At 43.4% G+C, this 57,671-nt stretch carries 42 protein-coding genes and 1 pseudogene; 23 read left to right on the top strand and 20 right to left on the bottom strand.

Going from position 1 to position 57,671, the window contains the following annotated elements:
• Positions 1 to 2 precede the first annotated feature (2 nt).
• Positions 3 to 536, top strand: a complete 534-nt coding sequence (locus ACP7AA_RS04420) for a hypothetical protein (protein ID WP_426222776.1) — start codon at positions 3 to 5, stop codon at positions 534 to 536.
• A 110-nt stretch (positions 537 to 646) separates the two neighbouring features.
• On the opposite strand, the gene sat is transcribed toward ACP7AA_RS04420, so the two are convergent.
• On the bottom strand, positions 647 to 1,900 hold the full coding sequence (sat, locus tag ACP7AA_RS04415) for a sulfate adenylyltransferase (protein ID WP_426222775.1): 1,254 nt from the start codon (positions 1,898 to 1,900) through the stop codon (positions 647 to 649).
• A 265-nt stretch (positions 1,901 to 2,165) separates the two neighbouring features.
• Here sat and ACP7AA_RS04410 point away from each other — a divergent pair, with 265 nt between their 5' ends.
• The 3 genes from ACP7AA_RS04410 (at position 2,166) to ACP7AA_RS04400 (ending at position 5,145) form a co-directional block, all read left to right on the top strand.
• Positions 2,166 to 3,851 carry a nitrite/sulfite reductase gene (locus tag ACP7AA_RS04410; RefSeq protein ID WP_426222774.1) on the top strand — a complete coding sequence of 562 codons (1,686 nt, stop codon included), beginning with the start codon at positions 2,166 to 2,168 and terminating at the stop codon, positions 3,849 to 3,851.
• Positions 3,844 to 4,440, top strand: coding sequence for a DUF934 domain-containing protein (locus tag ACP7AA_RS04405; RefSeq protein ID WP_426222773.1), 597 nt, complete (start codon positions 3,844 to 3,846; stop codon positions 4,438 to 4,440). The genes ACP7AA_RS04410 and ACP7AA_RS04405 overlap by 8 nt, the downstream gene beginning before the upstream one ends.
• A gap of 66 nt (positions 4,441 to 4,506) precedes the next feature.
• Positions 4,507 to 5,145 carry a phosphoadenosine phosphosulfate reductase family protein gene (locus ACP7AA_RS04400; RefSeq protein ID WP_298906827.1) on the top strand — a complete coding sequence of 213 codons (639 nt, stop codon included), beginning with the start codon at positions 4,507 to 4,509 and terminating at the stop codon, positions 5,143 to 5,145.
• A 96-nt stretch (positions 5,146 to 5,241) separates the two neighbouring features.
• Here ACP7AA_RS04400 and ACP7AA_RS04395 read toward each other — a convergent pair whose 3' ends face one another.
• Positions 5,242 to 5,985 (bottom strand): SDR family NAD(P)-dependent oxidoreductase, encoded by a 744-nt coding sequence (locus ACP7AA_RS04395; RefSeq protein ID WP_426222772.1) that lies wholly within the window; start codon positions 5,983 to 5,985, stop codon positions 5,242 to 5,244.
• Between the two features lie 356 nt (positions 5,986 to 6,341).
• Between ACP7AA_RS04395 and ACP7AA_RS04390 the strand changes: the two genes are divergently transcribed.
• From ACP7AA_RS04390 to ACP7AA_RS04365, 6 genes are all read left to right on the top strand, one after another.
• Positions 6,342 to 7,292 carry an acyltransferase gene (locus tag ACP7AA_RS04390; RefSeq protein ID WP_426222771.1) on the top strand — a complete coding sequence of 317 codons (951 nt, stop codon included), beginning with the start codon at positions 6,342 to 6,344 and terminating at the stop codon, positions 7,290 to 7,292.
• Between the two features lie 278 nt (positions 7,293 to 7,570).
• Positions 7,571 to 9,187, top strand: a complete 1,617-nt coding sequence (gene cysG / locus ACP7AA_RS04385; protein WP_426222770.1) for a siroheme synthase CysG — start codon at positions 7,571 to 7,573, stop codon at positions 9,185 to 9,187.
• 406 nt (positions 9,188 to 9,593) lie between these two features.
• On the top strand, positions 9,594 to 9,731 hold the full coding sequence (locus ACP7AA_RS04380) for a hypothetical protein (protein WP_298871415.1): 138 nt from the start codon (positions 9,594 to 9,596) through the stop codon (positions 9,729 to 9,731).
• A gap of 137 nt (positions 9,732 to 9,868) precedes the next feature.
• Positions 9,869 to 11,461, top strand: a complete 1,593-nt coding sequence (locus ACP7AA_RS04375; protein ID WP_426222769.1) for an exonuclease SbcCD subunit D C-terminal domain-containing protein — start codon at positions 9,869 to 9,871, stop codon at positions 11,459 to 11,461.
• A gap of 91 nt (positions 11,462 to 11,552) precedes the next feature.
• Positions 11,553 to 15,500 carry an AAA family ATPase gene (locus ACP7AA_RS04370; protein WP_426222768.1) on the top strand — a complete coding sequence of 1,316 codons (3,948 nt, stop codon included), beginning with the start codon at positions 11,553 to 11,555 and terminating at the stop codon, positions 15,498 to 15,500.
• A 54-nt stretch (positions 15,501 to 15,554) separates the two neighbouring features.
• Positions 15,555 to 16,601, top strand: a complete 1,047-nt coding sequence (locus ACP7AA_RS04365) for a WG repeat-containing protein (RefSeq protein WP_426222767.1) — start codon at positions 15,555 to 15,557, stop codon at positions 16,599 to 16,601.
• Between the two features lie 170 nt (positions 16,602 to 16,771).
• On the opposite strand, the gene ACP7AA_RS04360 is transcribed toward ACP7AA_RS04365, so the two are convergent.
• Positions 16,772 to 21,661, bottom strand: a complete 4,890-nt coding sequence (locus ACP7AA_RS04360) for an NAD-glutamate dehydrogenase (RefSeq protein WP_426222766.1) — start codon at positions 21,659 to 21,661, stop codon at positions 16,772 to 16,774.
• A gap of 484 nt (positions 21,662 to 22,145) precedes the next feature.
• Between ACP7AA_RS04360 and purD the strand changes: the two genes are divergently transcribed.
• Positions 22,146 to 23,471, top strand: coding sequence for a phosphoribosylamine--glycine ligase (purD, locus tag ACP7AA_RS04355; protein WP_426222973.1), 1,326 nt, complete (start codon positions 22,146 to 22,148; stop codon positions 23,469 to 23,471).
• Positions 23,472 to 23,973: 502 nt separating this feature from the next.
• Positions 23,974 to 25,383 (top strand): ABC1 kinase family protein, encoded by a 1,410-nt coding sequence (locus ACP7AA_RS04350; RefSeq protein ID WP_426222765.1) that lies wholly within the window; start codon positions 23,974 to 23,976, stop codon positions 25,381 to 25,383.
• 170 nt (positions 25,384 to 25,553) lie between these two features.
• Here the strand turns inward: ACP7AA_RS04350 and ACP7AA_RS04345 are convergent, their stop codons facing one another.
• Positions 25,554 to 26,216, bottom strand: a complete 663-nt coding sequence (locus ACP7AA_RS04345; RefSeq protein ID WP_426222764.1) for an SAM-dependent methyltransferase — start codon at positions 26,214 to 26,216, stop codon at positions 25,554 to 25,556.
• 248 nt (positions 26,217 to 26,464) lie between these two features.
• On the opposite strand from ACP7AA_RS04345, the gene ACP7AA_RS04340 reads away from it, so the two are divergent.
• The 3 genes and pseudogenes from ACP7AA_RS04340 to ACP7AA_RS04330 all read left to right on the top strand — a co-directional run bounded on the left by ACP7AA_RS04340 (position 26,465) and on the right by ACP7AA_RS04330 (position 29,053).
• Positions 26,465 to 26,677: a DNA gyrase inhibitor YacG gene (locus ACP7AA_RS04340; RefSeq protein WP_426222763.1), complete on the top strand. Its 213-nt coding sequence runs from the start codon at positions 26,465 to 26,467 to the stop codon at positions 26,675 to 26,677.
• A gap of 64 nt (positions 26,678 to 26,741) precedes the next feature.
• Positions 26,742 to 27,923, top strand: a complete 1,182-nt coding sequence (locus ACP7AA_RS04335; RefSeq protein WP_426222762.1) for an aspartate aminotransferase family protein — start codon at positions 26,742 to 26,744, stop codon at positions 27,921 to 27,923.
• Positions 27,924 to 28,101: 178 nt separating this feature from the next.
• Positions 28,102 to 29,053, top strand: a pseudogene (locus tag ACP7AA_RS04330) (IS30 family transposase).
• A 49-nt stretch (positions 29,054 to 29,102) separates the two neighbouring features.
• Here ACP7AA_RS04330 and ACP7AA_RS04325 read toward each other — a convergent pair.
• The 7 genes from ACP7AA_RS04325 to ACP7AA_RS04295 form a co-directional block, all read right to left on the bottom strand.
• On the bottom strand, positions 29,103 to 30,002 hold the full coding sequence (locus tag ACP7AA_RS04325; protein ID WP_201565011.1) for a LysR family transcriptional regulator: 900 nt from the start codon (positions 30,000 to 30,002) through the stop codon (positions 29,103 to 29,105).
• A gap of 235 nt (positions 30,003 to 30,237) precedes the next feature.
• Positions 30,238 to 32,394: a DNA polymerase III subunit gamma/tau gene (dnaX, locus tag ACP7AA_RS04320; RefSeq protein WP_426222761.1), complete on the bottom strand. Its 2,157-nt coding sequence runs from the start codon at positions 32,392 to 32,394 to the stop codon at positions 30,238 to 30,240.
• A 104-nt stretch (positions 32,395 to 32,498) separates the two neighbouring features.
• Complete coding sequence (locus tag ACP7AA_RS04315; RefSeq protein WP_426222760.1) at positions 32,499 to 33,887, bottom strand: hypothetical protein; 1,389 nt, start codon at positions 33,885 to 33,887, stop codon at positions 32,499 to 32,501.
• 99 nt (positions 33,888 to 33,986) lie between these two features.
• A complete protein-coding gene (lysS, locus tag ACP7AA_RS04310) occupies positions 33,987 to 35,525 on the bottom strand; it encodes a lysine--tRNA ligase (protein ID WP_271133328.1) in 1,539 nt (512 codons plus the stop codon).
• A gap of 129 nt (positions 35,526 to 35,654) precedes the next feature.
• A complete protein-coding gene (locus tag ACP7AA_RS04305; RefSeq protein ID WP_426222759.1) occupies positions 35,655 to 36,122 on the bottom strand; it encodes a hypothetical protein in 468 nt (155 codons plus the stop codon).
• A 91-nt stretch (positions 36,123 to 36,213) separates the two neighbouring features.
• A complete protein-coding gene (gene prfA, locus ACP7AA_RS04300) occupies positions 36,214 to 37,305 on the bottom strand; it encodes a peptide chain release factor 1 (protein WP_201565006.1) in 1,092 nt (363 codons plus the stop codon).
• Between the two features lie 305 nt (positions 37,306 to 37,610).
• Positions 37,611 to 38,756 carry a beta-ketoacyl-ACP synthase III gene (locus tag ACP7AA_RS04295; RefSeq protein ID WP_201565005.1) on the bottom strand — a complete coding sequence of 382 codons (1,146 nt, stop codon included), beginning with the start codon at positions 38,754 to 38,756 and terminating at the stop codon, positions 37,611 to 37,613.
• Between the two features lie 373 nt (positions 38,757 to 39,129).
• Between ACP7AA_RS04295 and pnuC the strand changes: the two genes are divergently transcribed.
• Together pnuC and ACP7AA_RS04285 are read left to right on the top strand one after the other, a co-directional pair.
• The gene (pnuC, locus tag ACP7AA_RS04290) at positions 39,130 to 39,891 is read left to right on the top strand and encodes a nicotinamide riboside transporter PnuC (RefSeq protein WP_281491541.1); all 762 of its coding nucleotides are present in this window, start codon (positions 39,130 to 39,132) and stop codon (positions 39,889 to 39,891) included.
• On the top strand, positions 39,842 to 40,432 hold the full coding sequence (locus ACP7AA_RS04285) for an AAA family ATPase (RefSeq protein WP_426222758.1): 591 nt from the start codon (positions 39,842 to 39,844) through the stop codon (positions 40,430 to 40,432). Before pnuC ends, ACP7AA_RS04285 begins: the two co-directional genes overlap by 50 nt.
• Positions 40,433 to 40,519: 87 nt before the next feature.
• Here ACP7AA_RS04285 and ACP7AA_RS04280 read toward each other — a convergent pair whose 3' ends face one another.
• Entirely contained in the window at positions 40,520 to 41,203 is a 684-nt protein-coding gene (locus ACP7AA_RS04280) for a DUF421 domain-containing protein (RefSeq protein ID WP_426222757.1), read from the bottom strand.
• A 139-nt stretch (positions 41,204 to 41,342) separates the two neighbouring features.
• On the opposite strand from ACP7AA_RS04280, the gene ACP7AA_RS04275 reads away from it, so the two are divergent.
• Positions 41,343 to 42,269 carry a DMT family transporter gene (locus tag ACP7AA_RS04275; protein ID WP_426222756.1) on the top strand — a complete coding sequence of 309 codons (927 nt, stop codon included), beginning with the start codon at positions 41,343 to 41,345 and terminating at the stop codon, positions 42,267 to 42,269.
• Between the two features lie 187 nt (positions 42,270 to 42,456).
• Positions 42,457 to 42,828, top strand: coding sequence for an MliC family protein (locus ACP7AA_RS04270; RefSeq protein WP_201565000.1), 372 nt, complete (start codon positions 42,457 to 42,459; stop codon positions 42,826 to 42,828).
• 252 nt (positions 42,829 to 43,080) lie between these two features.
• Here ACP7AA_RS04270 and ACP7AA_RS04265 read toward each other — a convergent pair whose 3' ends face one another.
• A complete protein-coding gene (locus tag ACP7AA_RS04265) occupies positions 43,081 to 43,494 on the bottom strand; it encodes an organic hydroperoxide resistance protein (RefSeq protein WP_201625953.1) in 414 nt (137 codons plus the stop codon).
• 191 nt (positions 43,495 to 43,685) lie between these two features.
• On the opposite strand from ACP7AA_RS04265, the gene ACP7AA_RS04260 reads away from it, so the two are divergent.
• The gene (locus tag ACP7AA_RS04260; protein ID WP_426222755.1) at positions 43,686 to 44,552 is read left to right on the top strand and encodes an AraC family transcriptional regulator N-terminal domain-containing protein; all 867 of its coding nucleotides are present in this window, start codon (positions 43,686 to 43,688) and stop codon (positions 44,550 to 44,552) included.
• Positions 44,553 to 44,684: 132 nt separating this feature from the next.
• On the opposite strand, the gene ACP7AA_RS04255 is transcribed toward ACP7AA_RS04260, so the two are convergent.
• Positions 44,685 to 45,305 carry a class I SAM-dependent methyltransferase gene (locus ACP7AA_RS04255; RefSeq protein ID WP_426222754.1) on the bottom strand — a complete coding sequence of 207 codons (621 nt, stop codon included), beginning with the start codon at positions 45,303 to 45,305 and terminating at the stop codon, positions 44,685 to 44,687.
• A gap of 203 nt (positions 45,306 to 45,508) precedes the next feature.
• Between ACP7AA_RS04255 and ACP7AA_RS04250 the strand changes: the two genes are divergently transcribed.
• Positions 45,509 to 45,844, top strand: a complete 336-nt coding sequence (locus ACP7AA_RS04250) for a hypothetical protein (protein ID WP_298906901.1) — start codon at positions 45,509 to 45,511, stop codon at positions 45,842 to 45,844.
• Positions 45,845 to 46,396: 552 nt separating this feature from the next.
• A complete protein-coding gene (locus ACP7AA_RS04245; protein ID WP_426222753.1) occupies positions 46,397 to 47,809 on the top strand; it encodes an aspartate ammonia-lyase in 1,413 nt (470 codons plus the stop codon).
• Between the two features lie 344 nt (positions 47,810 to 48,153).
• On the opposite strand, the gene hrpA is transcribed toward ACP7AA_RS04245, so the two are convergent.
• The 4 genes from hrpA to ACP7AA_RS04225 all read right to left on the bottom strand — a co-directional run bounded on the left by hrpA (position 48,154) and on the right by ACP7AA_RS04225 (position 55,220).
• A complete protein-coding gene (gene hrpA, locus ACP7AA_RS04240) occupies positions 48,154 to 52,497 on the bottom strand; it encodes an ATP-dependent RNA helicase HrpA (RefSeq protein ID WP_426222752.1) in 4,344 nt (1,447 codons plus the stop codon).
• A gap of 219 nt (positions 52,498 to 52,716) precedes the next feature.
• Positions 52,717 to 53,034 carry a hypothetical protein gene (locus ACP7AA_RS04235; RefSeq protein WP_201620296.1) on the bottom strand — a complete coding sequence of 106 codons (318 nt, stop codon included), beginning with the start codon at positions 53,032 to 53,034 and terminating at the stop codon, positions 52,717 to 52,719.
• Position 53,035: 1 nt separating this feature from the next.
• Positions 53,036 to 53,626: a DUF1543 domain-containing protein gene (locus tag ACP7AA_RS04230; protein WP_426222751.1), complete on the bottom strand. Its 591-nt coding sequence runs from the start codon at positions 53,624 to 53,626 to the stop codon at positions 53,036 to 53,038.
• Positions 53,627 to 53,798: 172 nt separating this feature from the next.
• A complete protein-coding gene (locus ACP7AA_RS04225) occupies positions 53,799 to 55,220 on the bottom strand; it encodes an SLC13 family permease (protein ID WP_426222750.1) in 1,422 nt (473 codons plus the stop codon).
• Positions 55,221 to 55,721: 501 nt separating this feature from the next.
• Between ACP7AA_RS04225 and ACP7AA_RS04220 the strand changes: the two genes are divergently transcribed.
• Entirely contained in the window at positions 55,722 to 55,883 is a 162-nt protein-coding gene (locus tag ACP7AA_RS04220) for a hypothetical protein (RefSeq protein WP_201564991.1), read from the top strand.
• A gap of 53 nt (positions 55,884 to 55,936) precedes the next feature.
• Here the strand turns inward: ACP7AA_RS04220 and ACP7AA_RS04215 are convergent, their stop codons facing one another.
• The gene (locus tag ACP7AA_RS04215; protein WP_201620356.1) at positions 55,937 to 56,635 is read right to left on the bottom strand and encodes a YoaK family protein; all 699 of its coding nucleotides are present in this window, start codon (positions 56,633 to 56,635) and stop codon (positions 55,937 to 55,939) included.
• A gap of 109 nt (positions 56,636 to 56,744) precedes the next feature.
• A complete protein-coding gene (locus ACP7AA_RS04210; protein WP_271133343.1) occupies positions 56,745 to 57,551 on the bottom strand; it encodes an enoyl-ACP reductase FabI in 807 nt (268 codons plus the stop codon).
• Positions 57,552 to 57,671 lie beyond the last annotated feature (120 nt).

Here is a 57,671-nt window from a genome sequence, read left to right as displayed (position 1 = left end):
CAATGATCAAGTCTCCACCTCGTTATGCCTGTCAGTCACGCTTTTTTGTTGGTATTTTAACGTCCTCTATGACTTTATTGGCCTTAAGTGGCTGTAATAACGTAACGCCAAGCGTTAATAACCAAACGATTCAGCAACCAAACGCTGCTGTCACGCCAGCGGTGCAGACGGTCGTTGGTGATTACGCCTCTGACGGTTATGCCAAGCGTGCACAAGGCTATGATTGGGTAGGTGTGATGATAAGAGCTGACGGCGCAGACAATGGCGAGCAAATTGATATTAAAGTACGAGCGCGTAGCGATGTGAAAAAGCCAACTTGTCACTTCGATGGTAAAGCGACATTAATGGGTCAAGACGAGGCGCACGGTGTTATTTTCCAAGCTAAGATTAATGACAGTACCGCCTTTTTCCAGTTTAAAGATGATACTTTGACCATTGATAGCCAAGATAAGTACGCGCTGAATTATTTTTGTTCGGGTGGAGCCTCATTCGTTGGCGAATATCAAAAGCTTGAGGGTGATTTAGCGCTCAATTAATAGCTTTAATTGCCTATTTTAGATAATAAAATGAAATAAGAAAAAAGGTGGCAGATAGTTACTCTGACACCTTTTTTATTGCGCATTATCTTTTTTAAATATTAAGGTTCTTATACTGCAGAGGCACCGACCAATTTCACCTCAGCACGTTCCTCTTTTGCGATACCGGCGTAGTAGTCACGCAAAATCTGTAAAACTTCTGGACGGCTAAAGTTCTCTGGCACATCAAGATCTTCTGACAATGCTTTACGTAGCTTCGTGCCTGATACTTTGACGTGCTCAGATGCTTCATGCGGGCAGGTTTTATCAGAAGCCATAGCGTTACAAGCATTACACCAAAACGTCCAGCCAATCTTTAATGGCTGAGTAATCAAATCATCTTTACCGACATATTCAAAGATAGTCTGCGCATCAAAGGCACCATAATAATCACCGACACCGGCATGGTCACGACCAACAATCAGATGGCTACAGCCGTAGTTTTGACGGAATACCGCGTGTAGTAGCGCCTCGCGTGGTCCTGCATAACGCATATCGAGCGGATAACCGGCTTGAATGACGGTGTCTTGTCTAAAATAATTATCAATCAAGGTTTTAATCGCCTCTTGGCGCACTTCAGCTGGGATATCGCCCGGTTTGAGTGCCCCGAGCAATGAATGAATCAATACCCCATCGCAAATCTCGATAGCAATCTTGGCTAGATATTCATGTGATCGGTGCATTGGATTACGCGTTTGGAAAGCGGCGACCGTTTTCCAACCTTTGGCATCCAAAATAGCGCGGGTCTCCGCAGGGGTTTTATAAATCTCTGGGTATAAAGTTGGGAACTCGCCTTCGCTCAACACCTCAACACTACCTGCAATGTTTACTTCACCTTGGTTGAGTACTTGTTGTACGCCCGGATGCTCAGAATCTGTGGTGGTAAAGACTTGCTGACACTCATGGGCTTTATCGATGGTATAAGTCTCTTCTACCGTTAAGATGCCCATAATCTCGCCATCTTTCGCAACCAATGCGACTTTATCACCTTGATTTAGGCTGTCGGCAGTCGCTTTAGGCGCTGATAACGTGATGGGAATTGGCCAAAACAAGCCAGCATTGTCGCCACTTTGCAGGCGCATATCATCAACGACGCCCTGCCAATCTGCCTGATTCATAAAACCATTTAGCGGCGTAAATCCACCAATACCGAGCATAATCAAATCGCCACGCTCACGTGAGCTCAGGGTAATCGTCGGCAAGCTGCTGGCAAGTTTCAATGCTTGGTTGCGGGCATCACCCTTTAATAGTAACGGTTTAAGCTCGCTGCTGCCATGTGGCGGCACAAGTTTTGATGAGGAGAGATTGGGATTAGTAGATGTCATTTTTAAAACCTTAATAATGAAATTGAGAGATAGTTGGTCAGGAGAATGAGCGCTTAAATTTGATAAGCATAGGCTACCTAACTTTCGTTATGAAAATTTATGCTGACTTTGGATATACATATGTCTTAAAGGAATTTATGTTTATAGACGCAAGCTTATATGATGTGACTCTGAATTGTTTACCTTGCGATTGGCAATACAAGCGATCACACGCAAATCATTTTCGTCGCCGCTTTTATGTTTCAAACAAAATTGAGATTACGTCATGTATCAATATAATTACGCTGACCAAACCTTGGTAGAAGAACGAGTCGCCCAGTTTCGCGACCAAACCGAGAGGTTTTTGGCAGGTGAGCTGCCAGAAGAGCAGTTTTTACCGCTGCGTTTACAAAATGGGCTATATATCCAGCGCTATGCACCGATGCTACGTATCGCCGTGCCTTATGGCTTGCTGGCAACCTATCAATTACGCAAATTGGCTGAGATTACCCGTAAATATGATAAAGGTTACGGCCACTTCACGACCCGTACCAATATGCAGCTGAACTGGCCAAAACTAGAAGAAGTGCCAGATATTTTGGCAGAATTGGCATCGGTGCAAATGCACTCGATCCAAACCTCGGGTAACTGTATCCGTAATACCACCACCGACCCTTATGCTGGTATTCATAAGGAAGAGATCGCCGATCCGCGTCCTTATTGTGAGATTATTCGTCAATGGTCAACCTTTCATCCGGAATTTGCTTTTTTACCGCGTAAATTTAAGATTGCCGTGATTGGAACGGCGAAAGATCGCGCGGCAACGCAAGTCCATGATATTGGACTACATTTAAAGAAAAATGACGCAGGCGAGCTTGGATTTGAGGTGATTGTCGGGGGCGGACTTGGGCGTACGCCAGTGATTGGCAAAACCATCAATACATTTTTACCGCGTCAGCATCTGCTCAGCTATTTAGATGCGATTTTGCGTGTCTATAACCTGCATGGTCGCCGCGACAATAAATTTAAAGCGCGTATCAAAATATTGGTCGATAGCATGGGCGGCCCAGCGTTTGCCAAGTTGGTCGATGCCGAATGGGAAGCCAATATCAAAGATGGGCCGTTGACTTTGACCGATGCCAACTTTGACAAGGCCAGCAGCTATTTTACCGAGCCTGATTATCTCAGCTTTGATGCGCTACAGGTACAGTCGGACTTGCAGCAGCAACTAGAGGCTGACAAAGACTTTGCCAATTGGTACCAGCAAAATACCGTGGCGCATAAAATCGCAGGCTATCGCGCGGTGGTTATTTCGTTAAAAGCGGGCTTGGTCGACGGACGCTACGTACCGTCAGGTGATATTACTGAGGCGCAAATGGACGCCCTCGCCGACCTCGCTGACGAACATAGCTTTGGCGAGCTACGTGGTACCTATCAGCAAAATCTGGTCTTTGCCGATGTACAAACCAACCGCTTGTACGAGCTATGGCAGCAGCTGGCGGCGCTACATTTGGCCCGTCCAAATATCAACACCCTAACCGATATGATCGTCTGCCCAGGCTGGGATTTTTGTTCGCTTGCCAATGCCACGACCCACAATATCGCTGAGCAAATCGAAAAGCAGTTTAATGATCTCGACTATCTTTATGACTTAGGTGAGATTCGCCTCAATATGTCTGGCTGTATGAATGCTTGCGCCCATCACCATACCGGCGATATTGGTATCCTTGGGGTCGATAAAAAAGGCGAATACTGGTATCAAATCAGCCTTGGCGGTAACTCTAGCAACGACGCCAAACTCGGTAAGATATTAGGCAGGGCGGTACCAACCGATGCCGTAGCAACGACGATACAAAAGATAATCGACGTTTACTTAGAGCAGCGCGTTAGCAATGACAATGACGTCGAAGGCTTTGGTGAGTTAATCGACCGTATTGGTATTACCCCTTTTAAGGAGAAGGTCTATGGCTAATCATCATGTGTTTACTAGCGAAGGCATCGATATTAGCGAGACTGACACTTGGCTTGCGCTTAGCACCGTTGAGCTGCCTGACGGTATTACCCTGACCGATATATCTTTGTTAGAGCTGCTGCAAAAACAAGAAAGACTTGAAATCGTTTTACCGCTTGCTGATTTATTAGATGCTAAAGGCAATATTGCAGGCGGACTATTACAACAAGTACGTGAATTGTTAGCCGAGCATATTAGCCGTACCGGTGTCTGGGTGACATCAGATAGCGATACCGAAGTGCTGACGCGTATTCCAGAGTTTTTATTACAGCAAGATTTGATTGTGATTCACGTCCCCGCTTTCACTGACGGACGCGGTTTTAGTTACGCCCAAACCTTACGCCAAATGGGCTATCAAGGCGAGATTCGTATGGCTGGCAAGTTTGGTCGCGATCAAATCGCCTATCTGCTACGCGCAGGCGCAGACAGTTTTGTGATAAGCGCGCATGACCTGCAGTCTATCTCTGATATCAGCCAAGCATTTAATGCACTTGCCAGTAGTTATGACGGTCGTAACGCCGCCGACTTACCGATGTTTGCTGGTGCTTAATATTCATATTTACCACCCTACTTATTATCAATCATTTATATATTTTTTACCCTTAAGGAATCCATCATGAGCCAATTACACCCAAATTTAGATATCGATCAAGCCAACCAAGAACTAAAAGGTAAATCACCAGAAGAAATCGTCGCATGGGCGCTTAGCCAAGCAAAAAACCCAATTATCACCACCAATTTCCGCCCATATGAGTCAGCGATTTTGCATTTGGTTGCTAAACAGCGCCCTGATATCACGGTATTGTGGGTAGATTCTGGCTATAACACCGACGCGACCTATCAATTTGCCAATAAAGTTATCCGTGACTTAAACTTAAACGTTATCACTTATATTCCTAAGCAAACGGCTGCCTATCGTGACGCAACCATGAACGGTATCCCAGGCATTGATAATCCGCAACATGATGAATTCACTGATCAAGTAAAACTTGAGCCATTTCGCCGTGCGTTAGATGAGCTAAAACCTGATGTCTGGTTTAACGCCATTCGCAAAGATCAAACTGAATTCCGCCAAGGTCTTGATGTGCTTAGCTTATCAAAAGATGGCGTGTTAAAAGTAGCGCCGTTATTTGAAAAAACTGATGCTGATTTAGACGTGTATCTTGAAGAGTATAATCTACCAAATGAGTTTGATTACTTTGATCCGACGAAGGTTGAAGAGAGCCGTGAGTGCGGTTTGCACACGCAGTTATAATATTGCTGACTTAAGAAATCACTATGTTTGAATGTAAAAAGCCCTTTTAAATGAAAGGGCTTTTTTAATTTCGATAGCTTATAGCTTTTTAGAACGTTATTTACGACCGAGAACCCAACCACCATCCATAAAGACGTTCGAGCCGTGCATATAGTTTGAGTCATCGGATGCTAAAAACACAGCAAGCGCTGTAATTTCTTCAGGCTTGCCAGCACGCTTAGCTGGTATACGATTTAGACGCTCATCCTCAATACCGTCCGTCATTGGGGTTTCGATAAAGCCTGGCGATAGAATATTCACTTTGACGCCTTGACTACCGAAATCAAATGCCAACTGCTTGGTAAATCCTAGCACTGCATGCTTTGAGGTTACATAAGCGGAACCACCTGGGCCTGCCATTTGCGTGGCTTGGGAGCCAACATTAATAATGGCCCCACGCCCTTGCTTGATAAAGTGTGGAATCACCGCTTTTGAGGCAAGATATGGCGCTTTGACATTAATAGCCATCAATTTGTCATATAAATCTTCTTCTAACTCGACGGCATTATCATAAGCGTCGTGGATACCAGCGCCATTATATAAAATGTCAATTTGACCATAAGCTTCCAAGGCTTTATCAACTACGGCTTGAATCTCTGCTTTTTTGGTCACATCAGCAAGCACAAAGAGAGCTTCTTGACCCTTATCTGTCATGTCTTTGACAATACGATTGCCGTCTTCTTTATCGCGACCCGTGACGACGACCTTTGCACCTTCGTTGGCATACGCTTTTGCAGTCGCTTCGCCCAGTCCTGATGTGCCGCCAAATATAATGGCCACTCTGTCTTGTAACTTCAGCATGTTCATCCTTGTTTTTTATGTCGTAAATGAAACTTTTTTCTATCTGATAACGTCTGAGTTAGATTAACATAGTCACTTAACACTCAATGTTAGCCTATGTTGGATATTTTTTATAAGCTAATAACTGACACACATCTAGCCTTTTAGTTGCATAAATAACGTTTTCTTAACGTTTTATCAGATAACATTAAGGTATTCTATGGCTTCAAAACTGGCGTAACATCACATTAAACATTACGCTAACCTTTTAAAGCTAAACTATGGACGAAGTTGCCCGCCATTGCGGCTACTTGTGCTTATTTTTATAATTAATCTCGATCATGGCTTTGCCACACTCATCAATACGGATATTTGTTATGCCCTTTATAAAAAAAATTGATTCATTCTATGAAAAACTGCACGATAAGCTGCCAGCTGTCGGCAAGGCAGCCTCTTTTTTGACGGGTACTGGCGTCCTTACTGCTAATAGTGCGTTGGTTGGTCTACCGGTCTGGACTATGGGCGCGGCGAAAGTATTGACTGGCGCGAAAGCTGCGGATGATGCGCTGATTGCAATTACCAAATATTGGATTAACAGTAATAACGCCGTGATTGACCACGCACTACCGCATAAAGACTGGCGCATCAACCTGCCCGATGATCTAAGCGAAGACAAGCAGTACCTCTTGGTCAGTAACCATCAGTCGTGGGTCGATACCAGTATCGTGCAATATATCAGCCAAGATACGCTACCTTTAACGCGATTTTTTACTAAGTTTAATTTGATTTATATTCCCGTTATCGGTCAAGCCTTTTACTTTTTAGACTTCCCAATGATGCGCCGCCACTCTAAAGAAGCGATTGCCAAAAATCCTGCCCTCAAAGGTAAGGATATCGAAGAAGCAAAGCGCGCCTGTCGTCAATTAAAAAACAAACCCTTTGCCTTACTCAATTATTTGGAAGGGACGCGCTTTACTAAAGAAAAACATGATAAGCAAGGCTCACCTTATCAGCATTTGTTAAAACCACGCGCTGGCGGGTTGTCATTGGCGCTTAATGCGTTAGGCGATGAATTGGATTCTATTTTAGATATCACTATCGTCTACCCAGACGGCGCGCCTGATTATGATGATTTATGGAAGGGTAATATTCGCCGCTTGGGTGTCGATGTGACTCGCTTAACCATACCAGACGAATTATTTGCGGCCATCATGAATGGCGGTTATGACCGTGACGAGACCACTAAAAAGATGATGTTTGATTGGTTAGAGGATATTTGGCAACAAAAAGATGCCCGCATTACTAAGATGCTAAGTGAGTTTGAATAGAATTTGGCAACCCGTTAAATGTCGTTATCGCCAATATCTAATGCCAGTTATCATGTAACTATTATCTATCAGCTACTAGCCACAAGCTTAAAAGTTAGCTTGTGGCTTTTTACTCCGTTATTCTGCATTTTAATTCCCTACCTATTCCACATCCTAGCAAAAATCATCAGTAACATGACAAAAACGAATATGTTAATGCCAATTCACTAGGTGAGCGTCCGCCTGTGATACCTCATAATGGTGGCATATTTTATATTGATTGAATCATTGGTGATGCTATGAACACCTTTCCGCTATTTTTTAAATTAGAAGACCGCAAAGTGCTGATCGTTGGTGGCGGTGATGTCGCGCTACGTAAAGCTGACTTGCTCAGCCGCGCTGGTGCTGCCATTACGATTCTTGCACCAAGTATTAGTACTGAAATACAAGCCTTGCTCAGCCACACTAAGTACAAAGCCAAGCACGAACTCATTTATGAAAACTACAATAAAGCTTATATGACAGGTGCGCGAGTTATTATCGCCGCAACGGATGATGAAACTCTCAATCATCAGATTCACGCTGATGCTATCGATCTTAATATTCCGGTAAATGTGGTTGATACGCCGCATTTATGCGACTTTATTTTCCCTGCTATCGTTGATCGTAATCCCATTGTGATTGGCATTTCATCTAACGGTAAAGCGCCGGTGCTGGCACGTCTATTGCGCGCTCGTCTTGAAACTTTAATTCCGCAAGGCTATGGCAAACTGGCCAAGCTTGCTGGTGAGTTTCGTAGTGAGGTAAAAACAAAAATTCCAACCCTTACCGGACGCAGGCAGTTTTGGGAACGCGCCTTTGAAGGTCAAGTCAGTCAGCTGATGTTTGCCGGTAATGAGAAGGAAGCGGCTGCCCAATTAAAAGCTGATTTAGATAACACAGCATCCGCTATCAATGAAAAAAATACAGCAGATGATATATCTATAGAATCCCAAACCGTAAAAAACACAATGGGCGAAGTTTATATCGTTGGCGCTGGTCCTGGTGATCCAGAGCTACTCACCTTTAAAGCGCTTCGCCTCATGCAGCAAGCCGATATTGTCTATTATGATGCGCTAGTATCACCGCAAGTATTGGATTTATGCCGCCGCGATGCCGATAAAGTATTTGTCGGTAAAAAACGCAGTAATCATGCGGTCGCGCAGCTTGGCATCAATGAGTTATTAGTCAATAGTGCAAAAGATGGTCGCCGTGTGGTACGGCTAAAAGGTGGCGATCCCTTTATTTTTGGCCGTGGCGGCGAAGAGATTGAAAGCCTACGTGCGCATAGTGTTCCTTATCAAGTCGTACCCGGTATTACCGCCGCTAACGCTGCTGCTAGCTATGCTGGCATTCCACTCACGCACCGTGATCACTCACAGTCGGTACGTTTCGTTACGGGATTTTTGAAGGCTGGCGCGCCCAATAGTAACTTTAAGAGCTTTTTAAATACTGATGAGACCGTGGTGTTTTATATGGGGCTGCACTCGCTGGCACGTTTGACGACAGGTTTAATTGATGCTGGGCGTAATAGCGATACCCCAATCGCTATCGTCTCCAATGCTAGTATGCCCAATCAACAAGTATTAACAGGTACGCTTGAGACTATTGTCGCTAAGCAAGAACAAGCACAACTGCCAACCCCTGCTTTACTTATTATGGGTGACGTGGTCGCGTTACATCATGATTTGGCTTGGTATAACCTACAGAATCAGCAAGACAATCAAAACACATCAGAAACTGATAACAACTGGTTGCGAGGCGGTACGGCTACGACGCCAAACAAAGAACCTACTAGCCAGCAAGCGCATGCACTATCTATGGTCGCTAACTTGGCAACAACTGATGATGGTTTGGAGCAGTTGGTGATTGGTTAGGTTTTATTATTACTTTCTAAAAAGTTAAGTCCTACCGATAATATATTGGCAGGGCGTTTTTTATGCGCTTGCAACAGAGCAGAAGAACAAATCCCACCAATTCTTGCTAGAATAATCGCTGTCTTATATTATGAATTTTTAGGCAGAGTCTCAAAATCATGCTGCCCTACTAGCGTCCTTTAGCGTTATAATCAAATAGGAGATAGGTGGCCAATTTAACCTAAATCTAAGCTTATATTTTTCACTAACATACCTAAAAATAATTACTGTTATCACTATTGTGAGCGCTGGAAATGAAGTTTTGGCCTATTAGAACCCTTGAGGAATTAGAGATTCTATTAAGGGGTCAGCCATTAAGAACCGTAAAGAGGCTTATCAGTGGAACTCAAAGCAGTTAAGTAAAAAGGTGACACCCCCGCAAGGTGTTGAGTATCCTAATATTTTTTCTATAGAAAATCTACTAGAGGATTGGACCGTACAGGGCATTACTTGGGAAATCCTACCTGAATATATGGTTAATTATAAAATCTTCACAGGTCGTTAATGTAGGGCAAGCCCTAATAAAGAGTCAGTAGCCAAAAGCGAGACTGGTAAATTATCATTTATGGTATGATTATTTAACTCTAAATCACTTATTGATTAAGCCATCCTCTTAATTATTTACGCGTTGTAATATCCTCTATGTCAAAGTCTGCCGAATTGTCTGCCATCTCCAAACCCTTAACCATTTTACACACCTCAGATTGGCATTTGGGGCGTAGGCTTTATGGGCGCATGCGTTATGATGAATTTGAAGCGTTTTTAAATTGGCTGCAGGATACCATTAGCGCGCAAAAAGTAGATATATTAATCGTTGCGGGTGATATTTTTGACACCATGACGCCGAGTAACAGAGCGCAGGCACTATATTATGAATTTTTAGGTCGTGTATCTAGGTCTTGCTGCGAGCATATCGTCATCGTCGCGGGCAACCATGACTCCCCTACTTTTTTAGATGCACCAAGCAATGTCTTAAAATTCTTAAATGTTCACGTCATTGGCACCGCTTGTGAAGACTTAAACGATGAAATGTTGGTTTTAGATGCTGCAGACGGTACACCGCATTGCATCATCGCCGCAGTCCCTTATTTGCGTGACCGTGACGTGCGTAGCAGTGCCGCTGGCGAGTCCGCGGATAGTAAAGATGCCAATGTCATCAAAGGCATTCGTGCCCATTATGATGAAGTCGCTAGTATTGCTAAAGCGAAGCAAGCTAAATTAGCCGAAGTACACCAGCGTCATATTCCTATCATCGCTACAGGGCATCTATTCGCAGCAGGTGGCACCACTACTGAAGACGATGGTGTGCGTGAGCTTTATGTCGGCTCACTCGGAAAAATCTCTGCTGATATGTTTGATGAAAGCTTTGATTATGTGGCACTTGGGCATTTGCATGTTCCGCAGCGCGTCGGTGGTCGTGAGAGTATTCGCTATTCAGGCTCGCCTATTGCGATGGGCTTCGGTGAGGCTAAGCAACAAAAACAAGTATTACTGGTACAGTTTGGCGCAGTAGAAAATGATTTTAGCAATCAAAAACCAGCGTCAAATAGTACATCTGAGAGCACTATTCTTCAGCTTACTAATACAGTGACCACGATTGAAAAATCGGTAGAAAAAACCACTAAAAAAGTAGCCAGTCAGGCGACGGATTTTATGGACGATTTGTTTGGCTTTGATAACACAGCAGAAAGCGAAGAGAATACGCAAAAAGCCTTTGAAGGATCAATTTCTAATCAGATAGACGCTATACAGAGTAATGCTTCCACAAATAACTCTATTGCATCCTCCAACCTATTACATCATAACGAATCACAGCAGATGCAGGTTATTTCCCTACCCATCCCAAAATTCCAAAAATTGGCGCAAATATCGGGTGATTTGGAATCTATTAATAAGACTATTGATAAAACCATTCAATCTCTTGAGGCAACAGAATCTGTCTGGCTTGAAATTATTTATACGGGTGATGAGGTGGTCAGCGAGTTGCGTGAGCATATTCAGGCGATGGTCGATAATTTGCCGTGTGAGGTGTTAAAAATTAAAAACACGCGCACCTATAATAAAGTCCTTAACCAACAGCAAATCTCTGAGACCCTACAAGATTTAAATGAGGAGGAGGTATTTGAGCGCTGCTTAACCGCTCATAATATTCCTGATGAGCAAAAATCATCCTTACGTGACGCCTATGATCAAATCGTTTATAACTTGCGTCATGAAGACACTCAGGCTGAATAATAGCAGCGCATTTTGGATGCCAGCCAACAACTTCTTCACTTTTCATCACTGTTCTCTTTATAACTGCTCTATATAAAAATAAGACCTGCCCATGCGACTGATTGAACTGCGACTCAAAAATTTGAACTCCCTAAAAGGCGAATGGCACATTGATTTTAGTGACCCCGCTTTTCTAAATGAAGGGGTTTTTGCTATTACTGGGCAGACGGGCGCTGGCAAGACTACTATTTTGGATGCGATTTGCTTAGCACTATATAGCCAAACGCCAAGATTGGGTGATATCACCGGCTCAACGAACGAGATCATGACCCAAGGTACGGGTGAATGCTCGGCAGAAGTTATCATCGAGATAGATTCCAAACGCTATCAATGCTACTGGTACCAGCATCGCGCCCACAAAAAAGCCAAGGGTAACTTATTACCGATTAGACACGAGATTAGTGAGGTCAAAACCGGCAAGATTTTAGAAGAGAAAAAATCTAAGACATCAGCCTACATTCAAGACCTTATCGGCATGGATTTCAATCAATTTACCCGCTCCATCATGCTCGCACAGGGCAGTTTTGCCGCGTTTTTAAAGTCAGATATTGGCGATAGAGCAGCGATTTTAGAAAAAATCACCGGTACTGCTATCTATGCCAAGATATCGTTAAACGTCCATGAAAAGAAACGCTTTGAGGAAGAAGTGCTTGGCAAGCTACAAGCGGGCGTTAATAGCTTATCGTTATTAAGTCTTGAAGATGAAAAGCTACTGGTAGCAGAGCTACAGACCCTTAATCAACAGCAAAGCAAGCAGCGACAAACTTTCAAAACCCTGAGCGAGCAGCTGCAGTGGCTGGATAATGTACAGCAGCTGCAGCAAAATATATTAACTTATCAAAATGATTTTGCAGCGGCTCAGCAGGCTCAGCAAGCCTTTACTCCAGAAGCGCAGCGCCTAGATATTGCTAATAAAGCCTTGGAGATTGATAGCCAATTTCGAGAGCTTAGCTATAGCCGAGAGTCGGTCAAGAGGTTGGGTTTCGAGCAGCAAGATTTGCTTAATAAGATTCCAACACAGCAAGAAGCGCTGGCACAAGCCACGACCCATTTAGATAATATCAATACCATTGAAAAGCAAGCTACGGACAATCTGCAGACCACCTTACCTATCATTGCAAAAACGCGCGAGTTGGATGCTGAAATAAAACAGCAATCCCATTCTTTGGCAGACGATAATCAACGTAAAGACGTCTTAGTCAATAATACGCAACGATTACGCCAAGAAATAGCCAGCCATGGACAAACAGAAAAAGAGACCAAAGCTCAGCTTAGCAGTATAGAAAAATATTTTAGCGATTATGAAGAGCTAAACGATCTCGATACAGATATGGCGACCTTTGATAGCAGCTGTCGCCGACTAGTGGTGCTGCTAGAAGATAATGTCAGCTTAGCGGCGGATAAACTTGCACATGACAACCAATCAAGCCAGCTACAAGTTCATTTCGATAAGCTCTCTAAGCAGCAAGAAGCATATGAATTGTTAATTAAGCAAAAACGCGAGCAATTGGTCAACGTACAACAGCAGCAAGTAGCACTTATTGAAAAACAATCGCTTGCTAGTATGCGCGGCGAGCAAGAGCAAGTCGATCAGATCAACACTCAGATTGCGCAAGCCAGCTTTAAGCTACAGCAGCTGTCTGAGCTTGCGAGCCAAATCGAAAAGATCAATCTCTCGCTGCCCACGCTAACCGAGGAACTAACGACCTTAGCAGGATTGATTGCTGGTCATCAATCAGATATTCAAGACGCTAAGCTTAAGAGGCAAGAAAAACAAGAGCATCTGAATTTACTACAGAAAGTCGCTGGGCTTGAGGACTACATAGCAGAGCTAGAAGATGGCTTGCCCTGCCCACTTTGCGGTGCGCATGAGCATCCTTATGGCAAACATCATCCATTATTAGACAGTAATCATACTGATGATGACAATGCCGAGCAAAACCAGTCGTCCACAATAAAACAAACTCAGCAGCAAATAACTGAACTAGAAACCGTTATTGATAACCTTGAGCAGGCTTTATCAACATACAATATCCAATATGCCACCAAGAAAGAGACGCTTAACAACCAAGAGCAACAACTAGCGCCGCTACAGCAGCAATCCGAAATCTTACACGGCGATATTCAGTCGTACATAGCCTCACTGTTTGAGGCTGAAAACAATTATTCTGAAGCAATCGCAGCAATTATTAATCCTCTTTATAAGATAGGCGATGATATCAATGCGATTATCACGAATATGGACCATTGCTTATCCTTATTAGACACCGCCAAACACAACCTGACTGAACATAAACAGTCTCTTAAAACCATAGTGGTCGAATATGACAACCTAACTGAAAGTGCTACAAAGCTTAGTACTGCCATCGAAGCCGATGAAAAGCAGCAACAAGCACTTAGTCATGACATTAATAATCTAACCACTGACATTAAGCTTAACTCGCAGAAGCTTGATGGTATAAAAGATAAGATTGCCGCTAATTTCTCGGAGTTGGCGCCCCTGATGACCACCGTTTCATCTCTAACGCATAAATACCCTGCAGATAAATATAAAGATTATTTAACTACAGCGCTCAATGCGGCAGACATCCACGATGCACTTAAGCAATTGGGTAATAATTTTGATAAACAAACGGTAATAGACAGCGCAGATTATGACCGTCATATTGAAAAACTGCGTCAACAGCGCAGCGCTTTAAACCAGTTAAAACGACAATTTAATGAGCAGAAAGACCGCCAGCAGCAGCTAATTAATACCTTAAGCAGTTTGACCGCGCAGATTGAAACCAAGCAAGCACAGCTTAGCAATGATGACACAGCGCTCAAAGAGTTAGTGAACTTAGTTGCTCATAAAACCAATGCTATCGAACAATTAAAGCAGAATAGAAAAGAGATTTTTACAGATAAAAATACAGACAATGAAGAAAATAAATTACGCCGTGCGGTTGATGAGGCTAAAGCCAAGCAAGTAGTAGCACAAAGGCAGCTAGACACTGTACAGCAGACTCTAGAGCAATTAACGGCTAGAGAACAACAGCTAGACACAGAGCTACAGGCGGCGATGTCTACACTGAATACGCAGCAAAGCATTTTTACTCATTTGCTCGCAGAGTCACAGTTCGTAGATGAAGCTGCTTTTGTGAGTGCCCGCCTGCCTAAAGAAGCGCGTGAGTCACTACAGACACGTAAATTAGCGATTGATAATGCATTGCATCAAGCTAAATTACAGCTGGATAGCACCCAGCAAGCATTAGAGCAAAAACTTGCCAATCCTATGACCGATGAAGACCGAGAAATACTTGCTGGCCAGCACCATCAAATACAAATAGACATCGACGAGTTAAGTCAAAAAATCGGTGCGATTGACCAAAAGCTTAAGGATAACGACAGTCAAAAAGGCCAACAAGCGGCACAGCTCATTGCTATCAATGAGCAAAAACAAAAGCTGCAAGTTTGGCAACAGCTACATACGCTCATTGGTTCCGCTGATGGCAAGAAATACCGTACTTTTGCCCAAGGCTTAACGTTTGAGGTCATGATTAGCCATGCCAATACTCAGCTACAAAAAATGAGTGACCGCTATTTACTCATTCATGATGACAGCAATCCCCTTGAGCTCAATGTCATCGACAACTATCAAGGCGGCGATATTCGCAGTACCAAAAATCTCTCCGGCGGTGAAGGCTTTATTATCAGCTTGGCATTAGCGCTCGGACTATCACAAATGGCCAGCCACAATATTCGCGTCGACTCGCTATTTTTGGATGAAGGCTTTGGCACACTTGATGAAGAGTCGCTTGATATTGCGCTCGACACCTTAACCAGCTTGCAGCAAGAAGGTAAACTTATTGGCATTATCTCGCATGTACAGGCGTTAAAAGATCGTATCTTAACCCAAATTAAGGTTGAAAAACTCTCTGGCGGCTTTAGCCAAATCAGTGGTCAAGGCTGTCGCCGAGTTGCCAATGCTATCAATGCTACCAATGAAAAAGTCTCGTAAGTTAAGACTGTCGTTAAGTCAGTTAATAAAAATCATGGTAATAAGGAAATAGCGATGACCAACGAATTAGCACTCTTAACATGGGTAACTATTTTATCTATTGGTGCAGTTAGTGCTATCACCCCTGCCCACGCTACCATCAGCTGTGCGGGTTACTTACCCAATAGCTATTTTGAGCGTATCGAAAACAATAAGCCTTTTGCTGGCAAGTTGGTCGAACAAGCCGATAGCACGCAGCAATTACAAGAGTTAAATGGCAAGGTGTTACTAGACAATCTTACCGATGCTTATATATTGATGGACACTTATGTACTTGCCAAACAGCATGGCAAATACGGCGTTATCAATGCGGCTGGCCAGATAATTGTGCCTTTTGAGTATGATGAGATTCAAACCGAACCGGATATTGCCACCAGCTTTATTGTCAGCGTTAAGTCATCAGATGGTAAGAGCAAACAGGGTATTATCAATCGCCATGGCGGCTGGGTTTATCCGTTAGACAATGCTCATATCGAGCATGCGCATTACGATTCTGGTTATGATCAAGATTATTTTATAGTGGCTAAAAATAATGGTCTGACGGGATTGCTCGATGATAGAGGTTACTGGGCTATAAGACCGCAATATGATGCGATTAATCCGTTAAATGCTTGTACAGGCGAGCCTCTATATCTACAAGTTAGCCTGCAAAATAAAACCGCGTTGATTGACCAAAACAATGATGTCATCATTCCACTTGCTGCCAATCAACATATCGAAGCCTTTAATGCTTCTGCCAAGCCGCTGCTTTTTTTGCGCAGCAGCTTAGTTGCTGGTAGCCGCGCTATTGGCATGAGCGAAGATATTCAAGAGGATATTGTTAGCGCCCAAATTATTGATGCTAATGGTAAGTTAATTCTCGCATCAGATGCACCGATTAGAAAGCTGCTATATCATCAGCTCTATACTTATAAACAAGCGGGCAAATTTGGCATTGTTAATGATAAAGGCAATGTGATACTAGAGCCCCAGTTTGATAGTTATCGTGATGATGCGAATGAGGTATGGGTTGAAAAGAATGGCAAAATGCAGCGTTTAAATACTTTCATAAAGTTAGAGTAGTACTTTTATCATTTTTACTGCTCCTATTTTATTATGCCTATTTATCATTTGAGCATTAGAAAATAAAAAACCACCGTTAACTCATAACGGTGGTTTTTTTAATCAAACGATGTGCTTGCTTTAGATGAACACTTATTTAGCTTGTTCCTTCCTTGGCTCCTATTTGGTCACTATTTAGTTACGAGGCCACTAAGCTCACTCATTAACACCGATAACGTCGATAAGCTGATAGCACTCTCATCATTGCTATCCAATTTTTGCATCTCTGCCGTGACGGCGTCAAGTTGGCTGGCATGACGTGATTTCCAGTCATTAAAGGCCTGCTTGGCATCAGCTTGCGTCAACAAGGTATCCATCAGCATGCGTAAGCTGCGCGAGACTTCGTTGACAAGCGCGTGACGCGCACGGCGATCCCAGTGGTCTTGCTGTGGTAAGGTGGCGATATTGTCCATCATCCAATCTAACTGCAAGACGTGATAGGCCTCAAAGTATAAAGTCGCAATCTCATCAACTGGGCGCTCATACTGCTCAGCCAATAGCGCGGCATCTAGGGCATCAACGTGATAAGGCAGCATCGCAAACATCGCCGCGTCATTAGCAGAGAGATCATCTGCCATCAAGCTTGTGGTATCTTCTTGCAAGTATTCTGAGAATTGCTGCTCAATAAAGCCACCTGCTTTGGTCAATTTTTCGACACTGTCTTCAAAGCGATTGATCATATCGGCAACTTGCAAATCTTGACCAAAGGCATTGATAAACCATACCACGCCATTTTCAAGTGCATCACGCAGACGCAGCTCAAGCTCAAGCAGCAAGGTCGCATCAACTTGATTATCCAGTGACTCAAGCAAATTCCATGCTTTTGACACATGGAAGACGTCACGGGAGATCGCATAACCGCGCGCAATGGTGGCAAGCGTTTGCCCTGTTTCTTCATGTAGGCGGAATAACGCTTCGATACCCAGACGGTTCACGATGCTATTGGTCAAATAAGTACTGATGATTTCACGGTGCAGACGATGTTCTTTCATCTCATCAAAGAAGCGTGATGCCAGCTCATCAGGGAAATATTGACGCAGCTCATTGACGAAGTACGGCGCATCAGGTAAATCTGATGATAATAAATGATCATATACCCACATTTTTCCGTAAGCCATGACGATTGCCAGCTCAGGATTGGTGAGGCCTGTGCCCGCTTTTTGGCGTTTGGCAATCTCTTCATCGGATGGCAGATACTCAATCGCGCGGTCAAGACGACCTTCGGCTTCTAACATTTGAATAAAGCGTTGATGGTCACTTAAGTTTGCCGCGGCTCGCAGATGGCTAAGCTCAAGCGCTTGCGGTTGTAGATAGTTTTGGCGTAGCACCAATTCAGCGACCGTGTCGGTCATAGATTCTAACAGCTCATTACGCTGCTTTAATGTCATGTCGCCTTGCTCGACCACTTTACCTAGTAAAATCTTGATATTTACTTCATGATCCGAGCAATTGACACCGCCTGAGTTATCGATGGCATCGGTATAAATGCGACCACCGGTTTGTGCGTATTCGATACGCCCTTGTTGAGTAAAGCCTAAGTTGCCACCTTCGCCAACGACTGCCGTACGCAGCTCACCACCGTTGACACGCACGGCGTCATTGGCGCGGTCACCAACATCGGCGTGACTTTCATTAGCACTTTTCACATAAGTTCCGATACCACCATTCCAAATCAAATCAACAGGCGATTTTAATAGCGCACTGATTAGCTCATTGGGCGCAAGGCTATCTTCACTGATATCAAATAGTGCTTTCATCTCAGGGCTAATCGCAATGGTTTTATCTTGACGTGAAAAGACGCCGCCACCTTGACTGATGAGCGATTTTTCATAGTCGTCCCACGTCGAGCGCGACATCTCAAACAAACGCTCACGTTCGGCATAAGATGCGGCAGTATCTGGGTTTGGATCAATAAAGATATGCAAGTGGTTAAAGGCCGCGACCAGCTTGGTATGAGTAGATCTGAGCATACCGTTACCAAATACGTCGCCGCTCATATCGCCGATACCAACGACAGTGAAATCATCACGGTTTTGGATGTCCATACCGCGCATACGGAAGTGACGTTTGACCGATTCCCAGCCGCCGCGTGCGGTGATACCCATGGCTTTATGGTCATAGCCAACCGAGCCACCTGAGGCAAAGGCATCGTCAAGCCAGAAGTTATACTCGCTTGATAAAGCATTGGCAATATCTGAGAAAGTAGCGGTACCTTTATCGGCGGCAACTACTAAATACGGGTCGTCCTCATCATGACGCACGGTGTTGGCTGGCGGGACAATTTGACCATCGACTATATTATCAGTAACGTCAAGCATACCGCGCAGGAACGCTTGATAACAGGCAATCCCTTCTGCTTGGAAAGCTTCACGACCATCGGCCATGGTTTTGGTCTTAACGATAAACCCACCTTTTGAGCCAACCGGTACAATCACCGCGTTTTTGACCATTTGTGCTTTGACCAGACCGAGTACTTCGGTACGGAAATCTTCCATACGGTCCGACCAACGCAAGCCACCACGAGCGACTTTGCCGCCGCGTAAATGCACCGCTTCTACACGTGGCGAATAGACAAATATCTCAAACATCGGCTTGGGTTTTGGTAAGTTTGGAATGTCTGCCGCTAAGAATTTAAACGACAAACGGTCTTTACGTTGCCCATCTCCTTCTCTTTGATAAAAGTTGGTACGTACCATGGCATTAATCAAGTCCAAATACCAACGGAAGATACGGTCTTCATCTAAGCTGCTGACACCAGCCAATGCGGTGGTAATTTGCGCTTGAATTTGACTGGTCTTGCTGGCACGTTCCTCAGTACTGTATATAGGATTCATCCGTGCATCAAACAGCTCGCCCAGTGCGACGCTAATAGCGCTGTTTTTTACTACGGTTTGCTGAATATAAGCACTAGAGAACGGGGCTTTTGCTTGCATCATATAACGCGACAAGGCTCGCAGTACGACCACATCATAAGTGTCTAATCTGGTGGTTAATACCAACTCATTAAACGAGTCACTCTCGATACGCCCTGCCCAAATTTGCTTTAGGCTGTCTTCAAACTGCGCGCGTACTACTTGCATATCGATGGTATCGACATGTTCCAATACCAGCTCATACTCTTGCATCCAAATCGACTGCTCTGGCAAATCAAACTCATAGGTTTGTGCTGAGATGACCGATACACCAAAGTTTTCTAGCACCGGTAAGACTTTTGAGAGAATGACAGGGTCTTGGCGACCGTATAGCTTTAGGTGCAGCTGATTGCTGGCATCGCCCGTTGACTGATATAAATGCCAAATCATTGGCTGCTCATCGCTCAAGCCCGCCAAACGCTTGGTATCTTCAACTGCCGTACGCGCATCAAATCGTTCTTGATAAGCCGCAGGAATATAGCTTAAAAAGCGGCGCATTAAGGCATTGGCTTGCTGCTCGCCCACATTATCAAGCAGCATTTTTTGATAATGATCGCTCCATGACTGCATCAGCGCCGACAGCTTATCTTGTAGCGCCGCCGTATCGACCTCATTTACTTGACCGGGCACCGTGCGCACATGCACATGGACGCGGGCGTGTTCTGACTCGTTAAATTCCGTCGTAAAGCCCGATGACATACCACCATAAGCGTCTTTTAGGACATTTTGTACTTTAATACGCAGTTCGGTGTTGAACTTATCGCGCGGGATATACACCAAGCAGGAAACAAAACGCTGATAATGGTCGACGCGGCTAAATAAACGTAAGCTTTTCTTATCTTGCAATTGGCTAATGCCAGATACGATAGGATATAACTCTTCGATGCTGGCTTGAAACAGATCATCACGCGGTAGAGAATTAATCACGTGCATCATTTTGTGATAAGCGTGACCGTCTCGCGGTAAATCTGCCATCGCCATGATTTTATTGGCTTTTTCACGCAGCAGCGGAATCTGCTGTACACTGAGCTGATAGGCTTGGGCGGTAAAGAGCCCAATAAAGCGATATTCACCAATCAATGTGCCATTAGCATCAAACTTATGAATACCTAAAAAATCCATATATACCGGACGATGCACCGGTGACACACGGCTTGATTTAGACAACATCAATATACGTGGCTCAGTAAGTAGCTTTTTGAGGTTACTTGGCAGCTCATCAAAGCTCTTTGATAAAGTATCTTCACTACCGCCGCGCAACAGCCCAAGACCACTATCGCCAATGGCGTATAAGTCTAAATTGGCATTGTCATTATTTTTGTGGCTGTCTTTATGACTGCTTTCATCGCTCTTATTATTCACATCGTCATGTATATTAATGAAGCTGCCGCCCTCTAAGCGGTATTCGCGATAGCCTAAAAAGATAAAACGATCTTCTAATACCCAATCCAAAAACGCTTGAATCTCTTGCTGTGAATAAAACACTTCTGGTAAATTTTGGCCGGCCAGCTCCGCCTTTATATCCGTCAGCTTGGCACGTATCTTTTGCCAATCATCAACGACGACATCAAGGGTATCTATTTTTGCGAGCAGCATTTGTTGTAGCGCCGCCAACTCATCATTGTTTTGATAAGCAATTTCACAATGAATCAAAGACATTTTTGAGGTGTCGCTTTCATGCGCGCTTTCGATATGGCTAATACTGCCATTTTCATCGCGCTCAACACTCACAATAATATTATAAGTACGATGGACGTCGATACCTTCCGCTTCTAGACTCATCAAAAGCGTATCTACTAAAAAGGGTCTATCGTAAGCGACTATTTGAATAACGGTATGAGAGCTATGAAAATGCTGCTCTTCGGCTATGGGGTTAAAAATAGCGAGCTGCGGCTGACTGCCATCATAAGCTTTTAGAAGTGTAAAGTGATGTAGCGCCATCCCTGCCAAATCAATATTACTGATATCTTTGGCGGCTTCTTGGTGCAGGCTTTGGTAATAGCTATGAATAAAATGGTCAAATAATGATTTGTCCTGTTGCACATAACTGGTGGCAATATCGCTTATCTGGCTGATCCGCTCTTTTGCGATATTTAGGGTGTTAAGCATATCCATTGTCCTTTGTTATAAGTTTGTTGTTCTCGTTTCTTCTATGAATGAGTTATTTCTACTGACGACTTATTTAACATAGCTAGCCGATTTAACATGACACTTAGCTATCTGGTATACAGTTAATTTCCCCTTTTTTAATATTTTATTTAACATTTATTGGCATTCCATGACTTAAATGGCATAAATAGCCATTTACTGGTGTTTATTATTTCTAGTCTTTACTACTGCCAATCTATCAAAGTGTAACGCACCTCAGCCCATAGCTAAAGCGTACAACATCATTTCATGAATCATGAAGATGTCGATAACCTTTAATAATGAGACAATACCATCCTAATGTAGTCTAATACTTGCTGGCAGGTGGATACTCATGACAATCACGGCGTTTTTTTGTTAGAATACCGCACTATATTGAACCGTATTTTACTGGCTCAATACTCACTCAATATTATGACTTTTAATGCTAAGGGCAAGACGTATGATGAATATTTTGGTGATTGGCTCAGGTGGTCGCGAACATGCACTAGCATGGCAGTGTGCAAAAGACGACAACGTACAAAACATCTATGTCGCGCCCGGTAATGCTGGCACTGCCCTTGAAGCTAAATGCCAAAACGTCCTGTTAGAAGATGCAGCCGATGCTGACGAACACAGTGCGGTCGTCGAATTTTGCCAAAATAACGCTATCGACATGGTGATTGTTGGTCCAGAAGCGCCATTGGTAACGGGTATCGTCGATGTTTGCCGTGCAGCTGGCATCAAAGCATGGGGGCCAACCGCTTATTGTGCGCAGTTAGAAGGCTCAAAAACTTTTGCTAAAGAGTTCATGGCGCAAAATAATATTCCAACGGCTGCCTATCAAGGGTTTACGGACGCTACTGCTGCTAAAGCCTATATCGATGAGCAAGGCGCGCCGATTGTTATCAAAGCCGACGGTCTTGCTGCAGGCAAAGGCGTTATCGTCGCTGAAACCATCGAGCAAGCGCATGAAGCGATTGACGATATGCTTGCTGACAATAAATTTGGTGATGCTGGTAGCCGCGTGGTCATTGAGCAGTTTTTGCAAGGTGAAGAAGCCAGCTTTATTTGCATGGTAGATGGTGAAAACATCTTACCGATGGCAACCAGCCAAGATCATAAGCGTGCTTTTGAAGGCGATACTGGGCCAAATACCGGCGGCATGGGTGCTTATTCTCCAGCGCCAGTCGTCACTCAAGACGTTCATAACAAGGTGATGGCACAAGTCATCCAGCCTGTTGTTGATGCGATGAAAGCTGCCGGTCATCCTTATACTGGATTTTTATACGCTGGGCTGATGATTGATGATGCGGGCGACCCGTATGTGATTGAGTTTAACTGCCGTTTTGGCGACCCAGAAACACAGCCTATTTTAATGCGCTTGCAATCATCGATGGTTGAGTTAGTCGCACAAGGGTTAGAGGGTAAATTACCAACCGAAGCCAATTGGGATGAGCGCCCTGCTCTAGGTATTGTCGTTGCTTCGAAAGGCTATCCTGAAACCTCATCAAAAGGTGATGTGATTACAGGCTTACCAGAATTAGATAATGATAATAAAAAATCGGTAAAAGTCTTCCATGCTGGCACGGCTTTCTCTAATCAAGATGCGCTTAGCAATGAAAAAGAAGTCGTGACCAACGGCGGGCGCGTATTGTGCGTGACGGCATTGGCTGACACTATCTCTGACGCGCAGCAAGCGGCATTGACAGTGACGGGCGCGATTAGTTTTGATGGTGTGCATTATCGCCGTGATATTGGTCACCATGCGATTGCTCGCGAAAACGTTTGATACAGCTGAGCTGATTTAAACGTTAGATTTTAAAGCTCTCCTTTAAAAGCTCCGTTTTAAAAGCTCTGCTTTAAAAGATGCGTTTTAAAACCTACAGAGTTTTTATAATGATTCGACCTAGTGTAGCGCTAGGTCGTATTTTTTTAACCGCACTTTTACTTAACTTTTTTAATCTAGTTTTTAATGACCGTTTTTCAATAGGTTGTTTTTGAAGTACTTGCTTTTAAAAATCTATCTTTGACCGCTTAGTGTTAGAATAAAGGTCATCAGAGTAAAGCGCCGCCAGATTTTTAGCAACTTAACCTATCAGTAGGATGAGTCGCTAATCGCTGTACCCATTAAAAGTCATGTTTTAGCTTACAAAGTAAGTGACAGCCTAAGCTCACGCGCCTCAAACTACCTCCCGTTATATGATACAATTTTGTACCAGTACGTCGCATCTCCCTTGTATTGTCGGTTTTGAACCCGCAAATCAATAGCAACCAGATGAATGATTATATTTATGGCAAATGATACTTCTAGACCTTCTAATAATAAGCAGTCTAATAACAGACAATCCATCGACAGCCTAAAAACGTCAGGGTTTGAGCGTCGGATGTCTATTGCTAAAACTTCCTTAAATATTGGTCGTCGTTGGGCAGGTAATAGTGTGTCTGGTATGTTTTTGGACAAAGAAGCCCGTACGGCACGTAACCAAATTTTTATGGAAGAACAGGCCAATTATCTGGCAGAAGAGCTGGGTAAATTAAAAGGGTCGGTAGTAAAAATTGGTCAAATGCTGGCGATTTATGGCGAGCATATACTGCCACCCGAAATCACGCGCGCCTTGCAAACGCTCAATGATGATACGGCAACCTTAGCGTGGCCAAAAATCGAGCAGACATTACAGCAGTTATTGGGCGCAAAATTAAATGAGCTTGACGTCGACCCTATTCCTATCGGTACCGCTTCCCTCGCCCAAGTTCATCGCGCAACTGTATTGGCGACGGGCGAACAAGTGGTATTAAAAATCCAATACCCTGGTGTGGCGGATGCCATCAATTCTGACTTGGCTTTATTTAAGCGTTTATTAAAAGTCAGTAATATCGTGCCGCAGACACGTGCACTCGATGCATGGTTTGAAGAAATACGCGACCTGCTACATCATGAAGTTGACTATGAAGCGGAAGCGGCGACCACAGAGCGTTTTTATGAGCGCTTATTTGAAGACCCGCGTTATATCGTTCCCAAAATTAATCGCACTTATTCAACCAAACGCTTGTTATGCATGTCTTATGAGCCAGGTATTACCGTTGTTTCTGAGGCGCTGCAATTATTGCCGCATGAGCGCCGCAATGCCATCGGGCAAGCGGCCATCGAAATCATGATGCAAGAGATTTTTGTTTGGGGTGAGATGCAGACGGATCCAAACTTTGGTAATTACCTCGTTCGTGTCGCTACTGACGAGCACGAAATCGATAAACTGGTGTTGTTAGATTTCGGAGCCATTCGCCAATTCGATAACAACCTACTGACGATTGCGCACGGGTTATTGCGCGCCGGATATCGTCATGACCATCAAGCAATGAAACAAGCTATGACCGGTTATGATTTTTTCGATAGTATGAGTGATAAAGTTCGCTCTGATATCGCTTCCTTGTTTTTATTGGCCACCGAACCTTTTAGTGACCCGGCATTGAATCCGGATATTCCTCTTGATTGTTTGGATGAGCAGCAGCGTTATATTTGGGCAAACAGTAAATTGCATACTCGTCTCTCAAACGATGCCACGCGAGCAATGCAGTCTTTCGAGTTCAATCTGCCGCCTAAAGAATTTATGTTTATCAGTAGAAAATTTATCGGCGCTTATACGTTCTTGACAGTGCTAGATGCGCATACGGATTCTAATAAACTGGTAAAGCCTTTTTTGTAAGATGAGAAAATGATATTTTTTGGACCGCCCTTTTGTGGCGGTCTTTTTTATGTTTTTTTCTATTTACTTAGGCTATTTTGTATAGGTATCTTGATAAGGATATGCATTTCTATTTTTTAACCTATAATTCTTGCGTAGCGTACATATAAATGCTTAGGCTATTTATCTTGCTATGCTTCACTGCTCGCTTGCCATGTATCAAATCTGGTTTTATAACCTTCAGGCTTACGCATGTTTAGCTGCCAGCAAGTTTCACCGCGCGCCAAGTATTTAACTTCAAAGTGTGTGCGCTGACTATCGCTAGCTACTTTATGACGCGTATTCGGTAAGCACCAGACCTCATTGGCTTGCTGCTCTGCATTATCCATATATGCTTCTATATTGGTCGCTAGTATCACTTCTCCATTTACCTGCAAACGAGAAAGTAAGAACTCAAAGAAAGGCATGTTTAACCACTGCTGGTTAGGGTTATGTTGCTCAGGATTGGGATATAATATAAAGATACGCTCGATACTGTTTGGCGCAATGGCATGGACAATCCAAGCAATGGCATCAGCATGAATCGCGCTTAGATTGCTTGATTTCTGCTGCGCTGCTAATTTAGCAAAGGCATCGAACTTATTACGTGTGCGCTCTATAGCTACCAAGTGTTTGTCAGGGTATTGCAGTGCGAAGCTAAGGGCATGCTTGCCCTTCCCTGCGCCAATCTCTAACACCAAAGGCAGCTCAGCGTTGATCAATATATCGGGCACTATAAAATCACGTGGGGCTGAGAGTTTTTGTGGTTGAAAGGCACGCGGCTGCTGATGTGAAAGCTCAAGATTATGAGTCATCTACTATCCTTAAGGTATTTGTCATTTGTCATTATTCGACCACATGCTATTATATAGTCAATCCAGCCCAATAGTAATATAACGACTGAGCTCATCGAACGACACTCGTTAATTGCTCAGTGCAATTAACGAGTGTCGTTCGATGACGTTTTGGTTTTACAACCTTTATTCATACTCGCTATTGATGAGCAGTGCTGTTGTCAATGACAGCATTTGTTGATAGCCCATAGGATATACCCACTTTTATTATGACTGAATCTACTTCTAACAACAGCGACCACAATACCAACCCCTTACCCAAAACCTATCCTTGTCCAGAATGCGGCAACCAAACCGCTTGGCAAGACAATAAATACAAGCCATTTTGTAGTCATCACTGCAAGCTTATCGACTTAGGCGCTTGGGCAAGTGAAGAATACACCTTACCTGCCGAATCGACGCCATTTTCTGATGAGCTCTAACCATCTAATTATTTCCGTTAAACTTTTAACCCTTTAACTCTTTATTATCCCAAGGATGTTTTACATGTCTGCTACTTACCTGATGCCCACTTATAATCGTCAACCAATCAGCTTCACCCGCGGTTCAGGCAGTTGGCTTTATACCAAAGATGAGACGCCTTACTTAGATGCCTTGACGGGTATCGCAGTATGCGGCTTAGGACACTGTCATCCAAAGGTGACTGAGGCTATTCAGCAGCAAGCGGCAACCTTGGTGCATACCAGCAATTTATTTGGTATTGATTGGCAGGAGCGTGCTGGCGAAGCCTTATGTAATGCGGCGCAAATGGACAGCGTATTCTTTGCCAATAGTGGTGCTGAAGCCAATGAAGCGGCATTAAAATTGGCGCGACTCTATGCGCATCAGCAAGGTTTTAAACGCCCAAAAGTCATCGTCATGGAACATTCTTTTCATGGTCGTACCTTGCTGTCGTTATCAGCAACTGCCAACCCTAAAGCACGTGAAGGTTTTTATACCTTGGATGAAGATTTTATCCGTGTGCCCTTTGGTGATATCGCCGCGATTGAACAAGCAGCTCAAGACCATGATGATATCTGTGCGATATTTGTCGAGCCTATCCAAGGCGAAGGTGGTTTGAATACCGCAGCGAATGGCTTTACTTACCTTGAGCAATTACAAGCCGTATGCGATAGCCATAATTGGTTATTTATGCTCGATGAAGTACAAACCGGTAACGGTCGTACGGGCAAATACTTTGCCTATCAGCATAGCAACGCTCACCCTGATGTATTAACCACTGCCAAAGGCTTAGGTAATGGCTTTCCAGTAGGCGCTTGCATGGTGCGTGGTCGCGCCAATGGCTTGTTTGGCGCCGGTAGTCACGGCTCAACCTATGGTGGCACGCCATTAGCAAGTCGCGTGGTACATAGCGTTTATGAGGTGCTTGCCAATGGCGATATCATGGACAATGCCGTCACCGAAGGACAGTTTATCCGTGAGAGTGTGGTTAATGCGTTTGGACAATATGGCGTCAGCACTCGCGGCGCTGGGATGATGATTGGTATCGCGCTCCCTGACGAGATGGACTGTAGCAAATTAGTTGACCGCGCCCGTGATGAGCAAAAATTAATCATCAACGTCACTGGTGGTCATGTGATTCGTCTATTGCCGCCGCTCAATATGACCCGTGATGAAAGCTCACAAGTGGTTGAGCGCTTGGTTAATTTATTAAAGCCTTCATTTTAAATGATTGATTTAATCAAAGTTTAAAGCTAAAAAAGCCTATAGATAAGTTATCTATAGGCTTTTTGCTTTTTAACACTCCTAGATTCAAATAAGAAGTGCAACGTTTTAAAAGAATGAGTTGAAGAGTAAGATGTGCCGTGTTGCATTTCAAACTTCAACTCCTACATATCAGAACGTTATGAAACACTATACACATCTTACCCAAGAGCAAAGATATCAAATATCAGCACTATTGCAAGCTAAAAAAGGCATGAGTGAAATAGCTAGAATTATCGGCTGTCATAAATCAACGGTGAGTCGAGAGATAAGGCGAAACCTGGGACAAAGGGGTTATCGCCCCAAACAAGCCCATCGTTTGGCAAAAGCGCGCAAAGTTAAGAATAGCACACAGATTAGTCGCTTTGGCTGGTGCTATATTGAGCATCTACTCAGCAAGCACTACTCCCCTGAACAGATAACAGGGCGACTGAGGATGCTGGGTTGGCAAGATGTCCCAAGCCATGAATCGATATACCAACACATCTATACTGACAAAAAGGCAGGGGGTGATCTACACACCACCCTCAGATGTCAAAAGCGTTATAAGAGACGGTATCTGCACGGCAATGATAGGCGCGGGAAAATAGCGAACCGCTGTGATATCACTGAGCGTCCTAGCATCATTGAGACACGCAGTCGTATGGGCGATTATGAAGGGGATACGGTGGTTGGTCATGGACATCAAGGTGTTCTGGTTACTTTAGACTCGAGAGACTAAGATCAAAGCGCTACCCAATCGTAAGGCAAAAGCTGTCACACAAGCTTGTATTGACATGCTAAAAGGTGAGCAGGCGTTAAGCATCACCTTTGACAACGGTAAAGAGTTTGCTGACCATGAAGCGATGGCAACCGCGTTAAAGGCTGATATTTACTTCGCTCAGCCTTATCATTCTTGGGAGCGCGGAACGAATGAGAATACCAATGGTTTAATTCGTCAGTTTCTACCTAAGTCGATGCGTCTAGATAACCTATGCAGGCACTTAGTTCAGTCGATTGAAGACAGTTTAAATAATCGACCTAGAAAGGTGCTAGGGTTTAGAACACCGCTTGAGGTAAAATCTAGCTTCGGGTGCGTTGCACTTCGATGTTGAATCCAAGACTTTAAAAGTAATTTAAATTAAATGTTATTACGCGCTTAGCTTAATTGGCATGAAAGTACTTTTTTAATACCTCTAAGCAGCGGGTGATTTTCGCAGGCTGCTGATCACGGTTTAAAGTGACGGCATACAACACGAAACTTGGCAGCTGATAGCCAGTCAAAACTTCGACTAAATTGCCGTTTTCAAGCTCTTTTTTGACGTCCATTTCCATGATTCGAATTAAGCCATGACCTTCTTTTGCCAAGGTCATCGCCATAAAGACGTTATTGGTATGAATACGTGAGTTCATCTTAATGCGGGTTTTTTTACCCGTTTCCGTTTGGGACAGCTCTAAGTGATTGGCATCTTTCATAAGATCGATGCAAATCAATTGATGGTCTACCAAATCTTTTGGGGTTTCGATTTTTTTATGTTGACGTAAATACTGCGGTGAGGCGACCAACAGTTGACGCACATCAGATAACGGATGATTGCTTAACGTTGAATCATTGATATTTGGGCTCATACGTACCGCAATATCAATGCGCTCATCGATCATGTCGATATAATGATTGTCGGCGAAATACGTAATGCTAAGGTCGTCGTGCGCAGACATCCAAGTCGATAATGCCGGTAAAATATGATGTACACCCAGCTCAGGCGTCGTTGCAATACGCAAGCTACCAGCCAGCTCATCACGTAATTGATTGACCTTGATACGCCCTTGCTCAGCAGCGCTAACCACGTCTTTTGCCGCTTCATAAAAGCTGGCACCCGCTTCTGTTAAGCTAAGCTTACGAGTTGAGCGATGCAGGAGCACCACACCCAGCTCGTTTTCTAAAGAACGTATCTGCTGACTAACCGCACTGGTTGTAATACCCAGTTCACGAGCTGAACCACTAAAAGAGCCGTGTCCGACCACACTGGCAAACACAGCCATACCACGTAAATTATCTAACATATTCTCACCTAAGCTGCTTTTTAGTTTTTAATATAACTTAACCATTATAGCCGATTATCATAAATCTTACAGTTTTTTAATATACCTCTGACGGTCAATAAAGCGGATTTACTCGTTAATAAAACCAAAAATATCAAGGCGATAACCTAATCTCGCCTTGATATTTTATTCACTATAATAGGTTTAGTAATTATCTAACTATTAAAATAACAACCATTATAAAACTACTGATTGTTTAATATAACTGAACTTTGCCCATTTTTCCTTCGCCGCGCTCAGTCAAATATTGCATGACAGGCGTATTGAGCAATCTAGACTCTGCCACTGCTCGGGCTTGTATGAGGCGTTTTTGTTGACGACGTTCAGGCGTCTTATCATCGGCTTGCATAATACTGCCATCTATCTGCAAGCTGATGTCTGCTTGCGTAAATTGTTCTTGCAGTTTTGCCGCCAGCTGCTGAAAGGTGGCTTGTAAATGCTTGCTATCCACTGCAGTGACAAAGACAGCTTTATCATTACAGTAGCCGGTCATCATCCCTTGACGCGCCAGTGCCAATTCATCTGGCGCCAAACTACCGGCTTCACGCGCATATTGTAACCAATAATCCCATTTGTCTGGCGTCCACTCGCCCGTCAACGGTTGAGGGGCGCAACGTAACAAGGTACGCGGATCATCAGCTTGCGCAGTTAATTGAGAATCATTTGCGTCAGGCTCAACAACAGGTTCAGGCTCAACAACAGGTTCAGGCTCAACAACAGGTTCAGGCTCAACAACAGGTTCAGGCTCAACAACAGGTTCAGGCTCAACAACAGGTTCAGGCTCAACAACAGGTTCAGAGCTAACGTTGCTGTCTAATAAATCTAACCTTTCATCATGGCTATGACTATAACCATCATATTGACTCAATTCCGCATTATCATAGCTTGCGTTATATGACTCGACCTCATTTTGATTTGGGGTCGGATAATCAGCATCATAATCTTGTAGCGGCGGTATTGATTCCGCTACTGCTTTTAACTGCTGTTCTGGCTGCGATTCTGATAGCGGCTCTGACATTACTGCTGATGTTGACACTAATGAAGAAGCCAATGCTGAATGCTCATTAGTATTTAAAAGCGCATTGGTATTTGAAGCCTCAATAGTATTTGCATCTATTGATGCTGTATTGGATTCATCTTTAGAGATAGTAGAAATCACTGTTTCTATCGAAACTGTAGGATTAGGTATTACAGGGTTAGATGGTATAGAGCTAGGTGGTATGGTGCTATCAGGTAGGTTCGCTAAAATCTCATCAACGGGTAAAGGGCGAAAAGCCAATAAACGTAAAATACACATCTCAAGCGCTTGCATCGGTGTGCTAGCAAGTTTGACGCCTTCACGCGCTTGTACTACGATTTCATAATATAGCTGTAAAACGTCAGGACTCATATGCTGGGCAAGCTGATTAATATCCTGCGCTTGTGCCTCGTTTACGTTAAGGGCAACTTCAGGCAGCAATTGCGTCAATGCCAATTGATGTAACAGCTCAGCCAAGCCATCAAACATACTGGTCGCATCGACCATTTGTGCACGCATCTGCTCGATATGAGTGGCAACCGCTGATTTATCATGATTATAAATATCTGTGATTAAACGCACCAAATCAGCGGCGTCAATTAAGCCAAGCATGGCATTAACCGTCACATCATCGAGCGCACCTTGCCCAAAAGCAATCGCTTGGTCGGTCAATGATAACGCATCACGAACTGAACCTTTTGCGGCACTGGCCAATTGCCAAAGCGCAGGCTGTGTATAACCTACCTGCTCTTGGGTTAAAATATTGGCTAGATGTTCACTGAGTAAACTTTGCGATAAAGGACGCAGCACAAACTGTAAACAACGCGAGATAATCGTAATAGGCAGCTTTTGCGGATCAGTAGTGGCCAACAGGAACTTTACATGCTCAGGTGGCTCTTCCAAGGTTTTAAGCAGCGCATTAAAGCTGTGTGTCGACAGCATATGCACCTCATCAATCAGGTACACTTTATAACGACCTTGGCTTGGCGCATAAGGGACATTATCAAGTAGCTCGCGCGTGTCTTCAACTTTGGTACGAGAGGCGGCATCAATCTCGATCAAATCAATAAAACGCCCTTGATCAATCGCCACGCAATTATCACAGACGCCACATGGGGTGCTGGTAATACCGGTATCGCAGTTTAAGCATTTAGACAAAATACGCGCGATAGTGGTCTTACCGACACCGCGCGTACCGGTAAATAGATAAGCATGATGCAGACGATTATAATCAATCGCATTTATCAGTGCTTGTGAGACGTGTGATTGCCCAATCAACTCGTGAAAGTTTTTGGGGCGATATTTGCGCGCTAAAACTTGATATTGCTGCGTCATAATGAATGCCAATGTGAGTAGTAATATAAATAAAGCTTCAAATCAGCGATTTAGCTTAAAATTCGGTATTGAAACCAGACATCGAAACTGGGTTCTAGCATAGCTTATGATTGCGCCCGTAACTCAGCCAATTGCTCATACAAACGTTGGGTATTTGCATCGATAAGCGAGCCGTGCTGATGAAATGCGTCAAGATGAACCTCGGTATTCACGCTATTTTCACAAGGTCTGACGTCGACACCGATCAAAAACAGATCTTGCATAACAGGTTGCTGCATTTGGGCATTAAGCTCAAATAATAAATCTTGATGGCCAGCACATACCTTATCGGCACTTAACGAGCTGTTATCATCTTGCGCATAAAATACCAGCAGATAATGACGCCCAAAAACATTATAAGAATGCTCATGGCGCACATAACCATTCCAGCGTGAATCTTGGTCAATCGTCCTGTGAGCCAAGATTTTTTCTACCAAACAAGCATAGGTATACATCGACTCGTCGACCAAAATATCAACCTGCTCTTTTGGCAGTGGCGTACCGGCGTCATAATGCTCTCTGACTAAGCTATTAAAAAGCTGATACCACATGCGCGTGTTCTTTTGAATCTCTGCCATCAATGCTTTAGCAAATTCAGCTTGCTCACGCTCTGCCGCTTTTAACAATCGCGGTTCAATCTGCGCTATCAAATCATGGCTGACTAATTGTTCTTGAACTTTAATCGCCCTTTGATGAAAATCTGGCGACTGCAAAAACTGTACAAGCAAGGTTGACTCATCTTGAAACGCTTCAAACCCTGTCAGCTTACCGCGGTGAAAGTCTAGAAATGCCGTCAAATCGCTGGGCGTCACCAACTGTTTGAGTATCTCAGTGAAGTTCTGATAGCTGAATACTTGTAGGACACTTTCTTCATCGTCCAAATCTAGCACACAGTCTTCCGCAAAAAACTGACTGCCATATTCATAGCCAACCGCATAAGAGACCGCCTCTGCGGGCTTACTCTGGTGACTATTACGATAACTGTTTTGATAGCTATTGTGATAAGTACTCTGAGCGCTGTTTTTTTCAGCAATGTCTTGATGCTGAATCGAAAGTGCGGTCAAACCAATAAAATAAATCGCCTTGTCTGCCGTTGTGTCAGATGCCGATTCATTTTTAGATTTGTTTATAGATTCATCTTTATAGGCAAGCGCCTTATCATTTTTAAGATACAGCTGAGCATGTTGCTTAATCAGCTGATTGACAACGTCTTTTCTCCACGTACGCACCTGAGTACTATCGATATCCTGCCTATCAGCCTGTATCGTTACATCATTGACGATAAGGTAGACCACGGCATTAGAAAACTCAAAAACAAAATCATAACCCTGAAGATACTCAGGGTCAGTGATTTTGTCTGGGGTTAAGTCGTACAAAGATAAAAAATTCTGCTGAATCATCTGCTGCCAAATCGACGCTGGTACTTGCTGATTGTCCATAATATCCCTATACATAAGGTCTCATAAAGAACTTGAGACCATTCCGTTAAAAGTAGAAAGAGCCTTCTTATGTTCAGTTTAGTCCCAGCGTGGATTTATGGCAAGTAAAGCAGTTTAGCTTTCATGCTTGCGGCGCATATGCGGGAATAAAATCACATCACGAATACTGGCCGAGTCCGTAAATAGCATCACCAAGCGATCGATACCAATACCCTCGCCTGCTGTTGGCGGTAAGCCATAAGATAAGGCTTCGATATATTCTTCATCAAAATGCATCGCTTCATCATCGCCAGCATCTTTTTCAGCGACTTGGCCATGGAAACGCTCAGCTTGATCGGCAGGATCATTAAGCTCACTAAAACCATTGGCCAGTTCACGACCACCGATAAATAGCTCAAAGCGATCGGTAATCTCAGGATTGTCATCGTTACGGCGCGCCAGTGGCGACGTTTCAGCAGGGTATTCTGTGATAAAAGTCGGCTGACGTAGCTGATGCTCAGCGGTTTCTTCAAAAATAATAGTCTGCAATTTACCCACACCAAAGACATCTTTCACTTGTTGTTTAAGGGTCGTTGAAGCATATTCTGCAAGATAGTCACGGTCATTAATGCGTGCCATATCGAAGTTTTCTGCATACTTAGCAATCGCATCAGACATCGACAGACGCTCAAAAGGCGCTTTTAAGCTAATCGCTTCCTCTTGATAAGTAAGCTCAGTAGTGCCCAAAATGTCCATCGCCAATTCGTTAAATAAGCGCTCGGTCAAATCCATCAAGTCATGATAGTCAGCATACGCCTGATAAAACTCAATCATGGTAAATTCAGGATTATGACGGGTTGACACACCTTCATTACGGAAACTGCGGTTAATCTCAAACACTTTCTCAAAACCACCAACCACCAGGCGTTTTAGATACAGCTCAGGCGCAATACGCAGGTATAACGGCATATCTAAAGCGTTATGATGGGTCACAAACGGACGCGCAACCGCGCCACCTGGGATAGGATGCATCATAGGCGTTTCAACTTCCATAAAACGCTCATTTAGCATAAACTTGCGAATACCGCTGATAACCTGACTACGTATCACAAAGGTGTCGCGAGTCGTCTCATTGGTCATCAAATCAAGATGGCGATTGCGGTAGCGCGCTTCGACATCCGCTAAGCCATGGAACTTATTTGGCATCGGACGTAGTGCTTTGGTCAACAGAGTAAACTCTTCGATATGGACATATAAGTCACCTTTTCCAGAACGACCGATATAACCAGATACGCCAACGATATCACCCAAATCTAGCGATTTAATCGTCGCCAATGTCTCTGGATCTAGCTGTTTGCGTGCCACATATAACTGAATACGACCAGTCATATCTTGAATAACAATAAATGCCCCACGGTTTAGCATCACGCGACCGGCAACGTTTACCTGAGTTTTTTCACCGTTGGCAATTTTATCTTCGATTTCTTGCTTTGAGATACCATCAAAAGCCGTTTGCAAATCCTGAGCGTAATCTGTGCGCTTAAAGGTATTAGGATAAGGCTGCTTACCTGACGCCGTGATTTCATCTAGCTTAGCTTGTAGTTGAGCAATCAGCTCGTTCGCATCTTCTGGAGTTTGCTCTTGATTCTGGTCTTGATTGTTGTGCTTTGACATAATACTCTCAAAATTATTAGATAATTAAAGGAATAAACGAAGTAAATTAAAATAAGACGTTCAAATAAAACATATAAATAAGGAAGCTCAATAATACTTATTGATTTTTCATACTAAAAAGCGCTAGAACTAATCGACACAAATAGCAGGCTGTGCCACACCCTTTTCAATCGTTTGATAACAGCCAAACGTGCTGCTATCACTGGCGCATTGCCCTGTTTGATTGTTGGCATGTGAATCTATAAATTCACCCGTGTTTTTGCATTGTCCTTGGCAGTCAGCACCATCTTGGCAAACCTTGCCAGCATCGCTATAAGACAGCACACACTGATAACAGCCAAGCCTACCTTGCTGCAAAAACGTTCCACCTTTTACCTCACAAGCTTGTACCAGCTCATTAGGCGGATATACGCATGCTTGGTAAGTCAATGGATCAGCTGTTTCAGCGGATTCGGTGCTATCGGACGGTGTTAGTGCCGCTGTCGAAGTTGCGGGCGTCACGCTACAAGCAGATAACCAAAACGCCATAAGCATAGCCAATATAATTAACACCATGCCATTAAAGGATTGTTTTGAAGCTAACCAGTTATTTATCATAATCGTTACCTTAGTTTTACTATTATAAATAACCGGCTTATCGGCATGGTTTACGGCTTTTAACTTAATCTGCTTTTAACCGTTAACCGTCTTAATCACCGCCGCCGATACTGGCCATCAAGTCTGCTTGGTGTTCGCGTAACAGCGCATCGAGGATTTCATCCAAGTCACCTTCCATAATCGAATCAAGCTTGTATAAAGTCAGGTTGATTCGATGGTCAGTCATACGACCTTGCGGGAAGTTATAAGTACGAATGCGCTCTGAGCGATCGCCGCTACCGACCAAGTCACGACGTATTGAATCCGCCACATCGACCTGCGCTTGTACTTTTGCTTGCTGGATTTTGGACACCAGCATTTTCATCGCATGCGCCCGGTTTTTATGCTGACTGCGTTCTTGTTGACACTCTACCACGGTACCGGTCGGAATGTGCGTCAAACGTACCGCAGAGTCCGTGGTATTAACGTGCTGTCCACCAGCGCCACTTGAGCGGAAGGTATCCATTTTAATGTCTGCAGGATTGATATCGACGGTATCATCAATCTCAACTTCCGGCATCACCGCAACCGTACAAGCCGAGGTATGGACACGACCTTGGCTTTCGGTTTCAGGGACACGCTGTACGCGGTGAGCGCCTGACTCAAACTTTAAACGACCATAAACGCTATTGCCCGACACACGGGTAATAATCTCTTTATAGCCGCCATGTTCACCCTCATTAGCCGACAGAATATCTACCGTCCAGCCTTGAGTTTGGGCATACTTTTGATACATACGGAACAAGTCACCCGAGAAAATCGCCGCTTCATCACCGCCCGTTCCCGCACGAATTTCCAAGAAAGCAGGCACTTTATCATTAGGGTCTTTTGGCAACATCATGACGTTAAGCGCTTCTTCCATCTCGACAATGGTGTCACGCGCACTGTCAATCTCGTCCTGCATCATCTCTTTCATTTCAGGGTCTGAAGCTTCCGCCAGCATCGCCTCTGCATCCGCCTGATCCGTTTCTGCACGCACATAGTTCTGCCATAAAGTAGTGATATCCATCAAGTCACTATGCTCAACGGACAATTCACGAAACTTATTATTATCGCTGATGACACTCGGGTCTGATAATAAGGCGGTGACCTCTTCATAACGGTCTACCATCTGGTCTAAACGCAGGCGTAAGGATTCTTTCATAAAAGGACTTTTTTAAAATGAGTAAAATAAGAGAGTGATTATAGCAAATTTTTGCGCTTAATTTAAAACCTCTAAGCAATCTTGCCATAATATTCCTAAACTGGCTGTTTTATTGCAGATTATGCCTAAATATTAGCCCATAGCTTCATATCAGCCCATAGTTCTGCGGCCAATAAGAAATCAGTAAATATAGCGCACAAAAACAGTCCAGAAAAAGCTATAAATAGCGGACATAAAAAAATAGCTAAGAAAACTCTTAGCTATTTTTGCGGCTATTATGGTTATCAGAAAACTTTAACGAAATATTAAACTTTACGAACCAACACTGAACCGATTGAGTAACCTGCACCAAATGAGCAAATCACGCCCAAGTCTCCAGATTCTAGCGCATCTTTATAACGATGGAAAACGATCATCGGACTGGCAGAGCTGGTATTGGCAAATTCATCAATAACACTTGGCACAATGGCTTTATCGGCATCACGTCCAACGACTGTGCGCAAAATTAAATCAAGCATATTGGCATTGGCTTGGTGTAGCCACATCATCTTGATGTCACTAGCTTGCAGCTCATTGTCATGTAAATGCTCAGTGATAATCTCAGAAACCTTTGGACAGACTTCACGGAATACTTTACGGCCATTTTGCAAAAACAGCTTGTCGGTGACCGGCTCTTTGATATCCGGATACATCTCAGTCTGCGCCGCTAAGAACTCAGAGCGGTCCATAAAGCCATATTCGTTTTTAATATTGGTCGAAAACTGCGTGAACAGCTTGGCGTTTAGAATCTCATAACCTTTTGGCGTATCAAGCTCTTCAACGATAGAAGCGGTTGCCACATCACCAAAGATAAAGTGGCTATCACGGTTGCGCCAGTTTAGATGCGCTGAGGTAATCTCAACATTGACTACAGCAACGCGTTTAGCAAGACCCGACACGATTGAGCCATGGGCTTGCGATAGACCAAAAGTCGCCGCACTACAAGCCACGTTCATATCATAAGCAAAGCCACCAACCATACCGATGGCATCCTGAATCTCGATAGAAACCGCAGGATAAGTACGCTGAAAATTTGAGCAGGCAAGAATAATACCATCTAAATCATTGGCCTCCAGACCCGCATCTGCGAGCGCATCTTTTAGCGCTGCCGTGCCCATTTCTGCCATGATAGACAGCTCTTCACCCAAATTGCGGTAAGGGATGACCGGTGCCATGATTTCAGGATCTAAGATACCGTCTTTTTCCATCACATAACGTGATTTGATGCCTGAGACTTTTTCGATAAAAGCCGCTGATGAAGGCTGAAGCGCAGTAACCGTTCCTGCTTCAATCTCATCAGCATGCTTAGCATTATAATTTTCAACATATTGGTTAAATGAATCAACCAGCTCTTCATTACTGATGCTATAAGGGGGAATATACAGGCCAGTGCCCGTGATACAAGTCGTCATGATGCGCTTCCTTGTCTACTACGATGGTGCTTGCAATAAGCATAAAAGTGGAGAAAACAACAGTCGTCTAATTTTCGGTGAATAACTGTAAACTTAAAATAAGTGCCTTTATTATGCCTGAATAATATAATTTTTCTAATACTTTGTTACAAATAATCAGCTTCTTGACGAGAATAAGTAAAGATTGGCTTCATTTCCCAACAGCTGCGCTATAATCAGCGTTGATTAGCATGGCTTGATCGCGTTATTTTATTCAATATAGATTCGCTTGTTTGCGGCTAATTATCAATAACTGGCATGGACTTGTTAAATTTTTATCAACTTAACTGATATTATCCACTCTTTCTTTTTACTTTTTGACTTTGGAATAGCAATGGCGGAACTCCTAAACTGGCTATTCGGGCAATATGCTGACTACCCGACCCTATTTATTGCCTTAGAATTGATTGCGGTAATCTTTGGGGTCAGCAGCGTTTTACTTGCCAGCAAAACCAATATTTTGGTTTTTCCTATTGGGCTGGTCAGCACCGCCATCTTTGTCTATCTGCTGTGGAAATGGCAATTATTCGGCGATATGTTTATCAATGCTTATTACAGCGTCATGAGTATCTATGGTTGGATAAACTGGACGCAAAATAAAAACAATATAGAAATCAAAAAGCATCAGGATCATATAAATCCAACCAGCCAGCCGCAAGATGAGCGCGGGCAAAATACGGATGCTCAATATGCTATTGAAGTTGAACATTTAAGCAAAAAAGATGTGCCCATATTGAGCGCACTGGCGGCGGCGACCATTGCTTTTGTCGCTTTGGTCTATTATTTTAGACCGGTCATCAATAATAACTTTAGCTTTGATGGTGCGGTATTGGGCTTGCATTTGTTTACGTGGGTCGATTACACCGATATGCTGACCACGGCGCTGTTTTTAATGGCAATGTGGCTGATGGCACGGCGCAAAATTGAGCATTGGCTACTTTGGATTATCGCTGATGCTATTTCCGTACCGCTATACTTTTATAAAGGTTTGACCTTTACGGCGCTACAATATGTAGTGTTCACTCTTATTGCAATCTGGGCATATTATGAATGGCAACGACGCTACCGCCTGCAATCTCACGCAGCATACGCCTAAATCCGTTATAAATGTCGCCATACTAGGGGCAGAAAGTACCGGCAAAACCACGTTATGCCGCGATTTGGCCGCGCATTTTGGCTGTCCATGGGTGCCAGAATATATGCGCACTTATCTGCAAGCAAAATGGGATAATGAGCAGCTGACCTGTACTTGGGATGATTTATTGCCTATCGCGCAAGGTCAGATTGAATTAGAAAACAAACTCGCTCAGCAAGCCGCGCAAACGTCTGATAGTGGCTATTTATTCTGTGATACCAGCTTGTTTGAGCTGATGGTGTATTCCAACTGGTATTATGGTGATTGCCCTGAGGCGCTTACCCAAGCGGCATTGGCACACCATTATGATTTAATACTCTTAATCGACGTTGATATCCCATGGGTTGCCGATGATTTGCGTGATAGCCCTCATCAACGCGAAGACATTAGCGCTTATTTTGCCAGTCAATTGACCTTGCATAATAAGGCTTTTCAACATATCGGTGGTGATAGAGAGGAACGGGTTCAGCAGGTGGTAAAACTATTAACGTCATTAGTATGATTTTAGCAAATAAGAATGCTTAGGCTATTTAACGCAGTCAGGTTGTTTAACAAAGATGGTAAATGCTGTGTCGCTAACTATCTAAAACTATCTAACAATTTCATTATTTAACGCTTTCGCCCAGTTTTTACAGTCATTCTCACAGCGTTGGCATAATTGGTTGGGGTTTGAGATAAAGTCCACATAGCCGCAATACATACAAGCATAATGCACATCTAGCTCTATCTGTTCGACTGGCTGATACTGCTTAGGGAAAAGCGGCAAGCCATAGCAGGTATCCTCAGGCGAACATAACAATAGGCTAAATTCACCATCTGTCTCAAGTAAGCCGGTACGCACTTGCCCTAGATGCTCAACCCCTTGCTGGCGCATTTCAGCAAAAAACTCATCGTGCGACATTTCGCCCTTTTTTATCTTATCAAGAACCAACATACTGTCCTCGACAATATAAATCGCTCTCCCTTCTAGCAAGTCTTCAAAAGCTTGGAATTTCATCATCGCCCACGTACACAAGCGATAAAGCACAATCACCGTACTCATAATCAGTACCGCTTGGATAATCGGCAAGTCCTCGGTGAACATCGGGTCACCAGCGATAGAGCCAAGCGATAAGATAATTGTCAGCTCAAAGATAGACAGCTGCCGCACGCCGCGCTTACCGGTAAAACGTAAAAACAAAATAATAAGCGTAAACATCACAATGACGCGTATGAGTATTTCGGCGGCAAATGCCCATGTGGTGTCATAAATAAAGATACTTGCCCAATCCATGTGTTTTTCCTTGTTATTATTTTTTGGCAGGATTAGCGCAGCAAAATTGCTCAATATACTTCTGTGCTTAACATCTACCGCTTTGCTTAACGCTGCTCTATTTTATGCAAAAACTTTGTTAATGATTGTAGGAATTATTTTGAAAGCTGCCTTATATACGATAACCGCCTTAATAGCCTTTGCCGCCAACTCATTGCTTTGTAGAATGGCATTGGCAGACGGTGCGATTGATGCTTGGAATTTTACCGCTATCCGCTTGCTCAGCGGCGCCGCTTGCCTTGGTCTAATCATGACGGCACAAGCTCACTATTTAAGACGAAACAGTTTAAAACAAAACAGCCTAAAGCGAACTACTCTAAAACAGACGGGCAACTTTGACCCTGCTGTCTTAACGGACAAAGGCGATTGGCTCAGTGCTATTAGCTTAGTGATTTATGCACTGTGTTTTTCAGTGGCTTACCAAGCGCTTGATACTGGCACGGGCGCGCTTATTTTGTTTGCAGTTGTGCAGCTCACGATGATTGGTTGGGGAGTTTATAATAAAGAGCCACTCAACCGCATACAGTGGCTAGCGCTTTTGATAGCATTGATAGGCTTTATCTACTTGATGCTGCCGTCCGCGGCAACGCCTTCCTTATCTGGCGCGCTGATGATGGCAATAAGTGGTTCCGCTTGGGGTATCTATAGCATACGCGGCAAAACCTGCGTATCGCCCTTAAGAACGACGGGCTTTAACTTTTTAAGAAGCCTAGTTGCTGTGCCGATATTGGCACTGATCGGTATGAGTTACCTCTCAACCATAAGCATGACGGGCGTCATGCTGGCGGTCGCGTCAGGTGCTATCGCCTCTGGCATCGGCTATAGTATGTGGTATGTGGCCATGCCGCTGCTAAAAACCACCCAATCTGCGGTGGTACAGCTTTGTGTCCCTGTACTTGCAGCGCTTATGGGCGTGGTGTTTTTGTCCGAGCAGCTCACCTTAGAGTTTATTATCGCAAGCTCGGTTATCTTGAGTGCAGTATTGGTATTTGTCTTAAATAAAAAGCAAGAAAAAACAAAGGTTTGATAGTAGAGATATAACAGGCTCATGGTAAGCAAAGCTTGACCAGCCATGCATTTCAGTCATAAATCCGCTAGCCGATGTTACTTTCCTAAGCTCGAACCACAACACGAAATTACATTTTTTGTTATATTATACCGCCTAGCGTAACAAATAAAATTCACACCAATTTTGATAGACATTGAGAGATATTATGAAAAAATTATTAGCCGTAGCGCCTTTTGCTGTATTACTAGCTGCTTGTGCAACCAGCGCACCGACCACTACTACACCAACGACCAATTCTCAGCAAGTAGTGCAATCATTTACTTGTGAAGACAACGGTCAAGTAACTGCGGCATACACTGCCAATGGTCAAGCTGCTAACCTAAACGTTACCTTGCCTAAAGTTGGTTTGACCAACGCAAAAATCACCATGAAGCAAGCGGTATCAGGTTCTGGCGCTCGTTATGTAAACGATGTGAACCCTAAAACCACTTATGATTGGCACACCAAAGCTGATTTTGGCATCATGACCATCAAATCAGACAACGGCCAAGAGTACCAAGTTAACTGCAAATTATAATTATAAATAATGCATGGTAGTTAAAGGCATTATAGTTATTTGAATAAAATCCGTATTTTCATTCAAATCTATTTAAAACAATCTATTTAAAACAAAAGAGCCAGTAGTCAAACTACTGGCTCTTTTTTATGCGTACCATCTTTTATGCAAAATAAAAAAATTGCTTGAATACGCTATATACTCAAGCAATTGAAAGCCATGTCATTTTTATATTTATTTATAGTTATTAGAGCAATGATTAAATTAAAGCCATTAAACCACAGTCACATGCAAGCGTGCGTCTACATTGCCGCGTGTAGCATTGGAGTATGGGCAAACTTGATGAGCGGCTTCGATAAGCGTTTGCGCTTGGGCTTCATCGATACCAGATACTTCGATATACAGATCGATATCTAAGTTATAGCTGCCATCAGCTTTCATGCCAATACCAACTTGGGTAGAAGTTTTTGATGCAGTTATTGGCAGTTTCATTTGTTGAGCTGTCAGGTTTAAGGCGCTATCGAAACAAGCGGCGTAACCCATGGCAAAAAGCTGCTCTGGATTGACGCCCTCTTTGTCCTTTTCTTGAAACGAAACCAAATCAAAACCTAATGAGCCATCGTCAAGACCGGTATGTCCAGAACGACCACCGGTTGCAGTGGCGCGAGTTTTATAAAATATTTTCATGATTGATTCCTCAGCTATGTTTTAGATAGTTTATTGTGTTTAGCGCTAGCATCAGCAGTAGCGCTTGGTCATTTTCAATAAAGCTATTATAGGAGTATGTAGGACAATCCGTTAGAACATAGCTCCAAACGGCTTGCCTAATTCTACAAATATCTATAGTATCGAGCAATTAAATAAAATAAGAAAGCCTAATGAACCAATCAACTATTGAGCAACTACTCTCCCTCTTGCCTAGAAACCAAACCATTGAATCTGCCATTTCAGGCTTATTTTTTTACTGTGCAGATAGACCCAGTAAAGCCATCAGTTATATCCAAGAACCCAGTATTTGTATCGTCTTGCAAGGCGCACGTGAGATTTATTTGGGTACAGATTGCCAAAAGTTTGATAAGAGCAATCTGATGTTTTGTCCGGTCAATATTCCTTTAAGCATGCATATAAAGCACGCATCGGTAGAGCATCCGGTCATTGTGCTGTCCATGAAATTAAACCTTGCCATGATTGGTGAGGTTTTAGCAAAAATACCGCCCAAACAGCCCGAAGCACTTAAGCCTGCTAATCACTTAGGAATAAAATGGCAATTAGACAGCACCATACTGGCGGCATTTGAGCGCCTTATACACTTGCTTGATTATCCAGACGATATCGACTTTCTTGCCTCATTAATTCAGCAAGAAATTTACTATCGCCTGCTCATAGCAGAGCAAGGCAATAAACTACGCCAACTGGTAATCAATGGCAGCCATACGCACCGTATCACCCAAGCTACCCATTGGATAAAGACGCATCTAAATGAGGCAGTTGTTGTAGAGGAATTGGCCAGTCGCTGCGGCATGAGTGTTTCGGGGTTTCATCATCACTTCAAAGAAGTTACTCAGTTAAGCCCGTTACAATATCAAAAGAGTTTGCGACTCATGGAAGCCCGGCGTCTGATTCAGGCAAATGACTCTCAGATATCGCAAATCGCCATGCAAGTTGGTTATGAAAGCCCGAGCCAGTTTAGCCGAGAATATAAACGGCTATTTGGCATCAGTCCGAGCGGTGAATTGTATGCCTAGAATTAAGTACTTATGATTAAACAATTAGAATGAATCGCCAGCCCACTATTTATATCCATAAATATCATCATTATCTGTATCTGTATCTGTATCTGTATCTGTATTATCACAACTGACAATAACGTTTATAAATTAGCGTTTAAATTTATGTTTATCTGTTTTTTTGGCAATAAACTGTACCACCGCACTCAAACCTTGATGGCGCGTACTTTCAGAAATCATGCGCTGCTTTTCGATACCCGTTATTTCTTCTAACTCTGCCAGCTCGGCACGCAAGACTGCTAATGAACCAAAGCGCTCTTTTTGCGTTGCAGGAGGTCCGCCGACAGCATCCATGGTTAGCTGCTGTTCGGTATAAGCCTCAAGGAGAAATATCCCATTCGGCTTTAACGCTGTTACAATCTGAGCGTGAACGTGCTGGCGTATGGCTGTAGGCAAATGTGCCCAGATAGCAACGATACCATCCCACTGTGCTTCGCCAAATTCATAGTTGGCTAAATCGGCAACTTGCGTCTTAATCTCCACGCCTCTATCTTGCGCCAGCTTTAATGCCTTATTCAAACCTACTTCAGACATATCCATGGCGGTCACTTCGTAGCCTTGCTCCGCCAAAAATACCGCATTTCTACCTTCGCCTTCAGCCAAACATAAAACCTTACCACCTGCTGTTATTTTCTTAAATGTATCTCTTAAAAAATCATTAGGTTCGGTACCAAAGATATACTCTGCTTCGTTATAGCGCTCGTTCCACATATCTCATTCCTTTAGTATATTGTTGCTTAAGCTATTTATAAAATATGTATATAAATAGCGGGCAAGTAAACAGTAAGCATAGAAAACCATTGACTTTACCTATGTATTCATAATATAACATATATAATATATTCATTATTAAGAATTTATTGACGTGCTTTTAATGCAGTAGAAAATCACAAGTATATTGGGGAAGAAGTCACATGATTCGTTTAAGCTACACCCTCAAATGTTGGGCATTAGGTATCATGTATTACTTGGGATTTCACTTCATTGTCTTATCAAGCAATCCTGCCTTTGCAAAATATATCTATATTTTGGCCATCAGCACCCTACTCTTCCCGATTGCTAAGCGTGCCGTCGATGTCGTTTCGGACTTTATCGCGCCTCATACGATTATCTTTAATGGCTTATTATCGTCATTATTAATCAATATTGTGATTTGGCTGTTGACGCCATTTATCGTCGCCTTGACGCTTATCGCCTTCTTGTTTTATGGTATGGGCGTACTTACGGAAAATATAAGAGCAAAACCCTAAACCTGAAACCTGAAACCTGAAACCTGAAACCTGAAACCTGAAACCTGAATATTTAGCGTAATCATTAGAGAAAAGAGAGAACGCCTTGTCTTTGCTTGATAATTTATAAGGTATAAGGTGCAACGCCTTATCGCTTTAATCGTCTAAACATAGTACAGTAGATACTTGCCTATATTTTTACTCGTGCTTATATCAGTAATTATCATCGCTAACCACTTACCCTACCATACTTACATAGCTTACTTGCCCTACTTGATTGAGTGTAATCTGAATTAAGGGGGAGGACTTGGGTTAGCATTGCACGGCAGTTAAGCATATGGCTCAGCCCATTTGCCTAATCACAAGCATTTATCATCAACCGTTTATGATATAAACTTTTTTGTTTTATTATGCATAATACAATAAATATTCATTATTAATCGCCTTGTAAAAGGCTTATGCTTGAATGTTGATTGAATTGATTTACCAATGTGATGCAACCACTGTCATTTTAATAAATGACGGTCTCACTGTGTCTTAATCAGGGCTTTTTATTGAAAGGAATTTTATTGAATGACTACTGCTACTCGCCAAGAACATGATCTACTCGGCTATCGTGACGTCCCTGCTGATGCTTACTATGGCATCCAAACTTTACGTGCTTTTGAAAACTTCACCGTCAGTGGTGTGCGCTTAAATCAGTTTTCTACCTTTATTAGTGCTTTCGCTACCGTTAAAAAAGCGGCGGCTATCGCCAATAACAAAGTAGGCGTACTAAATGACACGGTTAAAGACGCTATTGCAGCAGCGTGCGATGACTTAATCGATAATAAATATCACGACCAGTTTATCGTAGATATGTTCCAAGGCGGCGCAGGTACGTCAACCAATATGAACGCCAATGAGGTGATTGCCAACCGAGCCCTAGAAATCCTCGGTTATGAAAAAGGCGATTATCAACATGTGCATCCAAATAACGATGTCAACCTGTCACAATCGACCAACGACGCCTACCCTACGGCGATGAATGTTGCTTTGGACGATTATTGCGTGCGCCTGTTAGATAAGATGGCTATATTGCACACAAGCCTGAAGAAAAAAAGCGTTGAGCTTGCCGATCAATTAAAAATGGGGCGTACCCATTTGCAAGATGCCGTACCTATGACCGCAGGTCAAGAGTTCAATGCCTTTGCTACGATGATAAGAAAAGAGATGGATCGTATCGAATCTACTCGCGCGCTATTTCATGAAATCAATATGGGTGGCACAGCGATTGGTACCGGTTTGAACGCACCAGCTGGCTATTCGGAAGAGGTTGCCAAGAGCTTATCAGAGCTGACTGGCAGACCTTATTATATCGCTGAAGATTTGATTGAAGCGACGCAAGACACCAGCGCTTACGTTGCACTGTCGGGCAATTTGCGTCTGTTTGCTGCCCGTTTATCTAAGATTGCTCATGACTTACGTTTACAGTCTTCGGGTCCGCGTGCTGGTTTGGCGCAATATCGCTTGCCTGAAATGCAGCCTGGTAGCTCAATTATGCCGGGTAAAGTAAACCCTGTTATCCCAGAAGTGGTCAATCAAGCTTGCTTCCATGTGATGGGTATCGATCATACTATCGCTATGGCGTCAGAAAATGGTCAGCTACAGCTCAACGTCTTTGAGCCAGTGATTGCCTTTAACTTGTTTACCGGTATGAGCATGCTTGCCAATATCTGTGAGATGTTTGCTACTCGCTGTATCGATGGCTTGATGATGAATAACGAGGCGTGTAGCGTCGAGGTATTCAATAATATCGGACTGGTCACTGCGCTGAATCCGCATCTTGGTTATGATGCGTCTTCTTTTGTCGCAAGAAGAGCACAAGAGACTGGTGGCAGTGTTTATGACATCGTATTAGAAGAAAAACTGATGGATAAAGAGACACTAGATGATATCTTGTCTCCTGCCAATATGGTTTATCCAAAGGTTAGAGCCTTACTGTAATCTGTCTTTAGTTAAATAAACAGGCTGGGTTAGCGATTGCTAATCTGGCTTTTTTTTACTTTCTATTTGGCATTAAAATTTGTGTAGGGTGCGCTTAGCGTATTAATGAGAGAGATATCATATAAAAATCGTACGTACAATACATGTTACTTGCACTTTTTATTTTTTAATCTTAGTATCATTTAACAAAACAAATGGAACTAATAAAAATGGATATAGATCTAATCAATTGGAATGCAATTAAAAAAGTTTACGTAGGGTGCGCCTAGCGCACCAATAAGAAATGCATCTCAGGAAAATGGTGCGCTAGGCGCACCCTACATACTATAAGATAAAATCCCATCTTAACTCATCTTATCCCATATCTTGCTTAGACGCTTCGGTGATACCGCCATGCGGGTTTTCATCGGTTGCGCGAAGAGCTGAATGCGATATTCCTCAACCATCCAACGGTACTCGCTAATGGCTTTATCGTTGGCACGATTTGCCAGCCGCTCCATGTGCACATCAAGGGCGTAGACACCTTCAAGGTCAGATTCAATATTATGCTCAAGGCGTTCGATACGAATCTCCAGCGCCTCCAGATAGCGTGGATACTGCTGCCAATGGCTATAATCCATGCGATAAACAAAGTCAGCCAATTGCAAGTCCTCTAGCTGATCTTCGATATCTTCGATAGACTCGCCAAATATTTCTCTATCAAGCATGAGTAAACTCTGACGGATACGCTGCCAACGGGTATAGACATTTTTAAGCGTTTTTATCACGTTTTGACCGGTTAATAGGAAGTTGCCTGCCACTACTTCCAAGGTTTTTTCATACTCTTCTGGCGTGAAAGGCAATTCTTCAGCAAGGGCTACAGCAGTATCATCGGCACTTTCAGGTAAATCAGCACTATGATCAAATAACACATAATGCTCTTCAAGCGCCGCATCCAATGCCGCATCGATAACGATGGTTTTTAGCTTCTCCATATCCCCAAGTGGCGCAAAGGCCAATTTGAATATCTTATCGATTTGACTGGTCAGCTGTTTTTTCTTAGCGCCAAGCTTACCTTTAATTAAAGTTAAAACCCCGATACGGTGCGCCTGCAACGCCGCATTGACATCGGTATATTGATGAATCGATACCGCTTCACCTGACGCGTCTGCGACCAAGGCAGCAAACTGCTTCATCACCACGCCTGCGCTATGATGGTTTTTGCTAAAGGCAAAATGCCCAGGGAATTCGGTGTGCGTGCCTTGCTGCTCGTGCACCGCTTGGCGGGTTTCACTAGCATGGCGAATTTGCAGCGTTTGCAGGTCACGACCTTTTTCGATAATGCGGTTTTTGTCATCAACAACGCAGATTTGCGGCTGCAAATAGCGATCAATACTAGCAGGGTTAAAGCTATCTGGTGTCACCGACATAATGCCGCGACGATTTAGGGCTTGGCAAAGCTGCTTAAGCAGTCCTTGACCACCAGCGGGCTGCAATTCATCAAACAAGCTATCGGCGGTGTCAGGAATCGGTACAATTTGACGGCGAATGTCTTTCGGCAATGACTTGAGCAATTGTAATACCAGCTCATAGCGCCAACCGGGCACGCCCCACAATAGCTCAATCGCATCGAGCTGTGGTAGCGCCACCAGTGGCACACGAATGGTCACGCCATCATCATCGCTTGACGGATCAAAGACATAGCGTAGCGGTAATTTTAAATCACCCAACTTCCACACTTCTGGGAAATCGCCTGTCGTTGGCGCTTGGCTATTAAGCACGTCATCATCGGTAAAGAATAAATGCTTAGCATCATTTTTCTCTACCTCGGCACGCCAATCCTCAAACGCTTTGCGGCTGGCAATATGTTCGGGGATTTTTTTATCATAAAACTGATATAGCGCTTCTTCATCAACCAATAAATCACGGCGACGCAATTTATCTTCGATGCGTTCAATATCAGCGATTTTATCCATATTATGCTGTAAAAATGGCGCTTGCCGACCTAAATTACCAGTCACCAAACCATCACGGATAAAAATTTCCCGCGACTCAGCTAAGTTGACTTGCTCATAGTTGGTCAGCTGCTTACTGATAATAATGAGACCAAATAAACTAATTTGCGCATAGGCTTTGACACGCCCCGTCTTCTTCGACCAATGCGGCTCAAAGTAGTGATATTTTAATAAGTCACCTGCCGCCGAGATAATCCATTCCGGCTCAATTTTGGCAACGGTGCGCATAAACACTTGAGAGGTTTCAACCACTTCAAAAGCCATGACCCAAGGCGGTACTTGTTTAAACACCGTACTGGCTGGGAAGATTTTGGCTTTTTGCTGGCGCGCAGCAAGATACTCACCGCGATTTTCAGTTTTATGCGCAATCGTAGATAACAAACCTGTTAACAATGCGCGATGTAAATTGGCATATTTAACGGCTTTGAGTTCTTCATCTTCAATCGCAGTAGGGTCGCTCGTAACATTCTCTAACGAAGCATTTTTATTACTACCTTTATCAGCAGTTTTTGTATCCTTAACATCCGTCAGCTTAAGCTCGGTCACCATTTGTACCAGCTGGTGATGGGTTTGGTTCCATTCACGGACACGCGGGAAGCTCAGATAGTTTTTCTTGGTAAAATTCTTACGCTGATTACCAGACAGCTTATTGCCGTCTTCGTCTTTTTCAAACAGTGCTTTCCACAGACTTAAATAAAATAGAAAGTCGGAGTCATCTTGGCGAAATTCTGCGTGCTTTTGATCGGCTTGCTGGCGCTTATTTACTGGGCGCTCGCGTGGATCTTGTACGGCAAGCGCCGCAACGACAATGAGCATTTCACGGATACAATCAAAGTCAGAACCAGCAACCAACATACGTGCCAGCCTTGGGTCGATTGGCATACGTGCCATTTTTTGCCCAGTCGCTGTCAGAACCAGATGATCAAGACCTTTTTTGGGCTTGTTGGTTTGCTTAGCAGAAGAGGCTTCATTTTTAGAGGTAATCGCGCCAAGCTCATCGAGCAGCTTATGCCCATCAGTAACTAAGCGGCTATCAGGTGGCTCAATAAAGGCAAAATCATCAACACTACCTAAGCGCAGATTGGCCATCTGTAAAATAACGGATGCAAGATTGGTCCGTAAAATTTCAGGTTCGGTAAATTCTGGACGGCCGGTAAAGTCCTCTTCGCTATATAGACGGATACAAACACCCGGCGCAACACGGCCACAACGACCCTTACGCTGATTGGCTGCTGCTTGTGAGATGGCTTCGATCGGTAAACGCTGTACGCGTGAGCGATACGAATAACGCGAAATCCGCGCAAATCCTAAGTCAATCACATAGCGAATGCCGGGTACGGTCAACGCCGTCTCGGCAACGTTGGTGGCTATAACGATACGCCGACCGCGACCTGAGGGCTGAAAGATACGCTGCTGCTCTTCGTAAGTCTGCCGTGCAAATAGTGGCAGCACTTCGGTATGTTTTGGCCCATGACGCTCAAGCACCTCTTGGAGCTCACGAATTTCAGCTTCAGTTGCCGCAAATATTAAAATATCTGCTTGATCGGCATGACCTTTATCTTGCGCATCGCTAAAACATTCCTCGACTGCGGCAACGACCGCACGTGGCAGATTTTCTTCAAAATCATCATAGCTGTCATCATCCGAGCTATTCACTGGCTCATCAGTCAACGGGCGATAACGAACTTCTACGGGAAAACTACGACCCTCAACATTAAAAATCGGCGCAGGCACGTTACGCTTAAGCTTATTATCATAACGACTAAAGTATTCGCTAAAACGCTTAGTATCGAGGGTTGCAGAGGTAATAATGACTTTTAAATCAGGGCGCTTAGGCAGCAGTTTTTTCAGGTAACCCATAATAAAGTCAATGTTTAAGCTACGCTCATGCGCCTCATCAATAATAATGGTGTCGTACTTACTTAAAAACCGGTCATGCCCCAATTCAGCCAGTAAGATACCATCAGTCATGAGCTTCACGACAGATTGCGCTGTGCCTTGTTCATTAAAGCGAATCTTAAAGCTGACCGTATTACCGAGCTGCTCGCCCAATTCTTCAGCGATACGGTTTGCCACACTTCTAGCAGCCAGTCGTCTTGGTTGTGTATGCCCTATTTGCCCCGTGATACCACGACCTGCCAGCATGGCCAGTTTTGGTAATTGCGTCGTCTTACCAGAGCCCGTCTCGCCTGCGACAATAATCACTTGGTTATCAATAATAGCTTGGATTAAATCGTCAGCACGTTGGCTTACAGGCAAATCAAGATTCAGCTTTTCAGCCAATTTGTTTGGAATACTATCCATACGTGCCTGCACCGCTTGCTGTGAGCGGGTTTTTATCTTGTCATATTGGGCACGTTTTTTGGCTAGCCCGTCTTCTGCTTTATTATCAGCATCCTTCTTGTCTCTCTTATTGTTAGCCACAGCAGCCCGCGCCAGCTCACCCTCTAAGCGGCTAAGAAAATAGCTATCTTTTGCCAGCACGGGTAAATCAGCAGCAACCTTAGCTTGCGAAGACGTACTATCACTGTTTGCCGTGATATTTGAGTCATCATTATCTAAGTTTGCAACTTTACTTGATTCATTACTTGACTGATTGGAGCTAAAGGCACTGGTGTTTCGTTCATTGGAGCTTAGTTCATTGGCGGTGTTTTCAGTAGGCATTTCTGAGACATTCTTAGAAGTATTGGGCATATTCACTTAGGCTATTTATTATTTGGAAGTGGTTAGATTATGGGGGTAATTTGGGCATGATTCAAGATGGTTATAGTGCTTGGTTGACACATTGAAATCTTTTATCAGTTTTGAGATCCCTAGCTTTGATGGCATTGATAATGTAATAGCTCTTTTCATGCCCATGGTTAAGCCATCAAGCACGCCCTAAAACTAATAAAAACGGCCAAAAGAGTAAAATTAAGCGTTACTGGTATAAATGAGCTGTCGATTAGTCGCAGCTCCCGTAAAGAAGGTATGGAGCTTTTGCAATGGCACCATAGGAAAAGGCAGGTGCAACGAAAGTATTAATCTCTCAAACGCAACCACCTCATCAGCTAATGACTTAGCGACGTCAGGCTGAATCTGCGGATTTTCATAAAGATTATCAATTAACCACGTCAATTGCGGAAAATTGGCATTATTATGAACCTGATAAAGCGTGGTCAATAACTCATCAGGTATCTGGCAACGCGTTTTGCGAATGATGCCGTTTTTAAAATACATATTTAAAGCCATATTATGCTAACTTCCTTAAATTCTTGATACTCAGATAACCAACGTATTCTTTATCATCAGCATTCACAAGCTCATGACTATCATTAGCCATAGGCTCAATTAATAGCCGAACATTTGAGATAAGGTCATTGACGTTATAAATATTATCGATATCTACCTCAAACTTATCATCGATATGCGAGGCGGCGTTGAAAGTTGAGTCTTTATCTTTATAAGTGAACGCTTTATAAAACTTGCTCTGCTTTGCTTGCTTAATGGCGTCCGCTTGAGTAGCAGCAACAATAAGCAGTTTGTAATGAAATTCCTCAAAACTGCCCTGCTGATAGCCACCTAAATTGATAAAAAACAATTTTAAACCGTTAGCACTCTCTACTTGATTGCTTGACTCAACCAATTGGACACTATAATTATCGACTTTGCTAATCGCTCGGTACGAATCAATATGCCATTTATTTCTGACTTCAGGCCAATGCTGATTGATATCGTCTATCAACTCGCTGACTTCATTGGCCACGCCAAAAAATATATCGTGCTGCTCAATCAAACGACCTTTGGGGCGACCACCAAGTTGCACCATAAACAGTGTTAGCATGTTATGTAGTCCTTATTAGGTATATAAAACTTATGGTTAGAGCATGTCCTCACTTTAAAACGATAACACGCTCTAGTTATATAGTCATTGCAAATAAAAAGAAATAAAAAAACCCAATGTTTAAGCGCTTAAACATCGGGTTTTAGGAGTTATGATGAACTTGATTGCGAGGTTATATTAAGAAGAAATAAGCCCACAGTCCGACGACAAAGGTAGCAATGATATTGAGTATGACACCCACACGTATCATCTCTGTTTGCTTAATCAGACCCGTACCAAAGACAATGGCGTTTGGCGGAGTCGCAACAGGGAGCATAAAGGCACAAGAAGCACCGATACCGATAATCATTACTAATACTGCAGGTGGCAGACCCATTTGCTCAGCAATAGCAGCAAAGACAGGCACTAACAAGGCCGCAGATGCGGTATTAGAGGCAAACTCTGTTAAGAAAATAATAAATGCCGAGACTGCAAGTACGACTACGATAAGCGGTGCAGCTGATAGTCCATTGGCAACGGTTTGACCAAGAACCAAAGATGCTCCTGAGACTTTTAGAACGGTTGAAAGTGCAATACCACCACCGAATAGCATGAGTACGCCCCAGTCAGTATTGTCAGACACTTGCTTCCATGACACCAAACCCAAGCTAACCACTGCTGATGCCGCTAATAGCGCGACAATGGAGTCAATATCCTCGACATTCAGTGCTGCACCGATTTGTTTAGAGAATATCCAGCTCAATGCGGTGACGATAAAGACAATAATCGTCAGCACACGTGGCTTATTCCATGCAATAGGCTCATCTTCGTTCAGTGTTACCTGACGATTAAGATTGGGCTTGAGAAATAAATACATCGCACCAAGCAATAATGGCAACAGCACTAACATCATTGGAATACCAAACTTCATCCAGTCCACAAAGGCAATGTTGAGCGCCTTTGCCGCAATAGCGTTTGGCGGTGAACCAACAATCGTACCCAAACCACCAAGGCTGGCAGAATAAGCAATACCTAATAGTACGAATACAAAGGTACCACGGTCTTTTTCGCGATCAACCTGCGTTAGAATACCCAGTGCTAATGGCAGCATCATCGCTGCAGTAGCCGTGTTCGATATCCACATCGATAAAAACGCAGTCACGCCAAATATTAAGAATACCGCGTTTCTAAGATTGCCGCCTGACATTGATAGAATCTTGAGCGCAATCTTTCTATCTAACTGCTGTACGTGCAACGCTGCCGCTAAAGCAAAACCACCAAAGAACAAATAAATGATTGGGTTGGCAAAGCTCTGTAAACCGATTGCAGCATCGAAGTCAGGCAAACCAATAAGTGCCCCTATGACAACGACCAATATCGCTGTAATGGTCACATGCACCGCTTCCGTCAACCATAACACGCCGATAAAGAACAACATCGCGAGGCCTTTATTGGCACTTATATCGTACGGCAACACATTATAAATAATCATACTGATAACCGCCGCAATGGCGACCACTATCAGTCCTTTACCGGTACCTTTTGGAAAGGTATCGGTAAATAAGTACTCGTTGCCATCATCCGGAAGATGGCTATCTAGTTTTTGCTCTGACATAAAATGTCCTTATTTTCCCAAAGACGGTGTAAAAAGACGCTAAAATAAAGATGCATTTTAGCGATTTGCCATTCATTCATCGGCAACCACTAAAAAGACGCCGACATCATAACAGATATATAACAAAAAACTGATGTAACAAAGCGGTTATTAAATTTGCAATAGATATGGTCATATCAAAGCTAAAAAACTGACTTCAATGCATTGTGATTTTTAATAAACTAAAATGAATGCACCTTAAACAATACGTTGCCAAGATAAATTTTTCTGTTAGCTGAAGTCCTTTTAAACCCTTATAGTTAATTAGCCTTATCAAGCATTAACCCGTGTGAGGTGCCGTTACACATCGTCACTAAACAAGCGTACACTGTATATGTACAAGCACATGCTGCTATCCCATACTAAATAAGTCGCTATAAAACCAAACACCAATAAACGTTACTTATTAAATTCTTATAACGTTTTTTATTGGAAGTTGATAAAAATAATTAGGAGTACTTTATGACAGACTCAAATAAAACCGACTCGACCACTAAAATGGCACCAAAAGACATCAACCAAGATGGCTTGGCCAAAAAAGACCAACAGCGCACTGATGACTCTGCACTGGATATGATGCAAGGTTTGCATGAACATGAAAATCATGAAGAAGACGAGAAATAATTTATCTAATAATTAATCTTATGTAAGTAATAACATTAAAATAAAAGCGCCCATCAAGTAGATGGGTGCTTTTTGCGTCTTGGCTGTCTTTTTTCTGGCAGACGATCTGACACATAGTTATAAATAAATGCCGCGCACAAAACAATGGTGATAGGGACAAATAACGCCCCATAGCCGACTTTGGCATATAAAAATGCCCCGACCGCTCCGCCACCGCTAAAGCTGTACCAAATAATTGCCTGAAAGCCCAGTGTCGGCTTACTGATACGACGACCAGCCAACCAATTGCCGATTGCAGCGCCCATATCAGAGGTTAGACCGGTCAAATGCGTGGTGCGAATAACAGCCCCGCTATAAGTGGCGACCATCGCATTCTGCAACCCGCATGCCATTGCCGCCGCCAACTGCCCTAAATAATCATGCTGCTGATATAACCAGTAGCTCATTAATAACAACGCCGCTTCAATATAAAGCGCCGTGCCGTAACGCCGACCTAATTTTAATGACCGTTGACCAATCACATAGCCGCTCAATATCGCCCCTGCCAAAAAAGACAGCAGTAGCGCACCGATATATAAAATACTGCGGCCGTCTAAATGGGCAATCGCGGCTGAAAATAAGCTAACGTTACCCGTCACATGCGAGACAGATAAATTAGTAAAGCCCATTAATGCGGCTGTATTGACGCAGCCTGCACTGAATGCCAGCACAGCGCCGCCCCACAATATCCATCCTGGTAATTTGGTTATCATATTCGTCGCTTTATGGCTTATTACCAAAAAGCCCCTATTATAACCAAAAAAGACAGCCAATTGGCTGCCTTCCTTAAGTCTTAACTCATATTACCCTTAATTAAAACAATTATTTTGTCTCATCAAGCATCATTAATTGCTCACTGATGGCAACGGTATTAAAACCTGCGTCCACAAACATAATCTCACCGGTGATACCAGATGCCCAAGGTGATAACAAGAAAAGCGCCGCATTACCGACTTCAGTCTGAGTAATATTACGCTGTAGCGGAGCGATTTTTTCACTGATATCAAGCATTTTACGGAACGATTTGATGCCGCTTGCCGCAAGGGTACGGATAGGGCCAGCAGAAATGGCGTTCACACGGATACCTTCACCGCCCATCGAAGTGGCAAGGTAGCGAACGCTGGCCTCTAAACTGGCCTTTGCCATGCCCATAACGTTGTAATTTGGCAATACTGAAATACTACCTTCATAAGTCAAGGTCAGCATAGAACCATGGCGCATGGCCAACAAAGCACGCGCTTCTTTGGCCAATGCTACAAAGCTATAGCTTGAGATATCATGGGCAATTTGGCTGCCTTCACGAGTGGTGGCATTGACAAAATCACCATCCAATTGATCCATCGGTGCAAAGCCAATCGCGTGTACCACGCCATCAATACCATCGCCCCAATGCGCGGTCACTTGCTCAAAACATGCCGCAATCGACTCATCCGATGCCACATCACACTCAAGTACCAAGTCAGCTTCAAAGGCTTCTGCGGCCATATCGACCCGTTTTTTAATTTTATCGTTTGGATAAGTGAGAATTAACGATGCGCCTTCACGATGTAGGGCTTCAGCGATTGCCCAAGCGATAGAAAGCTTGCTTGCGATGCCAGTGATGACAAAGCGTTGTCCTTGTAGTAGCATAATATTTCCCTGTAAATCGATTGAAATGATAGATTATTTTTAATAGCTCGCTCACAAATAGCGAGTAAAAGCACAAGTTAAAAGATGACTTATTATACACGAATTAATTTAAGTAAACAC

Source organism: Psychrobacter sp. DWR1-2-3, assembly GCF_049896465.1.
Classification (GTDB): domain Bacteria; phylum Pseudomonadota; class Gammaproteobacteria; order Pseudomonadales; family Moraxellaceae; genus Psychrobacter; species Psychrobacter maritimus.
This window is presented reverse-complemented; position numbering and strand designations above follow the sequence as displayed.

Bases quoted from the DNA above. Each gene is read 5' to 3' on its own strand.
- ACP7AA_RS04420 (WP_426222776.1), top strand. From the start codon at position 3: ATGATCAAGTCTCCACCTCGTTATGCCTGTCAGTCACGCTTTTTTGTT.
- sat (WP_426222775.1), bottom strand. From the start codon at position 1,900: ATGACATCTACTAATCCCAATCTCTCCTCATCAAAACTTGTGCCGCCA.
- ACP7AA_RS04410 (WP_426222774.1), top strand. From the start codon at position 2,166: ATGTATCAATATAATTACGCTGACCAAACCTTGGTAGAAGAACGAGTC.
- ACP7AA_RS04405 (WP_426222773.1), top strand. From the start codon at position 3,844: ATGGCTAATCATCATGTGTTTACTAGCGAAGGCATCGATATTAGCGAG.
- ACP7AA_RS04400 (WP_298906827.1), top strand. From the start codon at position 4,507: ATGAGCCAATTACACCCAAATTTAGATATCGATCAAGCCAACCAAGAA.
- ACP7AA_RS04395 (WP_426222772.1), bottom strand. From the start codon at position 5,985: ATGCTGAAGTTACAAGACAGAGTGGCCATTATATTTGGCGGCACATCA.
- ACP7AA_RS04390 (WP_426222771.1), top strand. From the start codon at position 6,342: ATGCCCTTTATAAAAAAAATTGATTCATTCTATGAAAAACTGCACGAT.
- cysG (WP_426222770.1), top strand. From the start codon at position 7,571: ATGAACACCTTTCCGCTATTTTTTAAATTAGAAGACCGCAAAGTGCTG.
- ACP7AA_RS04375 (WP_426222769.1), top strand. From the start codon at position 9,869: ATGTCAAAGTCTGCCGAATTGTCTGCCATCTCCAAACCCTTAACCATT.
- ACP7AA_RS04370 (WP_426222768.1), top strand. From the start codon at position 11,553: ATGCGACTGATTGAACTGCGACTCAAAAATTTGAACTCCCTAAAAGGC.
- ACP7AA_RS04365 (WP_426222767.1), top strand. From the start codon at position 15,555: ATGACCAACGAATTAGCACTCTTAACATGGGTAACTATTTTATCTATT.
- ACP7AA_RS04360 (WP_426222766.1), bottom strand. From the start codon at position 21,661: ATGCTTAACACCCTAAATATCGCAAAAGAGCGGATCAGCCAGATAAGC.
- purD (WP_426222973.1), top strand. From the start codon at position 22,146: ATGAATATTTTGGTGATTGGCTCAGGTGGTCGCGAACATGCACTAGCA.
- ACP7AA_RS04350 (WP_426222765.1), top strand. From the start codon at position 23,974: ATGGCAAATGATACTTCTAGACCTTCTAATAATAAGCAGTCTAATAAC.
- ACP7AA_RS04345 (WP_426222764.1), bottom strand. From the start codon at position 26,216: ATGACTCATAATCTTGAGCTTTCACATCAGCAGCCGCGTGCCTTTCAA.
- ACP7AA_RS04340 (WP_426222763.1), top strand. From the start codon at position 26,465: ATGACTGAATCTACTTCTAACAACAGCGACCACAATACCAACCCCTTA.
- ACP7AA_RS04335 (WP_426222762.1), top strand. From the start codon at position 26,742: ATGTCTGCTACTTACCTGATGCCCACTTATAATCGTCAACCAATCAGC.
- ACP7AA_RS04325 (WP_201565011.1), bottom strand. From the start codon at position 30,002: ATGTTAGATAATTTACGTGGTATGGCTGTGTTTGCCAGTGTGGTCGGA.
- dnaX (WP_426222761.1), bottom strand. From the start codon at position 32,394: ATGACGCAGCAATATCAAGTTTTAGCGCGCAAATATCGCCCCAAAAAC.
- ACP7AA_RS04315 (WP_426222760.1), bottom strand. From the start codon at position 33,887: ATGTATAGGGATATTATGGACAATCAGCAAGTACCAGCGTCGATTTGG.
- lysS (WP_271133328.1), bottom strand. From the start codon at position 35,525: ATGTCAAAGCACAACAATCAAGACCAGAATCAAGAGCAAACTCCAGAA.
- ACP7AA_RS04305 (WP_426222759.1), bottom strand. From the start codon at position 36,122: ATGATAAATAACTGGTTAGCTTCAAAACAATCCTTTAATGGCATGGTG.
- prfA (WP_201565006.1), bottom strand. From the start codon at position 37,305: ATGAAAGAATCCTTACGCCTGCGTTTAGACCAGATGGTAGACCGTTAT.
- ACP7AA_RS04295 (WP_201565005.1), bottom strand. From the start codon at position 38,756: ATGACGACTTGTATCACGGGCACTGGCCTGTATATTCCCCCTTATAGC.
- pnuC (WP_281491541.1), top strand. From the start codon at position 39,130: ATGGCGGAACTCCTAAACTGGCTATTCGGGCAATATGCTGACTACCCG.
- ACP7AA_RS04285 (WP_426222758.1), top strand. From the start codon at position 39,842: ATGAATGGCAACGACGCTACCGCCTGCAATCTCACGCAGCATACGCCT.
- ACP7AA_RS04280 (WP_426222757.1), bottom strand. From the start codon at position 41,203: ATGGATTGGGCAAGTATCTTTATTTATGACACCACATGGGCATTTGCC.
- ACP7AA_RS04270 (WP_201565000.1), top strand. From the start codon at position 42,457: ATGAAAAAATTATTAGCCGTAGCGCCTTTTGCTGTATTACTAGCTGCT.
- ACP7AA_RS04265 (WP_201625953.1), bottom strand. From the start codon at position 43,494: ATGAAAATATTTTATAAAACTCGCGCCACTGCAACCGGTGGTCGTTCT.
- ACP7AA_RS04260 (WP_426222755.1), top strand. From the start codon at position 43,686: ATGAACCAATCAACTATTGAGCAACTACTCTCCCTCTTGCCTAGAAAC.
- ACP7AA_RS04255 (WP_426222754.1), bottom strand. From the start codon at position 45,305: ATGTGGAACGAGCGCTATAACGAAGCAGAGTATATCTTTGGTACCGAA.
- ACP7AA_RS04250 (WP_298906901.1), top strand. From the start codon at position 45,509: ATGATTCGTTTAAGCTACACCCTCAAATGTTGGGCATTAGGTATCATG.
- ACP7AA_RS04245 (WP_426222753.1), top strand. From the start codon at position 46,397: ATGACTACTGCTACTCGCCAAGAACATGATCTACTCGGCTATCGTGAC.
- hrpA (WP_426222752.1), bottom strand. From the start codon at position 52,497: ATGCCCAATACTTCTAAGAATGTCTCAGAAATGCCTACTGAAAACACC.
- ACP7AA_RS04235 (WP_201620296.1), bottom strand. From the start codon at position 53,034: ATGGCTTTAAATATGTATTTTAAAAACGGCATCATTCGCAAAACGCGT.
- ACP7AA_RS04230 (WP_426222751.1), bottom strand. From the start codon at position 53,626: ATGCTAACACTGTTTATGGTGCAACTTGGTGGTCGCCCCAAAGGTCGT.
- ACP7AA_RS04225 (WP_426222750.1), bottom strand. From the start codon at position 55,220: ATGTCAGAGCAAAAACTAGATAGCCATCTTCCGGATGATGGCAACGAG.
- ACP7AA_RS04220 (WP_201564991.1), top strand. From the start codon at position 55,722: ATGACAGACTCAAATAAAACCGACTCGACCACTAAAATGGCACCAAAA.
- ACP7AA_RS04215 (WP_201620356.1), bottom strand. From the start codon at position 56,635: ATGATAACCAAATTACCAGGATGGATATTGTGGGGCGGCGCTGTGCTG.
- ACP7AA_RS04210 (WP_271133343.1), bottom strand. From the start codon at position 57,551: ATGCTACTACAAGGACAACGCTTTGTCATCACTGGCATCGCAAGCAAG.